Origin of the sequence: Streptomyces sp. NPDC091292 (assembly GCF_044757265.1) — a bacterium.
Lineage (GTDB): Bacteria > Actinomycetota > Actinomycetes > Streptomycetales > Streptomycetaceae > Streptomyces.
Map to the genome: position 1 here is coordinate 366,001 of NZ_JBIVUQ010000006.1, position 57,671 is coordinate 423,671.

Annotated in this window: 47 protein-coding genes (2 of these 47 only partly in view); 30 read left to right on the forward strand and 17 right to left on the reverse strand. The window is 70.2% G+C overall.

Translation table 11 applies throughout. From position 1 onward, the window contains the following. On the forward strand, positions 1 to 1,369 hold the final stretch of the coding sequence (locus tag ACIQNU_RS19995; protein WP_401367895.1) for a hypothetical protein. It extends 1,664 nt beyond the left edge of the window; the window shows 1,369 of its 3,033 coding nt (coding positions 1,665-3,033); its start codon lies off the left edge, out of view; it ends in the stop codon at positions 1,367 to 1,369. Positions 1,370 to 1,444: 75 nt separating this feature from the next. Beyond that, a complete protein-coding gene (locus ACIQNU_RS20000) occupies positions 1,445 to 2,161 on the forward strand; it encodes a hypothetical protein (RefSeq protein WP_401367898.1) in 717 nt (238 codons plus the stop codon). Positions 2,162 to 2,343: 182 nt separating this feature from the next. Here the strand turns inward: ACIQNU_RS20000 and ACIQNU_RS20005 are convergent, their stop codons facing one another. From ACIQNU_RS20005 to ACIQNU_RS20015, 3 genes are all read right to left on the reverse strand, one after another. After that, positions 2,344 to 2,598, reverse strand: coding sequence for a hypothetical protein (locus ACIQNU_RS20005; protein ID WP_401367901.1), 255 nt, complete (start codon positions 2,596 to 2,598; stop codon positions 2,344 to 2,346). Next, a complete protein-coding gene (locus ACIQNU_RS20010; protein WP_401367903.1) occupies positions 2,580 to 2,714 on the reverse strand; it encodes a hypothetical protein in 135 nt (44 codons plus the stop codon). Before ACIQNU_RS20010 ends, ACIQNU_RS20005 begins: the two co-directional genes overlap by 19 nt. A 341-nt stretch (positions 2,715 to 3,055) precedes the next feature. Beyond that, the gene (locus tag ACIQNU_RS20015; protein WP_401367906.1) at positions 3,056 to 4,225 is read right to left on the reverse strand and encodes a DUF418 domain-containing protein; all 1,170 of its coding nucleotides are present in this window, start codon (positions 4,223 to 4,225) and stop codon (positions 3,056 to 3,058) included. A gap of 141 nt (positions 4,226 to 4,366) precedes the next feature. Between ACIQNU_RS20015 and ACIQNU_RS20020 the strand changes: the two genes are divergently transcribed. Continuing rightward, positions 4,367 to 4,765 carry a GNAT family N-acetyltransferase gene (locus ACIQNU_RS20020; RefSeq protein WP_401367909.1) on the forward strand — a complete coding sequence of 133 codons (399 nt, stop codon included), beginning with the start codon at positions 4,367 to 4,369 and terminating at the stop codon, positions 4,763 to 4,765. A gap of 35 nt (positions 4,766 to 4,800) precedes the next feature. Here ACIQNU_RS20020 and ACIQNU_RS20025 read toward each other — a convergent pair whose 3' ends face one another. Both ACIQNU_RS20025 and ACIQNU_RS20030 read right to left on the reverse strand, forming a co-directional pair. Beyond that, the gene (locus tag ACIQNU_RS20025; RefSeq protein WP_401367911.1) at positions 4,801 to 5,691 is read right to left on the reverse strand and encodes an SMP-30/gluconolactonase/LRE family protein; all 891 of its coding nucleotides are present in this window, start codon (positions 5,689 to 5,691) and stop codon (positions 4,801 to 4,803) included. Then, entirely contained in the window at positions 5,688 to 6,470 is a 783-nt protein-coding gene (locus ACIQNU_RS20030; RefSeq protein WP_401367913.1) for an SDR family oxidoreductase, read from the reverse strand. Before ACIQNU_RS20030 ends, ACIQNU_RS20025 begins: the two co-directional genes overlap by 4 nt. Before the next feature lie 218 nt (positions 6,471 to 6,688). Here ACIQNU_RS20030 and ACIQNU_RS20035 point away from each other — a divergent pair, with 218 nt between their 5' ends. Beyond that, positions 6,689 to 8,722 (forward strand): beta-galactosidase, encoded by a 2,034-nt coding sequence (locus tag ACIQNU_RS20035; protein WP_401367916.1) that lies wholly within the window; start codon positions 6,689 to 6,691, stop codon positions 8,720 to 8,722. Between the two features lie 50 nt (positions 8,723 to 8,772). Next, entirely contained in the window at positions 8,773 to 9,777 is a 1,005-nt protein-coding gene (locus ACIQNU_RS20040; protein ID WP_401367919.1) for a LacI family DNA-binding transcriptional regulator, read from the forward strand. On the opposite strand, the gene ACIQNU_RS20045 is transcribed toward ACIQNU_RS20040, so the two are convergent. The 3 genes from ACIQNU_RS20045 to ACIQNU_RS20055 all read right to left on the reverse strand — a co-directional run bounded on the left by ACIQNU_RS20045 (position 9,743) and on the right by ACIQNU_RS20055 (position 12,418). Then, complete coding sequence (locus ACIQNU_RS20045; RefSeq protein ID WP_401367921.1) at positions 9,743 to 10,846, reverse strand: mannonate dehydratase; 1,104 nt, start codon at positions 10,844 to 10,846, stop codon at positions 9,743 to 9,745. The two genes, ACIQNU_RS20040 and ACIQNU_RS20045, sit on opposite strands and share 35 nt — an antisense overlap. 115 nt (positions 10,847 to 10,961) lie before the next feature. Beyond that, positions 10,962 to 11,696: an SDR family NAD(P)-dependent oxidoreductase gene (locus ACIQNU_RS20050; protein WP_401367923.1), complete on the reverse strand. Its 735-nt coding sequence runs from the start codon at positions 11,694 to 11,696 to the stop codon at positions 10,962 to 10,964. 65 nt (positions 11,697 to 11,761) lie between these two features. After that, entirely contained in the window at positions 11,762 to 12,418 is a 657-nt protein-coding gene (locus ACIQNU_RS20055; protein ID WP_401367926.1) for a GntR family transcriptional regulator, read from the reverse strand. A gap of 309 nt (positions 12,419 to 12,727) precedes the next feature. Between ACIQNU_RS20055 and ACIQNU_RS20060 the strand changes: the two genes are divergently transcribed. The 4 genes from ACIQNU_RS20060 (at position 12,728) to ACIQNU_RS20075 (ending at position 18,816) form a co-directional block, all read left to right on the forward strand. Beyond that, positions 12,728 to 14,017, forward strand: a complete 1,290-nt coding sequence (locus ACIQNU_RS20060) for an ABC transporter substrate-binding protein (protein ID WP_401367929.1) — start codon at positions 12,728 to 12,730, stop codon at positions 14,015 to 14,017. A 90-nt stretch (positions 14,018 to 14,107) separates the two neighbouring features. Then, entirely contained in the window at positions 14,108 to 15,001 is an 894-nt protein-coding gene (locus ACIQNU_RS20065; protein WP_401367931.1) for a carbohydrate ABC transporter permease, read from the forward strand. Next, a complete protein-coding gene (locus tag ACIQNU_RS20070; protein WP_401367934.1) occupies positions 15,001 to 15,921 on the forward strand; it encodes a carbohydrate ABC transporter permease in 921 nt (306 codons plus the stop codon). Before ACIQNU_RS20065 ends, ACIQNU_RS20070 begins: the two co-directional genes overlap by 1 nt. Before the next feature lie 21 nt (positions 15,922 to 15,942). Continuing rightward, a complete protein-coding gene (locus ACIQNU_RS20075; RefSeq protein WP_401367937.1) occupies positions 15,943 to 18,816 on the forward strand; it encodes a fibronectin type III domain-containing protein in 2,874 nt (957 codons plus the stop codon). A 111-nt stretch (positions 18,817 to 18,927) separates the two neighbouring features. Here the strand turns inward: ACIQNU_RS20075 and ACIQNU_RS20080 are convergent, their stop codons facing one another. Beyond that, complete coding sequence (locus tag ACIQNU_RS20080) at positions 18,928 to 19,581, reverse strand: hypothetical protein (protein WP_401367940.1); 654 nt, start codon at positions 19,579 to 19,581, stop codon at positions 18,928 to 18,930. Positions 19,582 to 19,861: 280 nt separating this feature from the next. Between ACIQNU_RS20080 and ACIQNU_RS20085 the strand changes: the two genes are divergently transcribed. Continuing rightward, entirely contained in the window at positions 19,862 to 22,783 is a 2,922-nt protein-coding gene (locus ACIQNU_RS20085) for a choice-of-anchor D domain-containing protein (protein WP_401367942.1), read from the forward strand. Positions 22,784 to 22,874: 91 nt separating this feature from the next. Here ACIQNU_RS20085 and ACIQNU_RS20090 read toward each other — a convergent pair whose 3' ends face one another. Further along, on the reverse strand, positions 22,875 to 23,840 hold the full coding sequence (locus ACIQNU_RS20090; RefSeq protein ID WP_401367945.1) for a pirin family protein: 966 nt from the start codon (positions 23,838 to 23,840) through the stop codon (positions 22,875 to 22,877). A 213-nt stretch (positions 23,841 to 24,053) separates the two neighbouring features. Here ACIQNU_RS20090 and ACIQNU_RS20095 point away from each other — a divergent pair, with 213 nt between their 5' ends. Beyond that, complete coding sequence (locus ACIQNU_RS20095) at positions 24,054 to 24,350, forward strand: tetratricopeptide repeat protein (RefSeq protein ID WP_401368087.1); 297 nt, start codon at positions 24,054 to 24,056, stop codon at positions 24,348 to 24,350. Between the two features lie 2 nt (positions 24,351 to 24,352). Here the strand turns inward: ACIQNU_RS20095 and ACIQNU_RS20100 are convergent, their stop codons facing one another. After that, on the reverse strand, positions 24,353 to 25,603 hold the full coding sequence (locus tag ACIQNU_RS20100; RefSeq protein ID WP_401367948.1) for an MFS transporter: 1,251 nt from the start codon (positions 25,601 to 25,603) through the stop codon (positions 24,353 to 24,355). Positions 25,604 to 25,606: 3 nt separating this feature from the next. Next, entirely contained in the window at positions 25,607 to 26,239 is a 633-nt protein-coding gene (locus tag ACIQNU_RS20105) for an ArsR/SmtB family transcription factor (protein WP_401367950.1), read from the reverse strand. Between the two features lie 170 nt (positions 26,240 to 26,409). Here ACIQNU_RS20105 and ACIQNU_RS20110 point away from each other — a divergent pair, with 170 nt between their 5' ends. Further along, on the forward strand, positions 26,410 to 27,180 hold the full coding sequence (locus ACIQNU_RS20110; protein ID WP_401367953.1) for a TetR/AcrR family transcriptional regulator: 771 nt from the start codon (positions 26,410 to 26,412) through the stop codon (positions 27,178 to 27,180). 26 nt (positions 27,181 to 27,206) lie between these two features. Here ACIQNU_RS20110 and ACIQNU_RS20115 read toward each other — a convergent pair whose 3' ends face one another. Next, positions 27,207 to 27,896: a GntR family transcriptional regulator gene (locus ACIQNU_RS20115; RefSeq protein WP_401367955.1), complete on the reverse strand. Its 690-nt coding sequence runs from the start codon at positions 27,894 to 27,896 to the stop codon at positions 27,207 to 27,209. Positions 27,897 to 27,964: 68 nt separating this feature from the next. Then, positions 27,965 to 29,176 carry a prolyl oligopeptidase family serine peptidase gene (locus ACIQNU_RS20120; protein WP_401367958.1) on the reverse strand — a complete coding sequence of 404 codons (1,212 nt, stop codon included), beginning with the start codon at positions 29,174 to 29,176 and terminating at the stop codon, positions 27,965 to 27,967. 304 nt (positions 29,177 to 29,480) lie between these two features. Here ACIQNU_RS20120 and ACIQNU_RS20125 point away from each other — a divergent pair, with 304 nt between their 5' ends. From ACIQNU_RS20125 to ACIQNU_RS20165, 9 genes are all read left to right on the forward strand, one after another. Further along, entirely contained in the window at positions 29,481 to 30,710 is a 1,230-nt protein-coding gene (locus tag ACIQNU_RS20125; RefSeq protein WP_401367961.1) for an amino acid ABC transporter substrate-binding protein, read from the forward strand. Continuing rightward, positions 30,710 to 31,594, forward strand: a complete 885-nt coding sequence (locus tag ACIQNU_RS20130) for a branched-chain amino acid ABC transporter permease (protein ID WP_401367963.1) — start codon at positions 30,710 to 30,712, stop codon at positions 31,592 to 31,594. The genes ACIQNU_RS20125 and ACIQNU_RS20130 overlap by 1 nt, the downstream gene beginning before the upstream one ends. Beyond that, positions 31,591 to 33,444: an ATP-binding cassette domain-containing protein gene (locus tag ACIQNU_RS20135; protein ID WP_401367966.1), complete on the forward strand. Its 1,854-nt coding sequence runs from the start codon at positions 31,591 to 31,593 to the stop codon at positions 33,442 to 33,444. The genes ACIQNU_RS20130 and ACIQNU_RS20135 overlap by 4 nt, the downstream gene beginning before the upstream one ends. Then, on the forward strand, positions 33,441 to 34,175 hold the full coding sequence (locus ACIQNU_RS20140; protein WP_401367968.1) for an ABC transporter ATP-binding protein: 735 nt from the start codon (positions 33,441 to 33,443) through the stop codon (positions 34,173 to 34,175). The genes ACIQNU_RS20135 and ACIQNU_RS20140 overlap by 4 nt, the downstream gene beginning before the upstream one ends. Further along, positions 34,172 to 35,329 (forward strand): hypothetical protein, encoded by a 1,158-nt coding sequence (locus tag ACIQNU_RS20145; protein WP_401367971.1) that lies wholly within the window; start codon positions 34,172 to 34,174, stop codon positions 35,327 to 35,329. Before ACIQNU_RS20140 ends, ACIQNU_RS20145 begins: the two co-directional genes overlap by 4 nt. Positions 35,330 to 35,404: 75 nt before the next feature. Next, on the forward strand, positions 35,405 to 36,622 hold the full coding sequence (locus ACIQNU_RS20150) for a DUF5624 domain-containing protein (protein WP_401367974.1): 1,218 nt from the start codon (positions 35,405 to 35,407) through the stop codon (positions 36,620 to 36,622). Then, positions 36,622 to 37,440: an alpha/beta fold hydrolase gene (locus ACIQNU_RS20155; protein ID WP_401367977.1), complete on the forward strand. Its 819-nt coding sequence runs from the start codon at positions 36,622 to 36,624 to the stop codon at positions 37,438 to 37,440. The genes ACIQNU_RS20150 and ACIQNU_RS20155 overlap by 1 nt, the downstream gene beginning before the upstream one ends. Positions 37,441 to 37,541: 101 nt before the next feature. Continuing rightward, positions 37,542 to 39,623, forward strand: a complete 2,082-nt coding sequence (locus ACIQNU_RS20160; RefSeq protein ID WP_401367980.1) for an FAD-dependent oxidoreductase — start codon at positions 37,542 to 37,544, stop codon at positions 39,621 to 39,623. Then, the gene (locus ACIQNU_RS20165) at positions 39,623 to 40,567 is read left to right on the forward strand and encodes a fumarylacetoacetate hydrolase family protein (RefSeq protein ID WP_401367983.1); all 945 of its coding nucleotides are present in this window, start codon (positions 39,623 to 39,625) and stop codon (positions 40,565 to 40,567) included. The genes ACIQNU_RS20160 and ACIQNU_RS20165 overlap by 1 nt, the downstream gene beginning before the upstream one ends. A gap of 61 nt (positions 40,568 to 40,628) precedes the next feature. On the opposite strand, the gene ACIQNU_RS20170 is transcribed toward ACIQNU_RS20165, so the two are convergent. From ACIQNU_RS20170 to ACIQNU_RS20180, 3 genes are all read right to left on the reverse strand, one after another. Next, positions 40,629 to 41,366, reverse strand: a complete 738-nt coding sequence (locus ACIQNU_RS20170; protein WP_401367986.1) for a TetR/AcrR family transcriptional regulator — start codon at positions 41,364 to 41,366, stop codon at positions 40,629 to 40,631. Between the two features lie 106 nt (positions 41,367 to 41,472). Next, positions 41,473 to 42,372, reverse strand: a complete 900-nt coding sequence (locus ACIQNU_RS20175) for an SDR family oxidoreductase (RefSeq protein WP_401367989.1) — start codon at positions 42,370 to 42,372, stop codon at positions 41,473 to 41,475. A gap of 100 nt (positions 42,373 to 42,472) precedes the next feature. Beyond that, positions 42,473 to 43,219 (reverse strand): SDR family oxidoreductase, encoded by a 747-nt coding sequence (locus ACIQNU_RS20180; protein ID WP_401367992.1) that lies wholly within the window; start codon positions 43,217 to 43,219, stop codon positions 42,473 to 42,475. A 704-nt stretch (positions 43,220 to 43,923) separates the two neighbouring features. On the opposite strand from ACIQNU_RS20180, the gene ACIQNU_RS20185 reads away from it, so the two are divergent. The 9 genes from ACIQNU_RS20185 to ACIQNU_RS20225 form a co-directional block, all read left to right on the forward strand. Next, on the forward strand, positions 43,924 to 45,402 hold the full coding sequence (locus tag ACIQNU_RS20185) for a sugar transferase (RefSeq protein WP_401367995.1): 1,479 nt from the start codon (positions 43,924 to 43,926) through the stop codon (positions 45,400 to 45,402). A gap of 76 nt (positions 45,403 to 45,478) precedes the next feature. Further along, a complete protein-coding gene (locus ACIQNU_RS20190; protein WP_401367998.1) occupies positions 45,479 to 46,795 on the forward strand; it encodes a nucleotide sugar dehydrogenase in 1,317 nt (438 codons plus the stop codon). Then, positions 46,785 to 48,065, forward strand: a complete 1,281-nt coding sequence (locus tag ACIQNU_RS20195) for a glycosyltransferase family 4 protein (protein WP_401368000.1) — start codon at positions 46,785 to 46,787, stop codon at positions 48,063 to 48,065. The genes ACIQNU_RS20190 and ACIQNU_RS20195 overlap by 11 nt, the downstream gene beginning before the upstream one ends. After that, the gene (locus ACIQNU_RS20200; protein ID WP_401368003.1) at positions 48,062 to 49,453 is read left to right on the forward strand and encodes a Wzz/FepE/Etk N-terminal domain-containing protein; all 1,392 of its coding nucleotides are present in this window, start codon (positions 48,062 to 48,064) and stop codon (positions 49,451 to 49,453) included. Before ACIQNU_RS20195 ends, ACIQNU_RS20200 begins: the two co-directional genes overlap by 4 nt. Next, positions 49,450 to 50,961 carry a Wzz/FepE/Etk N-terminal domain-containing protein gene (locus tag ACIQNU_RS20205; protein WP_401368006.1) on the forward strand — a complete coding sequence of 504 codons (1,512 nt, stop codon included), beginning with the start codon at positions 49,450 to 49,452 and terminating at the stop codon, positions 50,959 to 50,961. Before ACIQNU_RS20200 ends, ACIQNU_RS20205 begins: the two co-directional genes overlap by 4 nt. Before the next feature lie 3 nt (positions 50,962 to 50,964). Further along, positions 50,965 to 52,914, forward strand: a complete 1,950-nt coding sequence (asnB, locus tag ACIQNU_RS20210; RefSeq protein WP_401368009.1) for an asparagine synthase (glutamine-hydrolyzing) — start codon at positions 50,965 to 50,967, stop codon at positions 52,912 to 52,914. Between the two features lie 16 nt (positions 52,915 to 52,930). Further along, positions 52,931 to 55,129 (forward strand): bi-domain-containing oxidoreductase, encoded by a 2,199-nt coding sequence (locus ACIQNU_RS20215; protein ID WP_401368011.1) that lies wholly within the window; start codon positions 52,931 to 52,933, stop codon positions 55,127 to 55,129. After that, entirely contained in the window at positions 55,126 to 57,102 is a 1,977-nt protein-coding gene (locus ACIQNU_RS20220; protein ID WP_401368014.1) for an alginate lyase family protein, read from the forward strand. The genes ACIQNU_RS20215 and ACIQNU_RS20220 overlap by 4 nt, the downstream gene beginning before the upstream one ends. Positions 57,103 to 57,123: 21 nt before the next feature. Further along, positions 57,124 to 57,671 carry the 5' portion of a right-handed parallel beta-helix repeat-containing protein gene (locus tag ACIQNU_RS20225; protein ID WP_401368017.1) on the forward strand. Its footprint extends 973 nt past the window's final position, so the window shows 548 of its 1,521 coding nt (coding positions 1-548); the start codon lies at positions 57,124 to 57,126; its stop codon lies beyond the right edge, outside the window.

Below are 57,671 nucleotides of genomic sequence, written 5' to 3' on the forward strand. Positions count from 1 at the left end.
CAACGGCGCGAGCATCCACACGTACCCGGACCGCGGCAAGTCGGACTGCGGCTACGGCATCGGCCAGGTCACCACGGGTATGTCGGACATGCACCCGGAGCAGTTCAACACCACGGAGGCAGGGGCGATCGCCACCGACTACGCGTCGAACCTGGCGGCCGGTATGGAGATCCTCGCCGAGAAGTGGAATCAGCTCGGCGCGCTGGGGATGAAGGTCAACAGCGGCGACCCCCAGTACATCGAGAACTGGTACATGGCGCTGTGGGGCTACAACAGCGGTGTCTACACCGACCCGAACAACAAGCGGGGTCTCGGCTACTTCAACAATCCGGCCAATCCGAGCTATTCGCCGGACCGTGACGGCTTCCTGCGCGCCTCGTACGACGACGCGTCGCACCCCGCCGACTGGCCGTACCAGGAGAAGGTCCTCGGCTGGGCGGAGACACCGCACAAGACGTGGAACTGGGAGGCGTCCTACGCCATTCCGCACACGCCTTTCGAGTACGGCGACATCAATATCCCGTCGGACTACTACCAGTTCTGCGCTCCGGGCGTGAACAGTTGCACCCCGGGTGCCGCCGACCCGTGCCCGTCCTGGGACAACGCCTGCCGTTGGGACGCCAGTTCCTCGTGGATCAGCGGAGGGCAGAACGCCAGTAATTCCTCGACTGAGCGGCTGATGTACGAGCTGGGTTCGGGGGAGCCTCCGCTGGATCGCAAGTATCCGGAGGGCCCGTGCCTCAAGCGGCCCAACGACAATTACTCGGCGATCATCGTGGACGATCTGGCCGAGCACGAGAACACGTACGACTGCGGTGACTTCGAGGCTGCCGACGACGGCAAGTTCTCTCTCCAGCTGGGCGACAACCTGACCCACTACCGCAGTAACCAGACGTTCCGTGCGACGCCTTACATCGCGCAGATCGACCTGCATCAGCTGGGTGCCGGATACGACGGTCACTCGTTCTTCACGCACAGCTATCCGGAGAGCGACTTCTTCCACAAGGTGACCGCACGCTGGGAGATGAATCCGAAGTCGCTGCACGCCTCCAATGACATCGGCAGCCGGTTCAACGTGTGGGTGCATCTTCCCAATCACGGCGCCGAGGCCATTGTCCGTTACAGCGTCATTCCTGGACGCAACGACTCCGGCTTCACCACGCACACCTGCCGGCTGAACCAGAAGACCAGGAGCAACGGGCAGGACACCTGGGTCGAACTGGGCACCATGCAGTTCTGGAAGGGGGGACGTGTGGAGGCGGACAATCTCCATGACGCCGGGACCGGGGACGCCAATGTGAACTTCGACGCGGTCGCCTTCGTGCCCACGTCGATTCCGTCCAACGGTGTGTGCGGGTTCGGATACTGAGGAAACTCAGGACACCTCAGGACACCTCAGGAACTGCTACTGACCGGAAGCTGATCGGAAACTGATCGGATAGTGATGAACGGCACGCACCCGCTGCGTGCCGGTGTGCTGGCGGCGGTCGCTCTGGCGGCCGTCGTCGGCATCACCGGCTGCACTCAGCAGAAGCCCAAGGATCCCGGTGCCTACCCCGAGACGGCGGCACCGTCCGAACCGGCGAAGGACCTGCCGGGCCTGACCGCGTCCACGCCTCCCCCGGCGGCCAAGTGGCCGAAGAAGGCCGTGACGGCCGACAAGGCGCCGCACCTGGGTGAGAACGAGGTCATCGCCGACGGATACACGGTGGAGACCTTCCTCAAGGGCCTTGCTTCCCGGTGGGACATCGCACTGGGTAAGCAGAAACTCATCGACGCTCCGAGAGACCGCAAGGTATGGCACTTCTCCGGTGAGGCGCCCGGCACGGGAAAGGCCGTCGCCGGCGTTCCCACGAAGAACGGGGACATCACCACGTTCTCCTGCCTCGTGGACAGCGCAAAGGCCAACGCCAAGGCATTCCTTGAGGATTGTGCGCGGACCGGGATACCGGGGTGGGACGAGAAGAAGGCGGTCGCCTGGCTGAAGGAGGCGAAAAAGCAGGTGGACGCTTTGTACGCCGAGGAGCAAAGGTCCGTGGTCAGCCCCATGTTCGTATCCGAAGGAGCGTACGCGGTCCTGCGGAAGTCGGGCTCGTCCCAGAATCCGGACGGAACGTACGACCTGACGGTCTCGGGCGGCGGCATAGCCGAGAACTCGTAAGCGCGCTTTCGCGCCGATGAACGATGCCCCCGCCTCTGCGGGGGCATCGTCCGTAGGTGGGGCCTCTCACAGAACGGCTGCCAGAGGAAACGCCGTGATGTCTTCGGCCGGCCGCGACAGGTGCAGCCCGGTGTGGAAGCAGCCGTCGGCCACCTTTCCGCGCGGATCCTCACCGAGGGCCGTCACCGCGTCGCGGCGTGCCGCTGCTCGCGCGCGCTCGTGAAACGGCGTTGCGGAAATGTCGGCGTGGCCGCCTTCTCGGTGATCAGACCGTGGGGCATCAGCCCTTCGGCGATGGGTTCGTAGGAGCCGGTACGCAGGACGAACGCCGCGACCCACGCCTGCTCGGGCGCGACGGCGGCGAGCAGCGGCCCGAAGGTGCGCGGCGACAGGAAACTCGCGCCACCCGTGACCGTGATCAGTCGCGTCGGCCGCACGGCGCGCAGGAGGGCGGGGGCGGAGCCACTTCCAGGTTCTCGGCGAAGCCCTCGTCCAAGAGGCCGCCGACGAGCGCGTAGCCGATGGCGTTGGTGGCCGTGTCCGGTAGCCCCAACTGCCCAGGACGCGGAAGCAGCCTCCGGGGTCCGGCCGGTCAGCCCCGTCCCGGAGGCGCCCCGTCCCAGGTCCCCCGGTTCGCCGGTCCCCGCGTCCACCACACCGACACCGCTCTCACCGGTACTCCCGGTATGTCATCGCACCGCGCTTCCTCGTCCCGGATCCCGGAGCCCGTCCCCCGCCCCACCCCGCATCCCGCGTCTCGCACTCAGCGACAGGACAGGGACAGGACAGGACAAGCAGTAGTGCGTGACTCTCCGGCGAGGAAGAGGGTCGGGACGAATCCAGCCAAGCCGGAACGTAGGGTGTCCAAGTGCCCTTCGTCGGTTCCGGTACCCCTCAGCGGCGCAATGCCCACCGCTGTACGGACTCCAGCGGACCGTACGAGAAACGGCGCAGCCACACGCTCGACGCGGCAACGAGCACCCCGCAGACCACCGCCCACATGCCCATCACCCACCACGGGCCGCTGTCCGCGAAGCGTTCGGTCAGGCCGAGGCCGATGCCGTAACAGAGCAGCATGCAGAGCAGGTTCTGGAGGACGTAGCAGGAGAGGGCCGTGCGGCCGACCGAGGTCAGGGCGCCGGTCAGGGCGACGGGCAGCCACCGGCGGTCCAGGGCGACACCGATCAGGCCGATGTAGCCGACGGCGACGACCGGCGCGGCCAGGTAGCGGCCGAGGAAGAAGAAGTCCCCGCCGCCCAGAGCCGGCGCGGCGTTCAGCGGGATGCCGAGGCAAAGGCCCCATGCCATCATCCGCAGACGCATGCGGCGCCCGGCGTCCGTCGGGGTGAAGGCGCCCGCTCGGTGCAGGCGGACGCCGAGCAGGAAGAGGAACACCAGCAGGCCGAAGGAGACGACCGGCTCCATCCGCAGGGCGATCGCGTTCTGGAGGCGGAAGGAGATCTGTTCGAGGTAACCGCCGTGGGCGTACAGGTCCACGGCCGTGGCGGGCGCCCCCTCGGCGGGCGCGGACGTCAGCAGGCCGAGGGTGAGCACCGACATCACGGCCACGTGCAGGCCCGCAGCCCACCACATCGCGCGGCGGCGCACCCGCTCGGAGCGGGCCAGCAGCCGGGCGGTGAGGAGGGCGGTGAGGGCGTACCCCGTCAGCACGTCCCAGGCGAAGATCAGCACGAAGTGGAGCGTGCCTTCGGCGAGGAGGAAGAGGGCGCGCGGACGGTAGCCGCGCGGCCAGGGCGTACCCCGGCGGGTGGCGGAGTCGTACTGGATGGCCAGACCCACGCCGAACAGGATCGTCAGCATGGACAGGAACTTCCCGTCCGCGAGAGAGCGGAACAGCGACTCGGCCGGCGCAGCAGACGGTTCCGGTACGGGCAGGCCTTGGAGGGCCGACCATTCCGAGCCCGGCATGGCGAAGATCCACACGTTCGTCATGAGCGTTCCGAGAATCGCCGCCCCGCGCAGGACGTCGAGCAGCGGCAGCCGGCCCGAAGGCGAGAGGGGCGAGGAGACGTCGTCCGGGGACGCGTGCGGGGTGTGCGACATGTCATCAGCGTCTCGGCCTGCCCCCGGACCCGCGTCCTACCGCCGGACGAAAGCGCCGTCCATCCTTCGATGCAGCCGCAGGGCCCCGAACGGGCCGTCGATTCGGCGCGCCCCTTCCCCGCCCCGGCCTACGATGACGCCATGGCGATCACCTATGAGTGGCGCGGTGATTTCGACGACGCGTCCGTCAACGCCTTGCACGCGGAGGCGTTCGCCCACGAAGAGCTGCCCATCGACTGGCACACACAGGTCCACCGGCACAGTCTCGGCTGGGTCACCGCCCGCCAGGGCGGGAGGCTCGTGGGTTTTGTCAACGTGGCCTGGGACGGCGGCGTCCACGCCTTCCTGCTCGACACGATGGTCTCCGGGGACCTGCGCAAGGCCGGTGTCGGGACCGAGTTGGTGAGGACGGCGACGCGAGGGGCCCGGTCAGCGAACTGCGAGTGGCTGCATGTCGACTTCGACGCCGAGCTGCGCCCCTTCTACTTCGACGCCTGCGGCTTCGCACCGACGGACGCGGGGCTCATCGCCCTCCACTGAACCTCCGCCCCCCACATACACCGCCGTGGCCCGGCTCAGCCCGCGAACGCGGTCGACGGCAGGCCCACGACACCCACGTGATCGACGGCGAAGACCGATCCCGCGGGGTCGTCCTCGGTGAGGTCGAGACCCTCGCGGGCCGAGGTGACGTAGAGAGTGCCGAGGTCGGGGCCGCCGAACGTGCAGGACGACGGCTGGTGCACGGGCAGCGGCAGTTCGCCGAGCGGATCCCCGTCGGGAGAGATCCGTATCACGCGGTCGCCGCCCCAGATCGCCACCCAGAGGCAGCCGGTCGCGTCGACCGTGAGGCCGTCCGGCATGCCCGCGTGGCCGGGCATCCGGAACAAGGTGCGGCGCCGGGTGATCCCGCTGTTCGCGAGGTCGGCGTCGAAGGCGTAGATCTCGCCGGCGAGGGAGTCGGCGAGGTAGAAGACGCGTCCGTCGGGGCTCCAGCCGAGGCCGTTGGGCAGGGCGAGCCCTTCGAGGACGACGCGGCTCGTCCAGTCGGGCAGCAGCACGTGCAGCGCGCCCTTGCCGCGCGCGAAGTCCATGGCGGTGCTGCCCGCCCAGAGGTTCCCGTACGGGTCGCATTTCGCGTCGTTCATGCGCTCGCCGTCGGGCAGGAGCGCGCACCGCACGGTCATCCGGCCCTCGGCGCCGACGGACGCGAACCCCTCGGCCGTCGCGGCGACGAAGCCTCCGCCGCGCCGTGGCAGCGCGGCGCCGACCTGCGTCGGCAGCGCCAGGCTCGTGGTCCGGCCGGTGACCGGGTCGCCGGTGTGGAGGTGTCCGGCGGGGATGTCCACCCAGTGCAGACGGCGGGCGTCGGCGTCCCATACGGGTCCTTCGGCGACCCGGGCCCTGCCGGGGAACGCGACCCCGGTCGTCGTCGTAGCGGCTCCGGAGCCGGATGCGGCGTCGCTCATTCGGGAAGCACCACCGCGGCGTTGGCGAGCAGCCCGCCGTCCACGGGCAGCGAGACACCGGTGATGAAGCCGGCGCGGTCACTGGCCAGGAACGCGATCGCCTCGGCGACCTCCTCGGGGCGCCCCACCCGGCCCATCGGGTGCATCCGTCCCCAGGACTCGACCAGCATCCGCGTGCCCTCGTCGCTGCCGTCGGAGAAGGCGCGGGCCGATGCCCGCAGCATCGGGGTGTCCACCGACGCGGGGCATACGGCGTTGGCCCTGACCCCGTTCTTCGCCTCGTCGATCGCGATCGACCGTGCGAGCGCGGTGAGCGCGCCCTTGCTGGTGGTGTAGGCGGCGACGGCGGTCTGTGTCACGAAGGCCTGGACGGACGAGACGATCACGATCGAGCCCGCGCCACGGGAACGCAGGTGGGGCAGTGCGTACTTGACGGCGTGGAAGGTGCCGGTCAGGTTCACCGCGAGGACGTCGTTCCACTCGTCGGTGCTGGTCTCCGCCGCCGTGCCGTACCGTTGGATACCGGCGGCGGCGACGAGGACGTCGAGGCCACCGTGCCGCGTGGCGACGTCCGCGACGACCCGGGCGACGGCGGCCTCGTCGGTGACGTCGACCTCGACCTGCTCGACACCGGAGAGTTCGGCGTCGGTGCCGTGCGCCGGTCGCATCCCGGCGGCCACGACCGTCGCACCGCGCACCGCCAGAAGCTGGGCCGTCGCGCGGCCTATGCCACTGAGTCCACCGGTGACGAGGGCGATCTTCCCGTCGAACTCCGCCACTGTTCACTCCCCTTGATGTGTTCACGGACCCTGTTCACGGACCCTCGCGCCCGACGGAAACAGAGAGGGACACGGTCACGGCCGCGATCATGGACGAGCCGGACGGTTGCGTTCCGGAGGCGCGGACGTCACTCTAAAACAACGTTGTCTCAGCCGCTAGGGTGAGCGCGTTCAGCACGCGTCGTCGGATGCGTTGTCGGGTGTGGGGAGAAGAGCGCGTGACCGCAGAGTGGATCCGTTGGCCCGCCAATGTCCTGGCCCGGTACGGCGGCCGGCCCGTGGCGTTCGGGGGTGACTACAACCCCGAGCAGTGGGACGAGAGTGTGTGGCCCGAGGACGCGCGTCTGATGCGCGAGGCCGGGGTCAATCTGATCACGGTCGGTGTCTTCTCCTGGTCGGTGCTGCAACCGGCGCCCGACCGCTGGAACTTCGGCTGGCTCGACCGCGTACTCGACCTGCTGCACGCACAGGACATCGCGGTGGATCTCGCGACGGCCACCGCGTCACCTCCGCCGTGGCTCACCACGCGGTTCCCGGAGGTCATGCCCGTCGACCGGGACGGGCGGACGATGGCGCAGGGCGGGCGTCAGGCGTGGTCGCCCTCGTCGGCGATCTACCGCGAGCACTCGCTCGTCCTGGTCGAGAAGCTGGCGGAGCGCTACGGCGAACACCCCGCTCTCGCGCTGTGGCACATCTCCAACGAACTCGGCGGGCACAACTCGCGGTGCTACGACGAGGCCAGTGCCGTGGCGTTCCGGAGCTGGCTCAAGGAGCGGTACCAGGGTTCGCTCGACGCGTTGAACTCCGCCTGGACGACGAGCGCGTGGAGTCAGACGTACTCGGAGTGGGAGCAGATCCAGCCTCCCCGGGTGACGTTCACGGACTCGAACCCGACGCAGGTGCTGGACTTCGACCGGTTCAGCTCCGATCAGCTCCGAGAGCAGTTGCGGGCGGAGACCGCGGTACTGCGGCGGATCACGCCGGACGTCCCGATCACCACGAATCTGGTGCTCTTCGACGCCGGAAAGAACATGAACTACAGCTCGTGGACCGACGACATGGACCTCATCGCGAGCGACCACTACCTGCGGCCCGGTCCGGACGCCCATGTCGAGCTGGGGTTCTCGGCCGACCGGGCGCGCGGGCTGGCCAAGGGGAAGCCGTGGCTGCTCATGGAGACGGCCACCGGCGCCACGAGCTGGCGCCCCGTCAACCCCGCGAAGCGACCGGGCCAGTTGCGGCGGGACGTGCTCTCCCATGTCGCGCGGGGATCCGACGGGATCTGCTTCTTCCAGTGGCGGGCCGCCCAGGCGGGCGCCGAGCGGTTCCACTCCGCGATGCTTCCGCACGCCGGGGCCGACAGCCGCAAGTTCCGGGAGGTGGTGGCGCTCGGCAAGGAGCTGGCTTCGTACGCCGATGTGCTGGGCAGCGAGGTGGTCGCGGACTGCGCGGTGCTCTTCTCCGAGGAGGCGTGGTGGGCGGCCGACCGGAACTCGCATCCGCACAACGGCCTCTCGTACATGGAGACCGCCCTCGGCTGGTACGGGAGTCTGCGCGACGCGGGCGTCACGGCGGATGCCGTACCCCTGACCGCCGATCTGTCCGCGTACCGGCTGATCGTCGTGCCGATGCTCTATCTGGTGTCCGACGAGGACGCGGCGCGTGTCGCAGCCGCCGCCGAAGCGGGGGCGACCGTGCTGGTCACCTACTTCTCCGGCATCGTGGATCCGCTCGACCGGGTGCGGCTCGGCGGGTACCCGGGGGCGTTCCGTGAGCTGCTCGGCGTGCGGGTGGAGGAGTTCGCGCCGCTGCCGGCGCCGGAGCGTGTGGAGATCGAGGGGGTGACGGGCCCTGCCCGGGTCTCCACCTGGCACGAGGAGATCGACCTCACCGACGCGAAGGACGAGGCCCGGTATGTCGGCGGCGACTTCCCGGGCGCCCCGGCGATCACCCGGGCCACCCGGGGTGAGGGTGAAGCCTGGTATGTGGGCGTGGAGTTGGACGCCGATGCCCGTACGCGTCTGGTGGGAGTGCTGGCGGAGCGGGCCGGGGTGACGGCCGTGCCGCCCGTCGGCGGACTCGACATCGTGGTGCGCCGCTCGGCCGATCACGACTACGTGTTCCTCATCAACCACGGCGACACCGCGGCGACCGTGCCCGGGTCGGGAACCGACCTGCTGGACGGGTCGGTCCACGAGGGAGAGGTCACGGTTCCGGCGGGCGGGGCGCGGGTCGTCAGGCGGGGCCGCTGACGCATGGCACAGTACGATCGGTCGGTAGCAGTCGTCGGCTGGAGACCACAGTGGCGCGCAACCCCACGATGAACGACGTCGCCCGCGAAGCACAGGTCAGCCTCAAGACCGTTTCGCGGCACGTCAACGGGGCGACGAACATCGATCCCGCACTCGCGGCGCGGATCAGTGCGGCGATCGTGAAGCTGGGGTACCGCCGTAACCTCTCGGCGGCGAGTCTGCGGCCCGGCCGGACGAGCAAGACCATCGGCCTGGTCATCAGCGACCTCGCGAACCCGTACTACTCGACGCTCGCACGGGCCGTCGAGAGTGTGGCGGACGCGGCGGGGTACCTCGTCACCATCGCCAGCTCCAACGAGGAAGGGCCGCGCCACGACCGGCTGATGGACCGGCTCATGGAGCAGCGCGTGGACGGTGTGATCGTGGTGCCGCCGCGCCATCCCGCCCGCGACTGGTCGGAGGTGCCGCCGCCGATCCCGCCGCTGGTCTTCCTCGACCGGCCCGCGCCGTTCGCCGACGCCGACACCGTGCTCGCCGACAACGCGGGCGGCGCCCGTGCGGCGACGCTCGCGCTCTCCGGCGCGGGTGCGCGGCGCATTGCCTACGTCGGTGACTCCCCCGACATCCACACCATGCGCGAACGGCACGCCGGATACACGACCGCGCTCACCGAGGCCGGGATCCGCGCCGACGACTCGCTCACGATCACGTCGGCACACACCAGGGAGCAGGCGGAACGCGCGGTCGGTGCGCTGCTGCGCGAGGATGCCGCCGATGCCGTGTTCACGGCCAACAACCGTTCCACCATTGGTGCGTTGCTGGCGTTCCAGGAGGCAGGGCGGCGGCTTCCGCTCGTCGGCTTCGACGACTTCGAGACGTCGTTGCTCGGCAACCCTCCGGTGTCGGTGGTGAGTCAGGACATCGAACTGATGGGTCGCACCGCCGCCGAGTCGGTGCTCGCCCGGCTGAGGGGTGACACCTCGGCGTTCGCCACCAAGGTGCTGCCCACGCGGCTGATCCTCAGGGGATCGGAAAGGCGGCCGGAGCGGGGGTAGACCCTGCGGGTTCCTCCTCCTTCGCGGCCACACTGTCGTGCTCGTCCAACCCCAGCCCGTTCAGGACGCCTTGCAGGTATCCGATCGCGTGGGCCCGGCCCCGGCTGCAGTACGCCTCGGACGAGATGTCGCCCCAGGTGTCCAGGTCCCCGATCATCGCGGGCACATGGTCGTCGATGAGGAAACCGTCGAATCCGGACTCGTGGAGCCGCCGGATCACTCGGGCCGGGTGGAAATTGCCTTCACCGAGGAAGCATTCGCTGAACCGCGGCACCGTGCCCTGGACGTCCCGGAAGTGGACGTAGAAGATGGCAGGTCCCAGGAGGTCGATGACCGCGTTGACGGACTCCTCGCCCGCCATCTCCGACACCGTGCCCAGACAGAGGTTCAGCCCCCACGAGGGGCTGCCGCCCGCTTGTCCGTGGGCCCGCCCGATGGCGTCGGGCGAGGTGAAGATCCGCGCGATGCCGCCCAAGGGCTCGGCCGTGGGCGGATCGTCGGGGTGCAGCGCGAGGCGCACACCGACCTCCTCGGCGACGGGCAGCACCGCGTCGAGGAAGTACTGGTGGTTGGCCCACATCTGCTCGGCCGTGATCGGCTCGTCCACCGGGTGGTCCGGGGTCAGCCGGTAGCCGGCGAGCGCGTTGCCGCCGTCGACGTCGGCCAGGTCGAAGACAGTGACCTTGGCACCGCCGCGCCCCCGCGCGGCCATGTCGGTGCGCCAGACGTAGGTGGCGAGGAAGTTGTAGCCGAGCAGGTCGATGCCCACGGCGGCCATGTTGCGGATGGTCTTCCGGTAGTTCTCGATCTGCTCGTCGCGGCCCGGCAGGCCGCGCTGGATCTTCCAGAAGTGTGCGAGCGGAACGTTTTCCAGGCCGTCGATCCTCAGCCCGTCGGCGTCGCAGCGGTCCCGGAGTGCCCGCAGTTCGGGCAGGCTCCAGTAGCCGTCGGTGCCGGGCAGCAGGTCCGGTGTGTGGAGCTGTACACCGGACAGGCCGAGTTGGTGGGCGAACGTCGCGATCCTGTCGTCGTACGTGTCGACATGGCCGAGGGAGATGCGTACGGTCATGCCCGGCCGACCCGCTGTCGGCCGAGCCCGTCGATCTCGAACTCCATGACATCGCCTTTCTTCAAGGGGGTAACCGTGCTCTTGATCATGGTGATCCGATCTGGGGAAAGGGCCCTCAGCCGGCGAGCAGGCCGCCGTCCACGGCCAGTTCGGTGCCGGTGATGAACGCCGCCTCGTCCGAGGCGAGGTAGACGGCCGCCGCCGCGACCTCCGCAGGAGTGCCGAGGCGCCCCATCGGCTGCCTGGCGACCAGGTGCGCGCGGGCGCTCTCCGGGTCGTCGGCCGCGGCGAGGAGCCGGCCCACCCAGGGTGAGTCGACGGTGCCGGGGCAGATGCTGTTGCACCGGACGCCGGTTCCCGCGTACTGCACGGCGACCTGGCGGGTGAAGGCGATCACGGCACCTTTGCTGGCGCAGTAGGCGGCGCGGTCCTTCAGGCCGACGAGTCCGGCCACGGACGCCGTGTTGATGACGACCCCGTACCGCTGGGCGAGCATGTGCGGCAGCGCGAACTTCGTTCCGAGGAACACACCGCGGCTGTTGACCGCGAAGGTGTGGTCCCACTCCTCGACCGTGCAGGCGATGGGGTCGGTCGTCGATGACGTTCCGGCGTTGTTGCAGAGGATGTGCAGGGCGCCGGTGTCGGACACGGTGCGGGACACCGCCGCCGCGAAGGAGTCGGCGTCGGTCACGTCCACGGTGAGGGGGACGCTGCCGTCCGGTACACCGGCGGGGTCGAGATCCGCCGCGTACACCGTTGCCCCTTCGTCCAGGAATCGGCGGGTCATCTCGTGGCCTATGCCGGAACCGGCGCCGGTGACGAGTACCGTCCGCCCGTCGAATCTGCTCACGTGGTCATGTCCTTTTCGGGTTCGAGGTGTCCTCGTGGTCGATCGGTGTGGTCGATCAGGTCTGGTCAATCAGTGAAGTAGTCCGGGTACTCGGCGCGCAGCTCCGGGCCGCGTTCCAGGGCGCGTCGGGCGTGCCGGCTGATCAGGGCGCGGCCGGACGGCAGGTCCGCCTCCTCCAGGGCGTCCACGATCAGCCGGTGTTCGTCGATCAGTTCGCGCATGGCGGCGGCGCCCGGGAGGGACAGCCTGCGCAGCCGGTCGAGTTGGAGCTTCATCCGCTGGACGGCCTGCCAGGCACCGGGGTAGCCGCTGAGGGTGAAGATCTCGGTGTGCAGCGCCTCGTCTGCGGTGAAGAAGGCGTCGTAGTCCTCGGTGCGGTAGCAGTGTTCCTGCCGTTCCAGCAGTTCGCGCAGGACGGTGACGTCCGGTGGGGGGCCGGCGCAGGCCACCTCGAAGGCGGCGACCTCCAGGCTCTCGCGGACGAAGCGTGCCTCTTCCACGTCCCGCAGCCGGATCAGCCCCACGCGCGTGCCCACCTGGGGCACGACATGCACGAGCCCCGCGTCGACCAGCCGGGCCAGGGCCTCGCGCACCGGGGTGCGGCTGACGTGCAGCCGCGCGGCGAGGTCCGTCTCGGACAGGGAGGCTCCGGGGGCGAGCCTCAGCTCGCGGATCGCGGAGACCAACTCGTCGTAGACACGGTCGGACGTCCGTACCCGCACGCCGTCCCTGCTGATCGGGGACAGCCTCGGATCGCCCGGGACCGGTGCCCGCTCGGGGCCAGGTGAAGGAGGAGGGGGAGGAGGGGGATTCACGAAATGATCGTTGCATGCCACGAACTTGTATGCAAGTATCCCGCCGTTAACACGACCTCATGGATCGTGCGTCGCGTCCCAGCGCATCACCCCCATCGCGCCCGCTCTCCGGACTCGGTAACGGACCCCGCACAGTTCCTGATCGGGAACGCGCCGAAGACGTTCAACGGCGACAAGAGCATCCGTACAACCAGAAATTGAGAGGCAGTCATGGTCATGCGCAGGGCGAGACTCGCCGGGGCGGCCCTTCTGGCCGCCGCCGGCATCATGCTGACGGCGTGCGGTGGCGGCGGCACCGAGGCAAGCGACAGCGGCCCGGCGAACATCACCTTCTGGGGCTGGGCGGCGGGCTACGAGAAGTCCGTCGCGCTCTGGAACAAGACCCACCCCGACATCCAGGTGAAATACGAGGCCATCACGGACGGTGGCGCGGGTGGCTACGACAAGATGTTCACCGCCGCCAAGGCGGGCAAGGCGCCGTGTCTGGCGCAGGTCGGCTACGAGACGTTCTCCAGCTTCCTCGCCGCCGGTGTCCTTCAGGACATCAGCGACCATGTCGAGCCGCAGCGGGACGAGTTCGCCGACTGGGTGTGGGGCAATGTCGGTGTCAACGGCAAGGCGTACGGTGTGCCGGTCGACACCGCGCCGATGGCCATGTTCTACCGCGCCGACCTCTTCAAGGACGCGAAGATCGCCGTCCCGAAGACCTGGGACGAGTTCACGGCGGCTGCCGCCAAGGTGAAGGCCGCCGATCCGTCGTCGCGCCTCATGAACCTTCCGACCGACCCGTACCTCTACGCCGGGTTCGCCTGGCAGGGCGACGCCCCGTGGTTCGGGGTCAAGGGTGACGCGTGGTCCGTTTCGCTCGACAGCTCCGCCAACACCAAGGTCGCCGACTACTGGCAGGGCCTCTTCGACAAGCAACTCGTCACCTCCTACCCGGCGTTCGACGCGGCGCTGTACTCCGCGTGGAGCAAGGGCAAGGTGTGGGCCGAGGTCGGTCCTGTCTGGTCGGCGTCCCTCATCCGGGACAACGCGGCCGGCTCCGCGGGCAAGTGGGCCGTCGCGCCGATGCCGCGGTGGGGCACCACGGACGCGGTCGGCAACTCCGGCGGATCGGCCACCGCCGTGATGAAGGACTGCGACCGGCCGAAGGAGGCCACCGAGTTCGCGCTGTGGATGTCGACCAACGACGAGTCGGTGTCCAACCTGATCGCGTCGGCGGCCATCCTCCCGGCCTCCAAGTCCGGCCTCGCCAACACGGCGCTCGACGCCCCGCAGAGCTACTACGGCGACCAGCCCATCTACCAGACCTTCCGCGAGGAGGCCGCCAAGGTGAACGACACCTGGCGGTGGGGGCCGGTCATGTCCACCACGGCCACGGGGCTCGGTGACGGTCTCGGCAAGGTGCACACCAAGAAGGCGACCTTCGCGGACGCGCTCGCAGGCGCCCAGAAGGGCACGCTCGACGCGCTGCGCGCCCAGGGATTCTCGGTGAGCGAGTAGCACCACCGGCACCACGCGGGGGTCGTGGGCCGCGCGACCCCCGCATATCCGCAACTCCGCACCGCCACAGAAGAGGTGACCGTGTCTCCCGTGACGATTCGGCGGCGCCGAATCCGCGAGCTTCGGCGAGCCGCGCCATTCGTTCTGCCGTTCCTTCTGCTCTTCGTCGTCGTCTACCTGGTGCCCACCGTGTACTCCGTGGGCCAGAGCTTCTTCGCCGTGAAACGCTCCGGCCTCGGCCTCGGCGGGTCCGAGACCGTCTTCGCGGGCTTCGACAACTACGTCCGGGTGTTCCAGGACGGGGACTTCCTCGCGTCCCTGGGCCGGGTGGCGTTCGTCGGTGTCGTCCAGGTGCCCGTGATGCTCGTCATCGCGCTGACCCTGGCCCTGCTCATCGACTCCTCGACGTCGAAGGGCCGCAAGTTCTTCCGTATCGCCTACTTCGTGCCCTACGGGCTGCCCGGGGTGATCGCGGGCCTGGTGTGGTCGTTCCTGTACGCGCCCACCTTGAGCCCGATCACGCGAGGGCTCGGGGCGATCGGCATCGACGTGAGCTTCGTCAGTGACGGCGCCCTGCCGTTCTCGATCGCGAACATCCTGACGTGGGCCTGGACGGGCTACAACACGATCCTGATCTACGCGGCTCTGCAGGCCGTGCCCGAGGAGACGATGGAGGCCGCCGCGCTCGACGGCTGCTCGGGCTGGAAGGCCGCGCTGCTCATCAAGGTCCCGCAGATCCGCCCGGCCCTGCTGCTCACCCTGGTCTTCTCGATCATCGGCACGTTCCAGCTCTACAACGAGCCGGCCACCATGAAATCGGTGGCACCGAACCTGTCGTCCACCTACACACCGATCATGGCCGCCCTCCGCTCGCTCTCGGCCAACGACTTCAACTACGCCGCCGCGCAGTCCGTGGTCCTCGGCGCGCTGATCTGTGTCGTGTCCGTCTTTGTCTTCCGCGCATCGGCCAGGAGCGTCGACTGATGACCACCAGCACGCAATCGCCCCCGCGCACCGCACCGGTCGCCGAGAAGCCGAAGCCGCGCCGCCCCAAGGCCCATCCGTTCACGACCGTGAACCCCACGTCGCGCCTGTTCGTGCTGGCCGTGATGTCCCTGTTCGCACTCTACTTCCTGCTCCCTGTGTGGTGGCTGGTCGTCTCCGCGACCAAGGGCAGCGGGGAGATCTTCTCGGGCAACGGCTTCTGGTTCGGCGAGCACTTCGCCCTGTTCGACAACATCCGGACGCTGTTCCAGGCGCAGGGCGGCATCTACTCCCGCTGGCTGCTCAACTCACTGCTGTACGCGGTGGGCGGCGGGATCGTCTCCACGATGCTGGCGGCGCTGTGCGGCTACGCGCTCGCGAAGTTCCCTTTCCCGGGGCGCGAGGCGGTCTTCGGAACGGTCCTCGCCGCCGTGCTGCTTCCGGCGCCCGTCCTCGCCATCCCGCTCTATCTGGTGTTCAGCTACACCGGGACCATCAACACCTTCTGGGCCGTCTTCATCCCGAGCATCGTCAGCCCCTTCGGTGTGTATCTCAGCCGGATCTACGCGGCCTCCTCGATTCCGGACGCGCTGATCGAGTCCGGCCGGATCGACGGGGCGGGCGAGCTGCGCATCTTCGCGATGTGCGCACGGCTGATGGCGCCCGCCATGGTCACGATCTTCCTGTTCCAGTTCGTCGCGATCTGGACGAACTTCCTGCTGCCCTCCCTCATGCTCGCGGACACCTCACTGCAACCGGTGACCGTGGGTCTCGTCGGCTGGCGCGAACTCCAGGGCTATCCCATCAGCTACACCACGGTCGTCACGGGCGCGCTCGTCTCGGTCGTGCCGGTCGTCGCCATGTTCATCTCGTTGCAGTCGTTCTGGAGCAAGGGCCTCGTCACGGGAGCCGTCAAGTAGCTCACCCGCATCAACGAATGGATGATTATGAACATCCTGACGCGAACATGGGCATGCCTGTGCGTCGCGGTGCTTCTCGCGGCACCGGCCACCGCCGCCCAGGCGGCCGACCCACCACCCACCGACCCCCGCGCCACCGAAGCCGCCACCAACCTTCTCGCCACCAATCTTCTCGCCGCCGACATGGACACCGGGTTCGACGGCGCCACCAGCCCGCTGACCCTGGCGAACACGGGGACGGGTGGCACCCAGCAGATCGTGAGCGTCGGGGGCGACAACGCGGTCGAACTGCGGGACGCGTCCCTGGGCACCAACCTCTCCAGCTACTTCTACAAGCGGTTCTCGACCGGCGCGCTCAAGGACCGCATCAACGCGATCTACGGACAGCCGGTCGGCAGCCCCGCCCAGCAGTTCGTCCTGCAGTACGACCTCAAGCGGAGCGCGAAGAGCAGCAAGCCGGTCGCGAAGGACATCTACGCGCAGATCCAGTTCGGCAACTTCGACAACAATCTCGTGCCGCGCTTTCCCGTCCCGGCCATGAGTGTCACGACCACCTCCGCCTATGCCGACACCTCAGGCAGTCTCACGCGGATCGATGACACCGACATCGCGGAGTACCGCTTCACGATCGTGCCCAACGGCGGTCAGCGGCTGATATCGACCGTCGAACTCGGCTTCTCGGTCCGCGTCGACACCGGTGGCACCGACGAGGCGATCACCGTCGACAACCTCGACATCCACGAGGACGGCGGCGGCATCTCCGACTCGGAGCCGCCGACCGCGCCGACCGCGCTCACCCGCGCCGCCGCGTCCGGCAACAGTGTGTCGCTGACCTGGACGGCGTCGACCGACAACGTCGGCGTGACCGGCTACGACGTCTACCGCGACGGCTACCAGGTCGCCTCGGTCACCGGGTCCACCACGTCGGCGGTCGTCGGCACGCTGATGCCCGACACGAAGTACACCTTCACCGTGCGGGCGCGGGACGCGAGCAACAACGTCAGTGCGCCGAGCGCGCCTCTCGACGCCTCGACCGGACCGTATGTGCCCGAGGCGCCGGCGCCCTATCCCGGCACCCAGCAGACACGGACGCAGTGGCTGTGGGACAAGGCGAAGGCCATGAAGGAGGAGAGCGGCGCCGTCAACGTGGCTTCGTACACGGCGCAGTTGGCGGACAACCAGAACGCCGCGACGAACCTCTCCAAGCTCGACGCGCAGTTCCAGCTCTACGACTACGAGCAGTACAAGACCATGGCGAAGATGTACTCGTACCTCATGGTCGGTGACAAGTTCGACGCGGCCATGCTGTCCCATGTGCGGAGCTACTTCGGCTCGTACGCCTATCAGAAGCTGCCGCAGACCGAGAATCTGCGGATGAGCAACTACGCCACGGGATATCTCGTCGGCCAGTACTTTCCCGACCTTGCCGATCTGAACGGCAATTCCGGGGCGCAGTTGATGGCCGCCAACAAGGCCAACGTCCTGGAGATGGTGAACGCGGGTGTGCGGCGCGGCTGGGCGGAGTACCAGAGCCCCGAGTACACCTTCATGACGTACTTCTGCCTGAACGCCCTCTACCAGTGGGCGGACGACCAGGAGTTCCGCAACCAGGTCAAGATGGCCATGGACGTGATGTGGTTCGAGTGGGCGAACGACTGGATCGACGGCTACATGATCTCGTCGCTGAGCCGCGCGAAGGGTGACTCGGCCGCGGTCAACGACCCGACCTGGCGGCCCGCGGACCACTCGACGCTCGCCTGGACGTACTTCGGCGCGCACCGCAAGCAGTTGGGCGTGGGTGAGTCGGACAACCCGGCGCCCTCCGCGTACCGCCCGAACCTTGAGTACGGGGCGCTCGTCGCCTGGTCGGGGACGCGCTATTCGCCGCCCGACCTGGCGGTGAAGATCGGCCGGGACACCGACAAGTCGTACACCTCGCGCAAGACGAACCTCCAGAACTCCAGCGGACGTGCGATGAACATCTACCGCACGACATATGTGCGGCCCACCTGGGGCCTGGGCACCGAGGTCCAGTTCCGCAGGGTCGACAACTGGATCGAGGACATGCCGCTCGTGCTCCGCTGGCGGTCCGACGCGGCGAACCCGCTGTTCCGGCTCTCGGTCGACCAGGGCAACGCGTCGATCGGCGCCTACAACCAGCCCGCCAACCAGCGGGTGATGCAGAGCGGTCCGACGGCCGTCGGTGTCTACAAGTCGTCCGGTGACCAGACGTCGAACTACGTCAACGCGCTCTTCCCGACGAACGGTTCGATCCTGGAACGGCGTCAGGCCGACGGCTGGACGGTCGCGAACACCGGGTCGATGTACTTCGCCTACAAGATGGCGAAGCCCGGCACCTGGTACCACCAGACGCCGAACGACCCGGCGAACAAGGTGAAGACGACGACGCAGAACCACCCGACCGCGAGCCTCAGTTACAGCTACGACATCCTGCGCAGCCAGGCCGACACCAACGGCTGGGTGCTGGAGTCGGCCGATGCGTCCGCGTACACCGACTTCGACGCGTTCGTCAGTGCGCTCACCAACACCACCAGCCTGGACCTGAGCCACCTGGAGGACGCGAACCCGCGCATCGTCTACCACAGCCTGAAGGGCGACGACCTCGACATCACCTTCGACTCGGCGTCGGCGGCCCCCTCCGGCGCCCACCTGGTGAACGGCACACCAGTCGACTACGACGCGTTCAAGCTGTTCGACACCCCGTGGCTCCAACAGGACAAGCTGGGCGCCACGTTCAAGGCGACGGTCGACGGAGAATCCGTCGTCTACGACTTCGACCAGTGGACCATCACTCCCGCAGCCACCCAGAGGGCGAGGGCGGCGCGCGACTGGGATCAGCGAAAGGATCAGCGGGCCGCGCGGCACGGGCGGTAGGAGCGGCCGACAAGAGCAGAAGCATCGCCGCGTGAACCGGGGCGGTCCCTCGATGATCAAGCCATCGAGGGACCGCCCCGGGCCGTTGACCAGGTCGGGGTACACCCCAGTTCATCCGAGGAGAGCCGCGATCTTCCGCGCCCCGTCCGCCGTAGAGGTGAGCCGGGCCCAGGAGCCGTCGCGGAAGGAGATCTTGATGTCGGTCTCGGCCATGCTGAACCGCTTGACCTCCGCGGCGACGATCTCGTCCCGGGGCAGCGACCAGAGCACGGCATCGGATCCCGGAACCTTGTCACCGCCGCCCCAGGAGAGGACCCGGTTGCCCCGCGCCGGCGTGGCCTCGTACGACGTCACGCGTACGAGCCCGTCGGACCCGGCCGGTTCGATCTCGGTCACCGTGGTCCGGGGCCGCCGGGACGGATCGAGCTGCCAGGGCAGCGTACGAGCGGTCTCGCCGACGCCCGCCCAGATGACGGGGAAGTCGTCGACCTCGTTCTCCCGCTCCTCCAGCTTCCCGCGCTTGTCGGGCACCTGGGAACTGATGGCGTAGATCGGCAGCAACAGGAGCCCCGTGAGGAAGGCGAGGGCGTAGCGGCCGACCCTGCCGAAGAACCCCCGCACGGCGAAGGCCGGTCCCGGGGGCCAGCCGGGCAGGTCGGCCTCGATGTCGTTGCGGTCGTGGTCGCGGAAGGAGCGCCGGTTCTCCACCGAGGCGGCGGAACCGCTCGCGAACTCGACCCGGTAGCGCTCCGGTTGCTCGTCCATGGCCTTCCCCTGTCGTGTGCGCGGATCAGCGGACCCTACCCGTCCGGCGCGCGGTCGAACTCGTACGGGGTCATGGGCGGTCGCCCCACGCAGGGCGGTGCGGAGACCTGCCCATCGGATTCCTCAACTGGTCGCTAACTTGCGCGTCCTGTTCAACATATTGACGGAGTACTGTCACCAATTTACGGTGTGGGGCGTCCCGCCGGGCAGCGGCGGTCCCGGCATCCATATGACCGCGGAACGTCCGGCTCTTCTCCTTTCCACTGGAAGGGGTCAGTTGATGAAGAAGAGCGGCAGGCTGCGTGCCTGGACGTTCGCTACGACCGTGGCGTTACTCGCGGGGGGCCTGGCGTCGGTGTCGGGCACCGCCGCGGCGGCCACCGCCGCACGCGCCGAATCCCCGTTCGACTTTCCGGGGCGCGGTGCCACCGTGCCCTTCACGGAGATCGAGGCCGAAGACGCCGTCAGCACGGGCCAGGTGATCGGCTCCGACCGGATCTACACCCGCCTTCCCTCCGAGGCGTCCGGGCGCAGAGCCGTCACGCTCAGCGGCTCCGGCCAGTACGTCGAGTTCACGCTCACCAAGCCGGCCAACGCCGTGACGGTGCGCTACAGCGTGCCGGACAACAGCGCCGGGACCGGCCAGAACACCACCGCCGACCTGCGCGTCAACGGCGCTCACGTCAAGGATCTGCCGCTCACCTCCCGGTACGGCTGGTTCTACGGCAGCTACCCGTTCACCAACACCCCGGGCGACAAGCCCCACCACTTCTACGACGAGACGCGGACCATGTTCGGGTCCACGCTCGCCGCCGGGGACAAGGTGCGGATCCAGTCCACCGGCGGTGTCGCGATCACCGTCGACCTGGCCGACTTCGAACTGGTCCCCAACCCGGTCGCCCGTCCCACCGGGTCGCTGTCCGTCGACGATTTCGGCGCCGTCCGCAACGGCACCACCGATTCGACCGCCGCTTTCCAGGCAGCAGTCGACGCGGGCAAGGCCCAGGGCAAGGCCGTATGGATTCCCGAGGGGACGTACACCCTGTGGGACCACGTCGTCGTCGACGGCGTGACCCTCGCCGGCGCCGGCCCCTGGTACAGCGTGCTCACCGGCCGCCACCCCACCGACCGCAAGCGCGGGGTCGGGATCTACGGCAAGTACGTCTCCGGCGGCGGCTACACGGGCGCCATCCGCCCGCACGAGGCCGGCGGGCCGAGCCGCAACGTCACCCTCAAGGACTTCGCCATCATGGGCGAGATCACCGAACGGGTGGACGATGATCAGGTCAACGCGATCGGCGGCGCCATGACCGACTCGGTCGTGGACAACGTCTGGATGCAGCACACCAAGGTCGGGGCCTGGATGGACGGCCCGATGGACAACTTCACCATCAAGAACAGCCGCATCCTCGACCAGACCGCCGACGGCGTGAACTTCCACACCGGCGTCACCAACTCCCGGGTCACCAACACCTTTGTCCGCAACTCCGGGGACGACGGCCTGGCGATGTGGGCCGACCGCGTGCCGAACGTCAACAACTCCTTCGACCACAACACCGTGGTCGCGCCGATCCTGGCCAACAACATCGTCACCTACGGCGGCCGGGACATCAGCATCACCGACAACGTCGTCAGCGACACCCTCACCAACGGCGGCGGCATCCATGTCGCCAACCGCTACCCCAACGTGAACTCCACCTACGGCACCGCGCTGGCCGGAACCCACACCGTCGCGCGCAACACGCTGCTGCGCGCCGGGAACGCCGACTACAACTGGGACTTCGGAATCGGAGCCATGTGGTTCGACGGTGAGACCGAGCCGATCAACGCCACGATCAACGTCACGGACACCGACTTCCTGGACAGCTCCTACTCCGCCGTCCAGTTCATCCAGGGCAACACCAAGACCATCAACTTCAACAACGTGAAGATCGACGGCACCGGCACCTACATGCTCCAGGTGCAGTCCGGGACCACCGCGACCTTCACCAACGTCCGCGCGGACCACATCGGTGCGGGCGTCTCCATCCACAGTTGCGTCGGCGGGGCCTGGCTGCCGCAGCTCATCGGCACCGGCAACACCGGCTGGAGCCTCGGCTCCACGGTGTGCACCGGGACCTGGCCGGCTCCGAACTACATCTACCCCGGTGGCGGCGGCAGCCCCGGCGGCCTGTCCGGCTCACCCGGCCTGCTGTCCTTCGCCGCGCGGGAGGTCGGCAGCACCAGCCCCGCGCAGACCGTCACCGTCACCAACGGCGGCGCTTCCGCGGCTCCGATCGGCTCGGTCGCCGCGACCGGCGACTACGCCCAGACCAACACCTGCGGCACCTCGCTGGCCGCCGGCGCGTCCTGCACGGTCAGTGTCACCTTCAAACCCACCGCCACCGGCACCCGCACCGGCACACTCACCGTGGCGAGCACGGCCCCCGGCGGCCCGGTCACCGCCAACCTCACCGGCGTCGGCACCAACGGCGTCTCCCTGTCCGCCTCGCCGACCAGTCTGTCCTTCGCCTCGCGGGTGGTCGGGAGCACCAGTCCGGCGCAGGCCGTGACGGTCACCAACAACGGCACGGCCACCGCCAATCTGGGCACGGTCGCCGCCACCGGTGACTTCGCCCAGACCAGGACCTGCGGGACGACGCTGGCAGCGGGCGCGTCGTGCACGGTCAACGTCACCTTCGCCCCGACGTCCACCGGTACCCGGACCGGAACGCTCAGTGTGCCCAGCAACGACGCGAACAGCCCGCTGACCGTCGCGCTGAGCGGCACGGGCACATCCGCCAACCCCAACCTGGCCCAGGGCCGCCCGACCACCGAGACCAGCCACACCCAGACCTACTCCTCGGGCAACGCGGTCGACGGCAACGCCAACACCTACTGGGAGTCGGCCAACAACGCCTTCCCGCAGTCCCTCACCGTCGACCTCGGCTCGGCGGTCGACGTCAGCCGGATCGTGCTGAAGCTCCCGCCCGCCACCGCCTGGGCCACCCGCTCCCAGACCGTCGCGGTCACCGGCAGCACCGACAACGAGACCTACACCTCGATCGTCGCCGCGACCTCGTACACCTTCAACCCGGCCACCGGCAACACCGCCACCGTCACCTTCCCCGCCACCAACCGCCGCTACCTGCGGCTGACCTTCTCCGCCAACACCGGCTGGCCCGCCGCCCAGCTCTCCGAGCTGGAGGCATACACCTCCTGACGCACCCCTGAACGAGGCTCCGGGACAGGCACACTCCCCTGCCCCGGAGCCACAGGGCACCCGGGGTGCGCAGCTCCAGGAAATTCCCGGTTCAGCGCACCCTCCCCCGCGCCTTCAGAGGCACGGGCGGCAGTTCAGGGGCGGGCAGCGGGGCGCCGTCGTAGCCGACGACCTCGCCGAAGCGTGCGCCCGACATCCAGTCCGAGCGGGCCTGGGCGATGTCCTCCTGGGTGCGGCCGATGAAGTTCCACCACATGATCAGCTCCTCCTCGAAGGGCTCGCCGCCGAGGAGCATCAGTCCCGCGTCGGACGCGGCGCGCAGAGGCAGTTCGGTACGGCCGCAGCCGAGGTAGAGCATGGAGCCGGGCAGTACGGGGACCCCGTCGACGTGGGCCTCGCCGGACATGGAAAGCACCGCGTACTCGAAGTCCCGCTCCAGCGGAACGCTGACCTCGGCGCCCTCGGTCAGGGCGAGGTCGGCGCCCACGAGGGGTGTGTACGTCGTGCCGGGCGACGCCGTGCCGTCGAGCGAGCCGAGGATCAGCGTCGCGGTGAGGCCGGGTGCCGTCACGGTCGGCAGGTCGGCGTGGTGCTCGAAGTGCGGTGCGACATGCCGGTCCGCGTCGGGCAGCGCGACCCACAACTGTGCGCCGTGCAGCAGCCGGGCGTGCGCCTTGGGGCTCTCCTCGGAGTGGCTGATGGCCCGTCCGGACGTCATCAGGCCGAGCTGCTTGGGCCGGATCGTCTGGAGGCTGCCCGTGGAGTCGCGGTGCAGTACCTCGCCCTCGTGCAGCCAGCTCACCGTCTGCAGCCCCATGTGCGGGTGCGGCGGCACCTGCATACCGGGCTCGTCGGCGATGTCGTCGGGCCCGTAGTGATCGACGAAGCACCACGCGCCGACCATGCGCCGGCCGAGGTTGGGCAGCAGACGGCGGACTTCGGTGGACTCGCCCAGCTGGACGCGCCGGGGGCTGAGAAGCTCACGCACCGGCTCGGCGACGACGAACCCGCGGCCACCGCACTGCGCCGGCACCGCCTCGCGATCAAGATTGCTCATGCCGGACAACCTAGCCTCGTCGGGGCCGTCCCGTCAGACCCGGGCACCCCGCGCGGGCGGTGGAATATTCGTGCACCCGGGCCGGTTGCGGCGGGCGAGGAGGTTGCAGTGAACGAGACCTACAGCCAGACGTACGACGAGACCTACGGCGACACGTACAGCCCCGAGTACTACGGGCACGGGACGGCCGCGGAGCGCTGGGAGCGTGCGCGGATGTTCTTCGACGCCAAGGAGTACGTGACGGCGGCGGGCGTCCTGGAAGGGCTGGTCGACGAGGTGCCGGAGCAGGTCGCACCCCGGCTGCTGCTGGCACGGGCGTACTACCACGCGGCCCGACTGCGGCTCGCCGAGGAGCAGTTGCTCCTCGTCCTGGAGCGGGACCCGGTGGAGGGCTACGCGCGGTTGATGCTCGGCCGCACGCTGGAACGCCAGGGCCGGGACGCGGACGCGGCGCCGCACCTGCGGATGGCGGCGGCGCTCGCGGGTGAGTTCACCCCGACGGGTCGCTGACGTCACAGCTCCGCCGTCCGTACCGCCGGGGTGAGTCCGACGGCCGCCGCGAGCGCGCACACCGCGCCGCAGGCCGTGAAGAACACCCCGGTCCCCCAGGCGGCGGCGACCAGACCGGTGAGGGGAAAGAGCAAGGGACTGAGCCCGAGGGTGCCCAGGGTCGTCACGGAGGTGACGCGGCCCAGGTACCGGGGCTCGGTCCTCTGCTGCACCAGCGCGTGCCCGATCGCACCGGGGACCCCGCTCGCGGCGCCGAGTACAGCGCCCAGAGCCATCGCGGTGGCCGGTGTACCGGCCTGCCCGAGGGCCGTGACCAGGACCGCGGTCACCACCAGGGACGCGGTGAGTGCCGCGCCCGCGCGCGGAACGCGGGGTGCTGCGGTGAGGGCGAGCCCGGTGACGGCACCACCCACACTGAACGCGGCGAGGACCCCGCCGAGCGCGGCCGGGCCCCAGCCCCGCTCGCCGGCGAGGAGGACGAGCCCCGCGGCGAGCGGCCCGCTGAAACACATCTCGCCGAGCGCGACGACCAGCACGAGACGGCTGAGGCTCCGGTTCCGGCGCAGGTGCCGTAGTCCATCGCAGAGGTTCGCCCATGGCCCGGCGCCCTCTCCCCCGGCCACCGGTGAGCCGGTGGCCCCTTGGCAGCCGGCCTGCGGGACCCGTACCGCCGCCAGCAGCCCCAGCGAGGCCACGAACAGCAGCGCCACCACCCCGAAGGCGGCGCCGGGCCCGCGCGCGGCCAGCACGGATGCGGCGATCAGCGGCCCCACCGCGTTGCTCAGCCGCACGGCCAGGGAGCGCATCCCCTGCACCCGGGCGAGCTGCCCGCTCGCGGTGAGCCGGGGCGGCAGCGCGCCGACCGCCGGCATGAACACCGCGTCGACCACCCCGAACACGAACGCCAGCAGGCACAGCGGCAGCAGCCGGGGGCCGTGCGCGTACGTCAGCGCGGCGACGGCGATGACCACCGCGCAGCGCACCAGATCGCTGCCGATGAGGACGCGGCGCGGCCCGAACCGGTCGGCGAGTACTCCTCCGCCGAGCATCAGGACGGCCCGGGGTATCGCCCCGACGGCGAGCACCAGCCCGACCGTGGTGGGACCGGCGACCCGAGTGACGGCCCAGGTCAGCGTCAGGTAGTAGGCGACGTCGCCGGTCACGGACGCCGTGTAGGCGCCGAGCCAGCGCAGCACGTTGAGGTCCCGGTACGCGGCCCGCCCCCCGACCAGCGCCACCTCGTCCCCCCGCACCGCTCACTCCCCGTCGGTGAGCAGGGGATACGCCTGCACGCGCACCGTCACTGGCGCGGCGCCCGTGGACTCGGCGCCCGTGGACTCGGTGTCCGCCGACGCGGCGTGCTCCCGGTAGCGGTCGACCACGGCGAGCAACTCGGTCTTCATCCGGTCCAGTTCGGTGGGTGTCAGGCGCAGGGTGTGGTCGGTGAACGCGGACACCGCGAACCACTCGTCGGCCATCACCGGCACGGTCTCGGTGGCGGCCCGGCGCAGGGCCTCGCCGTGCGCCATCGCCAGCGCCTGGACGTACGCCCTGCTGTCCGCCGCGCCGGCCAGGTCCGTGTCCGCGGGGTCGTGCATCGAGATCCGGTGCCGGGCGCGCCACCAGCGGTCGCGCCGGTTGCCCCGGGCGGTGTCCTCCTCGATGAGCCCGCCGGCCGCCAGCCGCCGCAGGTGGTAGCTGGCCGCTCCGGAGTCCAGGTCGAAGTGGCCGGCGAGCTGCCCGACGGTCGCGGGGCCGTGCTCCCGCAGCCGGTTGAGCAGCGCGAGCCGTGTCGGGTGGGCGAGGACGCGCAGGGCCGCGGTGTCTAGGGTGACGGTCCCCGTGGGTTCGTCGGTCGCCGATTCAGCGGTCGTGGGTTCGTCGGTCATGGCGTGCATTCTAGATTCAGAAGAGTCCTTCGCGAAGAGATGTTCCAGAAGAGATGTTCCTGAATGTTTCTTCGCGAAGAATGCTTCGGAATCACGGCTATAGCATGGCGCCGAGAGATCAACAGCCCAGGCTCCGCGCAGGCAGGCCGGGGCAGTCAAGGGCGGTCGACATGTCAGCAGAACCCTCCGAGGCCCCCGGAGCCTCCGGACCCGCCGGAACCTCCGGAGCCGCGCGGCCTCCGCTGCGGCGCGATGCCGAGCGCAACCGCCGGCGGATCATCGAGGCCGCCCGTGAGGTGTTCCGGGAGCGGGGGCTCGGTGCGACGCTCGACGACGTGGCGCGGCACGCGGGGGTCGGGGTGGGGACGGCCTATCGGCGTTTCGCCAACAAGGAGGAGCTGATCGACGCGCTCTTCGACGACATGGCCGAGACCGTGCACACCCTGACCGAGGAGGCGGCGGCCGATCCCGACCCGTGGCACGGTCTCGCGTCCTGCCTGGAGAGGGTCTGCGAACTCCAGTCGTTCGACCGGGGGTTGCGCGAGGTGATGCTCGGGAGCGGGCGGGGACCGCAGCGGCAGGAGCGGATGCGGGCGCTGGTCAGGCCCGCGCTCGACCAGTTGCTCGCCCGCGCCAAGGAACAGGGGACGCTACGGGTCGATGTGGCCGAGTACGACATGCCGATGATCCAGCTAATGGTGGCCACGATCACCGAACGGACCGGGCACCCGGATCTCTGGCGGCGGTACCTGCGGCTGCTGCTCGACGGGTTGCGGGCGCGGCCGGAGGGCGAAACGGAGCCGCTGCCCGTCGTACCGCTGGGCGACGACGAGTTGATGGTGTCGCTCAGCGCGTCGAGCGAGCGCGAGGCCAAGGCAGCGGCACAGGCACACGCGCAGGCGCAGACACAGGCACACGCGAGCGGACTCAAGACCCGCTGAACTCGGGGCCGCACCCCCGAAATCCCCTACGGCCCCTCCGCCCCGTCCCCCTCCCCGTACATCGCCGCCGCGTCCTCCACATGGGCGATCGCCGCCGCCTCCGCCCGCTCCGGGTCCCCGTCGACGATCGCGCTGACGATCGCCTCGTGGTGGACGGGTGTGAGGTTCTCGCGGCGCCGTACATTGCTCAGGCTGACGATCGCGAACCGCGCCCAGATGCGGTCGAGCGCGTCCTCAAGGAGCGGGTTGCCCGACAGCCGTGCCAGCAGCATGTGGAAGTCGAGGTTGGCCCGCCAGGCGCCCTGCGGATCGGCGGGTTCGGCGAACTCCTCGACATGGTGGGCCGCGTCCTTGAGCGCGGTGAGCTGTGCCGGTGAGAGCAGTCCGTCGCGCTGGGCGGTCGCGGCGAGTTTCGCGGCGAGCGCGTCCAGCGCGCCGTGCAACTGCATCGCGTGCCGCATCTCCTGCGGCGAGAGCGAACTCACCACCACACCACGGCCCGTGGAGGTGACCAGACCGTCGCTCTGGAGCCGGCGCAGCGCCTCGCGGACCGGCGTACGGCTCATGCCGAGGTCCTCGCAGATGCCGAGTTCGGTGAGTCGGTCCCCGGGGTGGTACGCCCCGGACATGAGTCTCTCGCGTAGCCGCAGGTAGGCCAGTTCGGCCTGGTTGTGCATTCCTGGGCGCTCTGAGGCACGGCCGCCGGCTGAAAGCATGCTCAATGTATACATTGCATCCGGACGGCCGCGCAACGCACCGGAACCTCTCCGCGACGCGCCGGAATCTACGCCCGCAACTGCTTGTCGAGGAAGTCGACCATGTACCCGAGGGCCTTCTTCGTGATCCACGGCTTGCCCGCTTCGGTGTCGCCCATGAACGCCATGTCGCCGTGGTCGGCGCCGGTCAGCACATAGCGGGTGCTGTCGGCGCCCTTCGCGCGCAGCGCCTCGTGCAGCAGGAGGGTCTGGCTCGGCGAGATCAGGCGGTCCTTGCTGCCGTGCATCTCCAGGAAGGCCGGGTCGTCGCCGTCGGCGTAGGTGGCGGGGTCGGCGGCGGCGACCTCGTCGGTGTACTCGGCCACGGACTTGTCGGCGCCGGACGGTCCGTACACATACAGGGCGAGGTTGTTGCCCGGGGCCACGTTCGCCGCCTTGGCCGCGTCGTCGTAGTCCGCGCCGACCTTGGAGAGGTCGGAGGCGCCGAACTTGTCGATGACCGCCTGGACGTCGCTGCTCCGGTCCAGGTGGTCGCCGGACTCGAAGTCCTTGACGCCGTTGGTGGTGCCGACCATCGCGGCGAGGTAGCCGCCGGCGGACTCGCCCCAGACGGCGACCCGGTCCGGGTCGATGCCGTACTCGTCGGCATGGGCGCGGAGGTAGCGGATCGCCGACTTCACATCGCTGACGCCCTCCTTGTACGTGGCGCCGTCGGCCGTGGTCCGGTAGGTGATCGAGGCGACCACGTAGCCCTGTTCGGCGAGGTAGGTCCGCTGGTCCAGGGCCGCCGCCTTCTGGGCCTGCATGAAGCCGCCGCCGGGGAGGTACACGACCAGTGGCTTGGTGGCCGAGCCACCGGCGGGCGTGAGCACGTCCAGCTTGAGGTCGATCTTCTTGCCGGTGTCCGAGGGGGACGCGTACACGAGGTCCTTGTGCGCCTCGACGTCCGTGGTGCCGCACTCGATCTGCGGGCCGTCGGCGGTGACGACCTCGCTCGTGCTGGTGTCGCTCGGGGCGATGGTCTTCGCGATCGGGATGGACGGGCGGTCGGGGGTGGCGCCGCCGTCCGGGGCCGACGGCGTCGCGACTTCGGTCGTCGGGCAGGCCGTGGGGGTCGCGGACGGTGCGGACGACGTGGACGCCGTGCCCCCGCCGCCGTCGGAGCAGGCGGCGAGCGTCAGCCCCAGGACGGTGGCGCCGGCCAGCAGCCGGGCCAGGCCGAACCTCCTCGGGAGGGCCGCGCCGATCTTCCTCTTCGTGGATGTACGGGATGTGCTCACGTGGGGTCCTCTTCTCGGTCAAGCCATCCGGAGAGATGATCTCCGGTTCTGGAGTTCACCGTGACACTACCCGGAGATGGTGTCTCCACTTCACTCCGGCGGCCGTATTCATAGCGCGAACAAAGGGTTACCGAGCGGTAAGAGCTATTTCGCATCAACCCGTGACGCGCACCTTGTCGAGCGATGGAGTGCAATGTATACATTGCACATCAACGACGGGGCCGCCGCGATCCGGGCCCCGGAACCGCACCGCCATCACGATCCCCTGAACCGCCATCATGATCACCAACCCGAGGTGAGTGCCATGCCAGGAATCGGCCGAAGCGGACGGCGAAACGCCCTGCTCTGTACGGCGACAGCGGCGCTGCTCGCAGCCACCGCGTGTGGCTCGGGCTCCGCGTCGGGCTCGGGCAGCGGCCCGATCAAGGTCGGCGCCTCACTGCCCCTGTCGGGCCCCGTGGCCGACGCCTCCAAACCGGCGTACGAGGGCTACAAGGTCTGGCTCGACCAGCTCAACAAGAGCGGTGGACTCCTCGACCGCGACGTCGAGCTGAAGGTCCTCGACGACGGCTTCGACCAGAACACCGTCGTGACCAACTACAACCGCCTGATCAGCCAGGAGCGCGCCGACCTGCTGCTCGGCACCTTCTCGTCGAAGCTCAACCTGCCCGCGTCGGCGGTGGCCGAGCGCTCCAAGATGCTGTACGTCGAGCCGTCCGGCGGCGCCGAGGAGATCTTCAGCCGGGGCTACGACTATCTGTTCTTCGCGCAGCCCAGCACCTCGCTCGACCTGCCCGAACAGTTCGTGAACTGGGTGAAGGCGCTGCCGGCCGGCGAACGGCCGAAGACCGCCGCGTATCCGACGCAGGACGACCCGAACACCGATGTGACGATCGCGGAGTTCCGCAAGGAGCTGAGCGCGCTCGGCGTGAAGTCGGTCTACAGCGAGAAGTACGCGCCGGACACCGTCAACTTCGACTCGATCGCGAGCGGTATCGCCCGCGCGAAGCCCGATCTGATCGTGCACGGCGCGGTCGCGATCAACGACGGCGCCGGACTCGTCAAGGCGCTCCAGAAGCAGCAGTTCAGCCCGGAGATGATGTTCCAGACGAACAGTCCGAGCGTCACGGGCTCCTATCCGGAGGCGGTCGGCACGAAGAACACCGAGGGCATCTTCACCTCGGCGGCCTGGAGCCCGAAGGCCGACTATCCGGGCAACGCGGCCTTCGTGAAGGCGTACACGGCGGCGTACGGCTCCGCGCCCAACGACGACGCGGCGAACGCGTACACGGCGGGTCAGGTGCTCGAAGCGGCCGTGAAGGGGGTCGGCAGCCTCGATCAGAAGAAGCTCGCCGACTGGCTGCACTCGCACACCGTGCAGACCATCGTGGGCCCGCTGAAGTGGGACGAGCGCGGGGTGCCGGACGGCGACATGCTCCTCGCGCAGTGGCAGAACGGGAAGTTCGAATTCGTCGCGCCCGAGAGCCAGAAGACGGTGGACGCGGCCGTGAACCCGAAGCCCGGGTGGTCGTGATGGGTACGTTCTTCCAGGCGCTGGTCCTGGGAGGTCTGGTCGGCGGTGTGTACGCCCTCGTCGCGTCCGGTATGAACCTGATCTTCGGCGTGATGCGGGTCGTCAACCTCGCACAGGGCGGCATGCTCATCCTCAGCGCCTATCTGACGTATTCGCTGTGGCACGCGACCGGGCTCGACCCGCTGCTCCTCGTCGTCGTCACGACACCGTGTCTGCTGGTCGTGGGCTGGGCGACGTACTACGTGTTCATCGAGCGGTCCCGGACCACCGATCCGTCGATGGCGCTGGTGACGACCTTCGGGCTCACCCTGGTCACCAAGGGTGTCATCGCGCTGATCTGGGGCAATGAGGCGCGCTCGGTGACACCGGGCTACGCCAACAAGTCCTTCTCGCTGCTCGGTCTGAAGTTCCCGGAGGCGCAGGTGTACGCGTGCCTGATCGCGGCGGTCGTCCTGATGGGCCTGTACGTGCTGCTGCGCCGCACCTGGCTGGGCCGTTCGCTCCAGGCCACGGCGTCGAGTGCGGAGGGCGCGCGGCTGATCGGTATCGATGTGCGCGCGACCTGGGCGGCGGCGTACGCGCTCGGGGTCGCCGCGGCCGGGGCGGGCGGGTCGCTGCTGAGCGTGTTGTATCCGTTCATGCCCAGCTCGGCCGACCACTGGATCGGTCTGATGCTCGCGATCATCGTGCTCGGCGGCATGGGAAGCCTGGCCGGCAGCGTCCTCGGTGCCGTGATCATCGCGCTCGCCGAGTCCCTGACCGCCACCTATGTGTCGCCCGACTGGGCGGCGGCGGTCCCCTATCTGGCGATCATCCTGGTCCTTCTCGCCCGTCCCCAGGGCCTGTTGGGCACCCGACTGCGAGAGGACATGGCCCGCGCATGACCATCCACCGCATCCGGGCGGCCGGGATCGGCCTCGCGGCCCTCGCGCTCGCCGTCCTGCCGCTCGTCTCCGACAACGCCTATCTCCAGAACATGGCGATCATGGCGTTCCTCCTGGCCGTCATGGCGTCCGGCTGGAACATCATGTCCGGCTACACCGGCTATGTGTCCCTCGGACAGAGCGCCTTCCTCGGCGTCGGCGCGTACACCACGGCCCTGCTGTCGATCCACACCGGGATGTCACCGTTCCTGGCCGCGCCCGTCGGCGGTGTGGTCGCCGCCGGCGCCGCGCTGCTGCTCGGTCTGGTGGGGCGCCGCACCCGGGGCATCGCGTTCGTCATCGTCAGCTTCGCGTTCCTGGAGTTCACGGCGCTGCTCGTGTCCAACTGGTCGTCGCTGACCAACGGCAACCACGGCCTCGCGCTGCCCCTGCCGACCTGGGACAGCGCCTACCTCAACTGGCCCTTCTACTACGCCCTCCTGGCGCTGCTCGCGCTCACAATCTGGGGGTCATGGGCGATCCGCAGGTCCAAGTTCGGCATCGGTCTCATGGCGATCCGTGACGACGAGTCGAAGGCCGACGGGATCGGCGTACGGACCGACCGGTACAAGATGCTCGCGTTCGCGGCGAGCGCCTTCCCGATCGGTGTCGCGGGCGGGATCTACGGCTACTACATCGCCTTCCTCGAACCCGCGTCGATGTTCGACATCGTCATCGCCATGCAGATCGTGCTCGCCGCGCATCTGGGCGGTGTGGGCACGCTGTGGGGCCCGGTCCTGGGCGCGTTCCTCCTGGAGCCGCTGAACCAGTTCACCAACCAGAACCTCAGCGGCCCGGACGCCGGCTCCTGGCGGCTGATCATCTACGGCGCGCTGCTCGCCGCGATCGTCCTGTTCTTCCCGAAGGGGGTGCTGACGGAGGGCCTGAACTGGCTGACGCGGCTGCGGCGTTCGGGTCCGGTGGCGCTGGCGGGTGTGCGACTGGCCGAGGTTCCGGAGCGGCTGCCCGCCGCGCTGACGGTGCGGGAGCGGGTGCCGGAGCCGGGGGCGGGGGCGGGGGCGCCACCGCTGCTGCGGGTCGAGGGGCTGGAAAAGTCGTTCGGCGGGGTGCGGGCCGTGCACGGGTGCTCCCTGACGGTCGCGCGCGGGTCGATCACCGGTCTCATCGGACCCAACGGCTCCGGCAAGACCACCGTGTTCAACCTGCTCGACGGCACCCTCACCGCCGACAGCGGCACGGTCCACCTGGGCGAGCGCCGCATCGACGGCCTCCCTCGCTGGCAGCGTGCCCACGCCGGGCTCGCCCGCACCTTCCAGGCCACCCGCGTCTTCCCGCAGCTCACCGCCGTGGAGAACCTGGCCGTGCCCAGCCGCACCTTCTCGGCGGGGAAGCTGCGCACCTCGGCGGTCAGCGGCCAGGAGGCGGCCCGCGCCCGGGAATGGCTCGACTTCGTCGGGATCGGCGCGTACGCGGACCATCGCGCGGGCGGGCTCTCGTACGGGCAGCAGAAGCTCGTCGAACTGGCCCAGGCCCTGATGCTGGAGCCGGAACTCCTCCTTCTCGACGAACCGGCCGCCGGTATCAACCCCGCGCTGGTGGAGCGGCTGAGCGACATCGTCCGCAAACTGAACGGCGCGGGGACGACCGTCCTGGTCGTGGAGCACAACATGCCGCTGGTCCTCTCGCTCTGCGACCACATCCATGTCCTCGCCCAGGGCGCAGTCATCGCGAGCGGCCCGCCCGGACAGATCGAGCGGGACCCGGCGGTCCTGGACGCCTACCTCGGCGACCACGCGCCCGCCCCGCGCGGCGGCGAGGCGGCCTCGGGAGTCTCGGGAGTCATCGCATGATCACCTTCACCGATCTGGTCGCCGGATACGGGCGCGCGGGAGACATCCTGCGCGGTGTCGGCTTCACCGCCGTCGAATCCGCCATCACCTGCATTGTCGGCCCCAACGGGGCAGGGAAATCAACCGTGTTGAAGGCGTGCAGCGGGCTCCTCCGCCCCCGGGGCGGCCGGATCCTGCTCGGCGGCGACGAGATCGGGGGCCTGTCCCCCGCCGCGATCCTCAAGCGTGGCGTGGTCCAGGTCCCCCAGCACCACGGCCTGTTCCCGGCCCTGTCGGTCCGCGAGAACGTCATGCTCGGCGCCTACGTCAACCGCCACGAACGCGAACGCAACCGCCGCCGCTACGAGGAGATCTGCGCCCTCTATCCGCTGATCGCCGACCGCGCGTCCGACAAGGCCGCGTCCCTCTCCGGCGGCCAGCGCCGCACCGTCGAGTTCGCCCGCGCCCTGATGCTCCGGCCCCGTGTCGTACTCCTCGACGAGCCGACGCTCGGCCTCGATCCGAAGGCGTCCGCGCAGCTCGCCGACTCCGTCACCACGCTCAACCAGGAAGGGGTGACCGTCCTCATGGTCGAACAGAACGTACGCTTCGGCCTCACCCTCGCCGACCACGCCGTCGTCATGGAGGGCGGCCGGGTCCTGCACACCGGCAACGCCGACGACCTGCTCGCCGACCCGGAGATGGCGCAGCTGTTCTTCGGGGCGACGCCGAAGGGGCAGGTGGCTTCATGACCGCGACCTCTGAGGGCGCCCCGCGCCAGGACCCGTATCTCACGGAGGTGCAGCGCATCGCGGCGTCCGGTGCGCGGGCCGCCGAACCCATCCGGATCGGGGACCTGGAGCTGCTGGCGATCCCCCAGCTCTCCTACGACGCGCCCGGCACGCCCCCGGGAATGAACGGCGGCGACAGCGACACCGAGCTGCTGCTTCTGCGGCGCGGCGACGGCGACCGCTACGAGCCGTGGGGGAAGCTCACGGCGCCCGGCGGCGAGGACGCGGAGTTCTTCCGGATCGGGGAGCGTTCCTTTCTCGCCGTGGCGAGCATCCGCAGCGGCTCTGGGCCCTATCGGTACGTCGTCGACTCGACCGTCTTCGCCTGGGACGGCGGCGCTTTCGTGCCGTTCCAGTCGTTCCCCGGATTCGCGGCAAAGCAGTGGCGGCACTTCACCATCGGCGACCGGCACTTCCTCGCCCTCGCGCAGGGTGTCGCCGTACCGGGGCACGAGTCGGAGAACCGGCCGTCCGAGATCCACGAGTGGAACGGCGAACGGTTCGAGCACTTCCAGGACATCCCCTCGCAGTGGGCGTACAACTGGCATGCCCTCACCGTCGACGGCACGCACTTCCTGGCCCACGCGGACCATGTCACGCCCAGCGTCCTGTACCGGTGGGACGGCGCACGGTTCGTCGCACACCAGGAGCTGGCGGCCCGCACCGGCCGGGCGTTCGCCTCCTTCACCGACCCCGCGACCAACACGCCGTACCTCGTCGTCGCCTGCATCGAGGAGGGCTCGGCGGTGTGGCGGTGGAACCGCGAGCGGGGCGTCTTCGAGGAGCACCAGCGGATCGGGGACGGGCTCGGCGCGCGGGAACTCGCCGTCATCCGCACCGCACGCGGCCTGTACGTCGTCCGGGTCAACTTCATCCTGGGCACGCCGGCCGATCCGACCACGGCACTCGCCTCGCAGATCTACCGGTGGCAGGACGAACAGCTCGTGCGCGTCGGGGAGTTCCCCACCACGGGCGGAACGGATGTCGCCGTACTCGCGGACACGGAGGGGCGCGGGGTGCTGCTCGTGCAGACCAACGCGCTCAGCCCCGATGTGCGTTTCGCGGCCGACAGCGTCGTCTACCGCTTCACGGACCAGGTCGTGTCCACCACCTGAGCGCCCCGACCGCCCCGTCCGTCTCACCGGCCGCGCGCCCCACGCCGCGGTCCGGCACGCAGAGAGGAGTGCGGCATGCCCGCGCCTTCGCAGGAAAGCCCTGAGCTGATCGACCTGTTCACCACCTATACCGCCGGGCCCGACAGCATCGGCGCGCATCTGCGGGACGCCGCCGTGCGGGCGGGCGCCGACGATCCGCTGCTCGTCGTCACGGGCGCCGACATGGCGCTGTACCCGGGCGGCGGGAGGCCGCCCACGGTGCTCGGCTTCCGGCTGTCGACGCGAGGCTTCAAGGAGCTGGCGGCCGTGTCGCACCTCGGTCCCGCGCTCGCCTCGCTGGCCGCCCTGAAGCGCGGCGACGAGCGCGGTGTGTGGCGCGCCGACGCCCTGCGGCTCCTCACGGAGGTGCGGCGGTCCCGGGCGGCCAACGACGTCGCCCTGTGGCGGGACCGGATCGCCGCGCCGTCGTACCGGGGCCGCGAGGAGGCCATCGCGGCGATGGTCGACTACTCCTGCGACCTCACCGAGCGCTATCTCGTACGGGCGCTCGCCGACCCCGCGTATCTGAGTGAACGCACCCTGCGCGAGGACTACTTGGACGACGGCGACCCCGGCGAGCTGCCGGTGTCGTTCAACCGGATCATGGTCGCGACGTTCTTCCTCGTCGGGATGGACAACGCGCACCGGTTCATCACCTGGTGCGACGTCCAGGGCGTCGACTGGGAGCGTGCGATGGTCGTCATCGCCGGGCAGCAGGGCCGGCCGACGGCGGGCGTGACGTGGCGCACCAGCAGCGTCGCCGCGATCGTCCTCGCCGCGTCCCGCCACAAACTCCCCCTGGACCGGCTGTACATGGCGCCGCACGCCCCGGTGTTCGCGACCCCGGCGGACGGCGACCTCAGCGAGGTCGCCGCACTGGAACCGGCGCTGCGCGCGCTGTGGGCGGGGACCCGGGCGACCGTGGACCTGGGGGCGACGATGTTCGAGGGGTATCCGGCCTTCTCGCCGAGCGGGGGCGACGAGGCGGTCCTGTCCTTCGGGGACACCACCACCGAGGTCGGCGAGATGCCGCCGATCCGGTCCGACGACGACTGGCGCGCGCTCGTCACCCGGCTGCGGGTGGTGATGGAGGACCCCCGGCAGCTCCTGTCGGGCGCGGTCAGCGACTACGCGGCGCAGCAGCTCGTCGCCCATGACAACGACCCGCTGGCGATCACGGTGCCGGGTCTCGACGGCGAACCGTATCCGGGTCTCGCGGCGGCGAGGGAGACCGCGGGACGGAGGGCCGTGTGATGGAGCGCCAGTTCATCGACGTACCGGGTGGCAGGGTCGCGTACCAGGTGGTGGGGGACGGGCCGCGCACGGTCGTGTGGGTCCACGGGCTGCCGCTCGACTCGGACTCCTGGGCCCATCAGCGCCGCCACTTCGCGCCGCTCGCCCAGAACGTGTTCCCCGATCTGCGCGGCTACGGGCACTCGGACAAGCTGCCGGCCGACTGTACCGATGTCACCCAGCAGTACGTGGACGACCTGCACGCGCTGACCGCCACGCTGGACGTCGAGGACATCGTGCTCGTGGGTTTCGCGTCGGCCGGACATGTGGCCCTGCGGTACGCGGCCCAGCATCCGCAACGGGTCTCCGATCTGGTCGTCATCAACGCGTCGCCCCGGTTCCGGCGGGGACCGGACTGGCCCTGGGGGTTCACCGACGAGGGGATCGCGCACTTCACGGACGCGGCGCGGGACGGCGGTATCGAGGCGCTGACCGACGCCGTGCTCGAACCGTCCCTCGTCTTCCGTGACGTGGACGCCGAGGAGGCCGGGCGGCTCGTGGAGTGGTTCCGGCCGATGAGCCTCCACGCCGGAGTGGCCACGCTTCTCGGCTTCTTCGACGGCATCTCGCGGGACGACGACCGGGCGCTGCTTCCGCTGATCCGGGCGCGGGTGCTGGTGGTCGCCGCGACGATCGGGCAGGAGGTCCCCTCCGATGTGGGGCTGTATCTGCGCACCCATGTTCCGGGCGCCCGGCTGGTGGAGATTCCCGGCGCCGACCATTTCGTCTTCGCGACACGGCCCGCGCTGATCAACCAGTTGATCGAGCAGGTCCTGTGATCGAGCGGTCCTGAACGCGGGCTGAGCCCCGACTCATCCATTGCCCCTGCTTATTGTCCCTGTCCCTCGTCCGCCCCGTCTGACACTCAATGAGGAGAGCCATGACCAGCGCACCCGCATCCGCCCTGGACGCCCCTGACACCCCGCACCCCGTCTACCCCCGCCTCTTCTCACCCTGGAAGCTGCGCGGCCACACCGTGAAGAACCGCATCGTCTTCCCGCCGACCTGTGCCACCTGGGTCGACAACATCGCGAGCGGCACCTTCACCGACATGGCCACGGCGTACTACGAGGAGCGCGCGAAACACGACGTCGGCCTGATCGTGATCGGCGCGACCCATGTGCACCCCGACTCGGTGGGTGCCCCGGTGATGACCGCGCAGCTCTTCAACGACAACAACATCGAGCCGCTGCGCAGGATCGCGGACGCGGTGCACCGGCACGGCACGAAGATCGGTATCCAGCTCGTCCATGTCGGGATGCGCAGCCAGCCGACGCCACGGCTCGATCCGCTGTGGGACGAGGACGCCACGTGGGCGACGGTGTCCCCGAGCCAGGTGCCGCTGGGCGAGTTCCCCGGCTCGATGACGCCGAAGGAGCTGAGCGAGGAGGAGATCCTTGAGCTGATCGCCTCCTTCGCCGCGGCGGCGGGCCGGGCCGTGCGCGGCGGTCTCGACGGTGTCGAACTGCACGCGTCGCACGGCTACTTGGCGTGGCAGTTCCTCTCCCCTCTCTACAACAAGCGCACCGACCGGTGGGGCGGCTCGCACGAGAACCGGCTGCGGTTCGTCGTGGAGTGCCTGCGGGCGATGCGCGAGGCGATCGGCCCGGACGCGTTCCTCGGCTACCGCATCAACTCCACGTCCTTCTGGCCCGGCGATCTCGAACTGGCCGATGTCCAGCGGATCGTGGCGGACATCGAGGCGCGCACCGACATCGACTACGTGAATCTGTCCGCCGGTGTCCACCACGCCTTCATCCACACCCCGATGCACTACGAGGCGGGCTGGGAGCGGGAGTACGCGCGCGCCGTCAAGGAGGTCTCCGGCAAGCCGGTGTTCCTGGTCGGCCGGGTCACCACACCCGAACAGGCCGAGGAACTGCTGGAGTCGGGCGACGGGGACGTGATCTGTCTGGGGCGGCAGATGTTCGCCGATCCGGAGTGGGGCACCAAGGCGCGCGAGACGCGGTCGGAGGACATCCGGCGCTGTGTCGCCGCCAACTACTGCTGGCGCAGCGCCTCATCGGGCCGCCGGGTGCAGTGCGTCTACAACCCGACCATGGGCCGCGAGGGCAAGTGGGGCGCGGGCACGCTCCTCCAGATCGAGCACAAGAAACGCGTCCTGATCATCGGTGGCGGACCGGCGGGCCTGGAGTGCGCGCGGGTCGCCGCCGCGCGCGGCCATGACGTGACCGTCCTGGAGGCGGAGCAGCGGACCGGCGGCCATGCCCGGCTGCACGCGCTGCTGCCCCGGCGCTCCGAGTACGGCCGGATCGGGACCTGGCTGACCGAGCAGGCCGCCAAGAACGGCGCGAAGATGATCACGGGGTCGCCGGTCGACGCGGACAACCTGGACGCGGTCATCGACGCCTACCGCCCCGACCATGTCGTCGTCGCCACCGGCTCCCGTCCGACATCCGACGGCTTCCAGGGCTGGACCGGTGAGCCGATGCCGGGTGTCGCCACCGCCCACGTCCTCACCTGGGAGGATGCCGTGGCCGGTACGGGTGAGGCGCACGGCCGTGTCGTCGTCCTGGACGACCTGGGCGATGTCACGGGACCGCTGACCGCGGTGGCGCTCGCCGACCGGCCGGGCGTCGAACGGGTCTCCCTCGTCACCCGCTGGCCCATGATCGGCATGGACACCCTCGCCGATGTGGCCTTCGAGTGGATCATGCCGCAGGTCTACGAGAAGGACATCGACATCGTCGTGGACCACTTCGTGGACACCTTCGACGGCACCGCGATACGGCTGAGGAATCTGCACCGGCCGGATGCCGCGCCGCGCCGCACCATCGAGGCCGACACCGTCGTCATGGCGGTCTCGCGCCTGTCCGTCAACGGTCTGCTGCCCCTGCTCCGCGAGCGCGCTGTCAGCGCCGAGGCCATCGGCTGCGCGGTCGCCCCGCGCGGCACCTACGAGGCGGTCTACGAGGGCCACCGCGCCGGAAGGAAGATCTGATGCCGGACATGGAACCCACGCCGGGCCTTCCGTACCCCTCGCTCACGGGCCTGGGCAGTGTCCTCGTCGGTGGCGAGCGCCGCGCCGCCGTCCTGGCGGGCCCCCGCATCGGGCTGACCGGGCTGACCGGCGGCCTGGACGCCGCGATCCGGGCCGGGATCGACCCGCGTGACGCCGTCGTCCGCTGGGTGGACGCCGACACGGTCACCCTGGACGCGCCCCTGCGCCCGGAGGTCGTCCACTGCCTGGGACACACCTACGCGAGTCACGTACGCGAGAAGGAGGCCGCCGGGCACACCGCCGACGAGAAACCGGAGGAGCCCGAGTACTTCCTCAGGGCCGGCCAGACGATCTCCACCCCCGGCGAGCCCTTCCGCCTCGACCCCGCCCACATCGCCAAGTTGGACTACGAGACGGAACTCGGCATCGTCATCGGCCGCCGCACCAGCCGCGTCCCGGCCGGCGAGGCACTGGCCCATGTCCACGGCTATCTCGTCGTCAACGACCTCACCGCCCGCGAGCGCCAGATCCGCACGGCCGCCGACGGCACCCAGCGGATGGCCGCCGACGCCGCGAAGAACTTCGACGGCGCCACCCTGCTCGGCCCCGCCGTGACCCCGGCGGCTGCCGTGCCGGACCCGGGAGCCCTGGAGGTGTCCACCCTCGTCAACGGCGAGCTGAAACAGTCCGACACGACGGCCGCACTGCTCTTCTCGGTGGCCGAACTCGTCTCCTACCTCAGCCACTTCCTCACGCTGCTTCCCGGCGCGGTGGTCGCGACCGGGACACCCGGCGGCACCGGCTGGTCCACGGACGGCGCACTCGGCGGCACCGGCCTCACTCCCCCGGGCTGCACCCCGGCCCGCTACCTCCGCGCCGGCGACCGGTTGATCAGCCGGATCACGGGGGTCGGGGAGGCCCGGCTGGAGGTGACGGCGGCATAAACCACTAGCCACTCACGACTCACCACCCGCCACTCGCCACTCGCCATTCGTCCGGTCCTGGTCACGCCCCCTGGGGTGTGTTCGCGAGCCGGGTCAGCCACTCGGTCAGGAGAGTCGCCTCGGCCGGGGTGAGGTCCGTGCCCTGTTGTTGGCGCAGCATCGCGGCCAACCGGGCCGCCGTGGACGCCACCCGCACCTCCTCGGTCCCCGCACCGCCCGCGCCCACGGGTGCCTGGTGCGGGACCAGGGCCTCCGGGGTGAACACGGCGGCGTGCACGGAGTCCCGTACCCGCGGGGACACGGTCCTGTCGGTGAACGTCGCCGGGCGGGCCACCAGCATCAGCGCCACTCCGACATTCGCCGACATGACCATCTGGGCGGCCAGTTCGGGGGCGAGGCGCAGCTTGCCCTGTGCGGCGGCGCGCTCCAGATCCCGGGTGAGGATCTGATGGGACTCCAGGGCAGCCGCCGGGGGTGTGCGCATGGCCGGGGAGTTCATCAGCCGGTACAGATTCGGGTTGGCGAGGGCGAACTCCACATGGCTGTCCCAGCCGTCCCGGAGATCCTGGACGGGGTCGGCGCCGGGCCGGTGCAGGCGCTTCGTCGCCAGGTACTTGTCGAACCCGAAGTCGACGACGGCCGACAGCAGCCCTTCCTTGTCCCCGAAGTGCCGGTACAGCGCCGGCGCCCCCACCTGAGCGGCCTCGCACACGGCCCGCGTCGACACGTCCCCGTCGGGCGACTCGGCGACCAAGTCCGCGGCCACTTCCAGGATCCGTGATCGCGTGCTCGTGCTCATGGACGGGACGCTATCAAGGGCGGCGTAACGGCGATACGGGAGTCCGTGGCGGTGGTCCCGGCGGGAACCGCGACCCCCGCAGGGCGGCGCGCCCCGGCGCGCACGTTCACCGGGCACCCACCGGGTGCGGGGCGAGGAGGTCGTCCAGGCCTATGCGGGTGAGGAATTCGGCGCGGATGTGGTCGGCGACGGCACTGACGGTCTCGCTGCCGTCGTCGGCGGGGTCGATGTGGACCCGGAACGGCCGCTTGCCGTGCTCGGTGCCGACGACCTGGACGATGGCGTCGGCGACCTGGGAGACGTCGGCGTCGGCCGGGGCGAGGTCGGCGAGGCGCTGGGCGACCTGGTCCATGAGCCCGGCGTACACGGCTTCGTAGGCCGGGACGACGGTCTGGTCGGCGGGGTGTCCGCCTGTGGCGAAGTGCTGGGTGCCGGAGGTGAAGGAGCCCGGGACGACGATGGTGGTCTCGATGTCGAAGCGGGCCAGTTCGGCGGCGTAGGAGACTGCCAGGGCATCCATGGCGGACTTGGCCGCGAAGTAGGGGGCGAGATAGGGCGGGGTGCCGCCGCGGGTGGAGGTCGAGCCGACCCACAGGACCAGGCCGTGCCGCTGGGCGCGCAGATGAGGCAGGGCGGCGCGGTTGACGCGCTGGGTGCCGAGGACGTTCGTGTCGTAGACGGCGGCCAGTTCCTCGGGCGTGAACGCCTCGGTGGGGCCGGTGACCATGTGCCCGGCGTTGTGCACGAGGACGTCGAGGCGGCCGGCTTCGGCGAGCACGGTGTCGACGGCTGCGTCGGCGGACTCCTGGGACAGCACGTCGAGTTCGACGGTGCGCAGGTCCACGGCGTGTTCGGTGGCGTACGCCTGGGCGTCGGTGACGCGGGCGGCGTTGCGTCCGGTGGTGTCGCGCATCGCGGCGTAGACGGTGTGTCCGGCCTGGGCCAGGGCACGGGCGGACAGCGCGCCGAAGCCGGAACCGGCGCCGGTGATCAGGACGACGGACATGACGGAACTCCTTCACGGCAGAAGGGGGCGGGACGGTACGGACGGGTACGGCTGTACGGATGGGTACGGCTGGGGGACGGCGTGGGGCTGGGGCCGGTGTCTAGGCGATGCCTCCGTTCGCCCGGAGGACCTGGCCGTTGACCCAGCGGGCCGGGCCCGCGAGGAAGGACACGACCTCGGCGATGTCCTGTGGGGTGCCGAGGCGCTCCAGCGGGGGCTGCGCGGCCATTCTCGCGATGGTCTCCTCGTCCTTGCCGTCCAGGAACAGGGCCGTGGCGGTGGGGCCGGGCGCCACGGCGTTCACGGTGATGTCCCGGCCGCGCAGCTCACGGGCGAGGACCAGGGTCATGGCCTCGACGGCGCCCTTGGTCGCGGCGTACCCGCTGTAGCCCGGGAGGGCCAGCGCCACCACGGAGCTGGAGAAGTTGATGATCGCGCCGCCGTCCCGCACCCGGCGCGCGGCCTGCTGGTCCACGACGAACGTGCCGCGGATGTTGGTGCGGTGCATCCGGTCCAGGGCGTCGAGGTCGGTGTCGACAAGGCGCGCCAGGGTCAGGACTCCGGCGGCGTGGACGACGACGTCGACCCCGCCGAAGGTGCGCTCAGCGGCGTCGAAGACCTCCGCCATCGCGGTCTCGTCGGCGACGTCGCCCTGGTGGGCGATCGCCTCGCCGCCGGCGGCGGTGATGGCCGCCACCGCTGCGTCGGCCTCGGTCTTGTTGCCCGCGTAGTTCACGACGACGGCGAACCCGTCGGCGGCGAGGCGCTCGGCGCTCTCCCGCCCGATACCCCGGGACCCTCCCGTGACGACGGCGACGCGGCGCGGTGTGGTCGGCTGCTCACTCATGACATGGCTCCCTGCCTCGTGGGGCGCGGTTCCGCCCCCGACAAGAACAACGCTAACACCATTGGAGTAGCGACGCTACCCCTGGACGTAACAAAGCTACGCCCAAGGTGCGAATCACCACCCCCCAACAGTCCTGCCGAAGATCGTCAACCCAGCCTGGGCGCGGCCCAGTTGTCGTTACCCGGACGTCTCCGGCCATCAGCGTCAGCGGCCCCGAGAACCCCCGTCTTCACAGGTCACAGGCGCGTCTTCTTGATCGATCCACCAGTGGGCGGTAATCGACCTGTGGATCCGGCGTCAAAGCTCCCGCACAAGTTGCACACATTCCCTCTCCATACCGGTCTGGATGGTCTAGATTGACCGTGCTTCAGGTGGTCGGACACGACGCGAACAGAAATGATCTTTAAGTCCGGCGCCGGACGTGGGGGTGATCAATTCTTCGAGCCCGAGAGGGGGCCTTGGGCACGGAGAACATCCGGGGTTTCGACAGGTTTCTGCGCACCTCGAACAAAACCTGGCAGGACATACAAGTCGGCTGCCGCCAGGGTGGGTTGTTCACATCACGCTGAAACAGCCGGAACGTCATGCGCGAGGGGCGGGAACCTCCCGGGGGGAGGAGCAGTGCGGCCGGGAAGCGGGGGCCTCCCGGCGGGAGGGGCAGTGCTGGGCGAACACGTCGAACCGCTGTTGACCTGGGGGGTCCTGTGGAGCAGGGGGAATTAGTCGACCCGTTTTCGTCGGCGCGCGGGCGTCCGGCGAGCGGGTCGATCAGAAGGCCCGCGACCGACTGGGAGGAGCAATACCGCCGTGCCGTGATCATCGGCGACACCGTGGCCACCGCCTTCGTGGTGGGGGCGATAGGCAACTTCTTCGGGGCCCGGGACGCGGCCAACTGGCACGAGAAATGGGGAATTCTCGCCTTCGGCACAGAATTGCTGGTGCTGGGAGCGCTTGCGGTGAGCCGGTCGTGGGCTCCGGCCGTTCTCGGCCAGGGCGCAGAGGAATTCCGCCGGCTCGGCCGCTCACTGTTCACGGCGGCCGTCGTACTGGCGCTCGGCGGTATCGCCCTCACCTCGCGCAACATCAAACTCTGGATCTTCGTCGCGATACCGGCGATCGCGCTCACCACCATGACCGAGCGGTATCTCCTGCGCCTCTGGCTGCACAAACAGCGGAAAGAGGGACGGTGCCTGCGCCCGGTACTCGCTGCCGGGAGCCTGGCCACCGTGCGCGACCTGATCACCCGAACCCGCAAACTCCCGCACCTCGGGTGGCGGGTGGAGGCGGTGTGCACACCGGACGGCCTCTGGCTCGACGGCGACCGACTGGACGGAGTACCGATCGCCGGCCGACTGACGGATGTCGCCAACCACGTCCGCCGCGACGGCTACCGCGTCGTCGCGCTCACACCGGACCCGCACTGGTCACCGGATCGGCTGCAACGGCTGGCCTGGAACCTCGAAGGCAGCGATGTCGAGATGATCGTGGCCCCCGTGCTGATGGAGGTGGCCGGCCCGCGGCTGCGCGTCGACGCGGTGCTCGGGATCCCGCTGCTGCGGGTCAGCATGCCGATCTTCACCGGGGGGCGCCGGGCCATCAAGGAGGTCGTCGACCGGATGGGCGCGGCGGTCCTGCTGATGCTGTTCGCACCACTGATGGCGCTCGTCGCGCTGCTCGTGCTGGTGGACAGCCGAGGTGGAGTGTTCTACCGCCAGCGCAGGGTCGGCAAGGACGGCCACGAATTCACCATCGTCAAGTTCCGCACCATGGTCACCGGGGCCGACAGGGCACGTGCCGAGCTGGCCGACCTCAACGAGGGTGCCGGACCGCTGTTCAAACTCCGCCGTGATCCGCGGGTGACCCGAGTGGGAGCGATGCTGCGCCGGTACTCGATCGACGAACTCCCCCAGCTGTTCAACGTACTCACCGGATCGATGTCGCTCGTCGGGCCGCGGCCTCCGTTGCCGGAGGAGTCCGCCGCGTACGGCCCGGACATCCGGCGGCGGCTGCTGGTCAAACCCGGGCTCACCGGCCTGTGGCAGATCAGCGGGCGCAGCGACCTGCCGTGGGAGGAGGCGGTCCGACTGGACCTGCGGTACGTGGAGGACTGGTCGCTCGCCCTCGACACAGTGATCTTGTGGAAGACGCTGCGTGCGGTGCTTCAGGGACAGGGGGCCTATTGATGAGCGGGGCGGAGCGTCGTCCGGTCGGCTCGGGGACGGCAGGCCGAAGGGGCCTGCCCGGGGGGAGGAACGGGATATGAGGGTCAGCGTCCTGGGGCTCGGCTACGTGGGCTGTGTGTCGGCCGCGTGCCTGGCCAGCCTGGGCCACGAGGTCATCGGGGTGGACGTGAACCAGGTGAAGGTCGACCTGGTCAACGCCGGCCAGGCCCCGGTGGTCGAGGAGCGGATAGGCGAACTGATCGCCGAAGTCGTGCGGTCCGGAGCCTTGCGCGCGACCGGCGACGTCCGCGAGGCGATCATGGGCAGCGAGGTGTCACTGGTCTGCGTGGGCACTCCGTCGGAGCCCAACGGCAGCCTGTGCACCACCTACCTGGAGCGGGTCACCGAGCAGATCGGTGCCGCGGTGGCCGAGCGGGGTGGGCGGCACACCGTCGTGTTCCGCAGCACCATGCTCCCCGGCACCTGTCTGAACCTGCTGGTACCGATTCTGGAGAAGTACGCGGGCGGCACGGCCGGGGTGGACATCGAGGTCGCGGTCAACCCCGAGTTCCTGCGCGAGGGCACGAGCGTGCGGGACTTCTTCGACCCGCCCAAGACCGTCATCGGCGAACTCGACCCGGCCGGCGGCGACATAGTGGCGGCGCTGTACGACGGACTGCCCGGTGAGGTGTTCCGGGTGCCGATCCCGACCGCCGAGGCGATCAAGTACGCGGACAACGCGTTCCACGGCCTCAAGATCGGCTTCGCGAACGAGCTGGGCGCCGTGTGCCAGGCGCTCGGAGTCGACTCGCACCAGGTGATCGACGTGTTCCTGGCCGACCGCAAGCTGAACATCAGCCCCGCCTACCTTCGGCCCGGCTTCGCCTTCGGTGGCTCCTGCCTGCCCAAGGACCTGCGCAGCCTGCTCCACGCGGCACGGCGGGCCGACGTCTCGGTGCCCATCCTCGCCCATGTACTGCCCTCCAACTCCGAACATCTGCAGCGCGCGGTGGAGTTGGTCGAGCGCACCGGCAAACGCCGCGTTGGCCTGTTCGGGTTGTCGTTCAAACCCGGCACCGACGACCTCCGCGAGAGCCCGCTCGTCGAGCTGGCGGAGAGGCTCTTCGGCAAGGGGTACGACCTGCGGATCTACGACCCCAACGTGAATCTCTCCCGGCTGCTCGGCGCGAACCGCGAGTACATCGAGACCCGGCTGCCCCACCTCGCGCAGCTTCTCGCGGAGTCCGCCGACGAGGTGCTCGCCCATGCCGAGGTATGCCTGGTCGGGACCAAGGACCCGGCCGTGCTGTCCGTGCTGCCCCATGGTGACGGCCCGGTGATCGTCGACCTCATCCACCTTCCCGACGCCGACGCGCGCCGGACCGAACCGGGGTACATGGGCCTTGCTTGGTGACACGTCGTTCGATGACACGGTCAGCGGCGACGGGCCCACCCGTCGCGCGCTGATCCTGGTGGAGAACCTGTCGGTGCCGTTCGACCGGCGCGTGTGGCAGGAGTGCACGACGCTGCGCGACGCGGGCTGGACGGTGCACGTCATCTGTCCCCAGGGGACAGCGCGGGACACGGAGCCGGAGACGGAGATCGACGGGGTGCGGATCCACCGCTACCCGTTGCGCGCCGCCACCGGAGGGCCGGCCGGCTATCTGCGGGAGTACGGGTCGGCGTTGTGGCACACGGTCCGGCTGGCCCGCAAGGTCGGCCCGGTCGACGTGGTCCACGCCTGCAATCCGCCGGACCTGCTGTTCCTGCCGGCGCTGTGGCTGAAGCGGCGCGGGGCACGGTTCGTCTTCGACCAGCACGACCTGGTACCCGAGCTGTACCTGTCCCGGTTCGACCGCGGTGAGGATCTGCTGTACCGCGCCGTGCTCGCACTGGAACGGCGGACCTACCGGGCCGCGGACATCGTGCTCGCCACGAACGAGAGTTACCGGGACGTCGCGCTGCGCCGTGGCGGTCGGCGCCCGGCGGACGTCTTCGTGGTGCGCAGCGCACCCGACACCGACCGGTTCCAGCCGGTCCCGCCCGAGCCGGAGTTGAAGCGCGGCAAGCCTCATCTGCTGTGTTACGTGGGCGTCATGGGCCCGCAGGACGGCGTCGACTACGCCTTGCGGGCCCTCGCGAAGCTGCGTGACGAGCTGGGGCGGACCGACTGGCACGCGGTGTTCATGGGCGCGGGCGACAGCTTCGACGCCATGGTGGAGCTGTCCCGACGGCTCGGCCTCTCGGAGCAGGTGCAGTTCACCGGGCGCGTCCCGGACGCCGACCTGGTGCGCCACCTGTCCACCGCGGACGTGTGCCTCTCCCCCGACCCCCGCAATCCACTCAACGACGTGTCGACCATGAACAAGGTCATGGAGTACATGGCGATGGGCCGACCGATCGTCTCGTTCGACCTCCGCGAGGCGCGGGTATCCGCCGGTGAGGCGGCCCTCTACGCGCCCGCCAACGACGAGGCCGAGTTCGCCAAGCTCATCGCACTGCTGCTGGACGATCCGGAGAGACGGGCCCGGATGGGCAAGATCGGCCAGGAGCGGATCAGCGGCCCGCTCTCCTGGCGGAGTTCGCAGGCGTCGCTGCTCGCCGCCTACGCCGCGGCCTGCCGTGACACCGCTCAGGTGTCGGCGGGCGACCCGGACCGGTCAGGGAGAAGGCCGCACCGTTGAGCGATGACACGATACGCCTGGTCACCCTGGGCAGGATCATCCGTCGGCGCCGACGGCTTCTCGCCCTCCTCGCCGTGGTGGGTGCGCTCGTCGGCTACGGCTCCTCGCTGCTGTTCCCGCCGCGGTACACGGCGTCAGCATCGGTACTGCTGCCGGGCGCGTGGCAGGAGCGCGAGCTGCTGACCCAGGCGGAGATCGCGACCAGTTCGGTGGTGCTCGACCCCGCGGCTGCCACGCTCGGCTGGACCGGGACCGGCGGCGACGAGCTGCGGGATCGGGTGAGCGCCACGGCCGCCGACGGGAACATCATCAAGATCTCGGGCACGGCCGAAACCCCGGAGCGCGCCCAGCGACTCTCCGACCAGGTGGCCCAGCAGTTCGTCACGTTCGCCGCGCGGATCGCGGGCGCCGACACCGACCCCGAGGCGGCAGCGCGGCCCGAGGCACTGCGGCAGATGGTGGTGGCGACCAGCCGCCGCATCACCGAGCTTGCCGATGCGGCCGATCCGGGGAAGTCCGTGGAGAGCGTGCAGGCCCGTACCGAACTCGCGAAGCTACGGACCGCGCTGCAGGACGCCATCAAGAAGCTGGACCAGGCCGACCCGGCATCCGACAAGGCCACCATGGTCGTCATGGGGCCGGCGGCCCGGCCGTCCGGCGAGGCGGCGCCGACGAGGGTGCAGCGCATCGTCGCCGGGGCACTGCTGTTCTTCCTGCTCGCGGTCGTCGGCCATCTCACCGCCGCGCGCATGAGTCGCCGGCTGCGCGCGGAACCGGAGATCGCGGCGGCGCTGGGCTCGGCGCTGCTGGGTACCGTCGACGTACCTGGTGACCTGCCCGCGCACCGGCGCAAGGGCCGTGGCCCGCGGGCCCGGCTCCGCCGGCTGCTCGGCGTCGACGTCCCGTGGGACATACCGGCCCCGCAGCTCTCGGGCAACGAGGCCGACAGGCAGATCCGCAGCCGACGGGTGTACGCCCGCCTCCGGGACCGGCTGCCGGCCCCCCGGCGGTTGCTGGTTGTCGTGCCGGACGGCGACGAGCCGGCCCGCGAGGCCGCCGGGCAGCTCGTCGCCGAGGCCGAGCGCTCCCCAGGCTCTTCGAGCGGGGGAAAGCCCCTGCTGCGGGTGGTGGGGGTGTCGGTGTCCCGGCCGATGGTGCCGGACCGCGACGGCGAGTCCGGTGTCCTGGTCGTGCTCAGCGCGGGCATGTGGAACGCGAAGGAGTTGGCCGGCATCGCCGAGGCGTGTGCGGATGCCGGGCAGGAGGTCGTCGGCATCGTCCTCGCCGCCCTGGTCCGGACCCGTCCGACGCGGCCCGCCGGCCACCCCACGGATGGAGCCACGCCGACGATCACGGTAGGCGCCGGCGCGACGGAAGGTGCGGTGTGACGACGAGCACGACTTCGGAACCGACGACCGGCCCTCCGCTGCTCGACCTGCACGCACTGGTGATCGCGGTGCGCAGGCGCCGCCGTCTCTGGTGCTCCATGGCTCTGCTGGGGCTGCTCGTCGGCGCGGCGGTGGCGGTCCTCATGCCGCCGCCACCGACCGCGACGACCAAGGTGCTGGTCGCGCATCAGGGGGACCAGCCGAACGACCCCGGAACGCTGATCCGCACCGACGTCGAGCTGCTGCAGACCACACGGATCGCCAGTACCGCCCTGCGGTCGCTCGGGTCCCCGGTGAAACCGGAGGACTTCATGCGGGACTACGGGGGTATCGGCCTGTCCAACAACCTGCTGCAGATCACTGTGACAGGTGACAGCGATGCGGAAGCGGTGGCGCGGGCCAAGGCGCTGGCCGACGCGTTCGTCGCTGACCATGTGCGGCGGATACGGGAGGCCGCGGACGCCGAGGCCAAGAGCCTGCTCGCCCAGCGTGACCGCATGCAGGACGAACTCACCCAGGTCGACAAGGCAATCGAGGACGCACCGCCGCAGAGTGGGCAGACGGCGTCGGCCACCATGGAGTCGCTCTTCGCCCGCCGGGCCGAACTCACCTCGCGGATCACCGATTTCGGCCGGCGAGCCGACGAGGCGCGCGTCGGCACGCCGCAGCTCATCGCCGGCACCCAGATCGTGGACACCCCCCGCGCGGTGCGGCACTCCCTGCCCAGGGCCGCTGCCACCGACGGCGCGATCGGGCTCGTCCTCGGGCTCGTCATCGGACTCGCGATGGCCGCGGTCGGCGCGGTGGTGGCGGACCGGCCCGTGCTGCGCCGGGAGATCACGGCGCACCTCGGCGCCTCCGTCATCGCGGAGCTGCGCCGGTCGGCCGGGCTGTGGCGGCGCCGCCGGAACCGGGCGGAACGGACACGGCTCACCGCGATGCTGGCCCGCACCGTGCGCGGCTCCACGGAGCCGATGTCGCTGCTGGAACTGGGCTGTGCGCGCAGCACGAGCGCGCTCGCCCTGGACGTCGGCGGAGCGCTGGCCGAGGAGGGGCCGGTGGTGATCGTCGACGGTCTGCCCGGCCTGCGGCTCGCCCGCCGCCGCCCGAAGCCGGGAGACCCGACCGTGGTCGGCGGCGAACGTGCCGCGGCCGTGCCGCCCGGGGAGCGCCGGCTCGGCGTCGGCTCGGTGGCGCCCGGCGCGGCGTGGACCGACCTCCCGTACCTCGGCACACGGACCGTGCTCGTCGTACGGGCCGGGCACAGCAGCGCCGCGTGGCTGCACACCGTGGCGCGACAGCTCGCGGACCTGCGCATCCCGGTGATCGGTGTGGTGCTGATCGACCCGGATCCGCGTGACCGGACCGACGGCACGCTGTGGAACGGGCTGCACACCGCGCTGCGCGGGCGCGACGAGCGGCCGGTCCGGCAGAACGAGGGGGGCCGGGCGCGCACGGAGCGGCCGTCATGGGCACGGACCCCGGACATCGACCAGGAAGCGCGGTAGGACATGTGTGGCATCGCAGGCACGTACCGATGGCCGGACGGGAAGGTCGTGACCGACCGGCTCACCGATACCCTCGCCCACCGCGGCCCTGACGGGGCGGGCCGGTACAGTCACCCCGCCGGTGACAGCGAAGTGCACCTCGGGCACCGCCGGCTGGCCATCGTCGACCTGTCCGAGACCGGCGCCCAGCCGATGGCGTCGGGCGGCCTCGTCCTCACGTACAACGGCGAGCTGTACAACGCGCCCGAGCTGCGTGCCGAACTGGCAGCAGCCGGCGTGCGCTTCCGCGGTACGTCCGACACCGAGGTGCTGCTGGAGGCCTGGCGGCGCTGGGGCACGGACTGTCTGCCCCGGCTGCGCGGCATGTTCGCGTTCGGGATCTTCGACGAGCGCACCGGTGACCTGGTGCTCGTCCGCGACCAACTCGGCATCAAGCCGCTGTTCCTGCTCCGGCGCGGTGGGGGCCTGGTGTTCGCCTCCGAGCTGAAGGCGCTCGCCGCCGCCACCGGCGGGTCGCTGGAGGTGGACCATGCGGCGCTGGTGGCCTCGCTGCTCTACTACTGGGTGCCGGACTCGCGTTGTGCACTTCGCGAGGCGGAGAAGTTGCCGCCGGGGAGCTGGCTCCGGTGCCGGCCCGACGGCCGGGTGGAGCGCGGCCGGTTCTGGAACCTCCGGGAGGTCGCCGCCGAGGGTCAGGAGCGGGCCAGGCGCGGCGAGCGGCCGGATCTCGCCGCCCTCGTGAAGGAGTCGACTCGACGCCATCTGCTCTCCGACGTACCCGTGGCGACCTTCCTCTCCGGCGGTCTCGACTCCAGTTATCTGACCGCGCTGGCGTCCCGCGTCCAACCCGGGATCTCCGCGTACACGATCGGGTTCCGCGCCGAGGACGCCAAGTTCGAGGCGATGCCGGACGACCTTCGCCATGCCCGGCGGGTGGCCGAGCGGTTCTGCGTCGACCTGCACGAGATCGAGATCGCTCCGAACGTGCTCGACCTGCTGCCGCAGATGACGTACCACCTGGACGAGCCGATCGGCGACCCCGCCGCGATCAACACCTTCCTGATCTGCTCGGCCGCGCGGGAGGCCGGGGTCAAGGTGTTGCTCTCGGGGATGGGTGCCGACGAACTGTTCGCCGGATACCGCAAGCACCTGGCCAACCTACTCGCGCTGCGCTACCAGCGCGTCCCGCGGCCCCTGCGGCGCGGCCTCTCCGGAGCCGTGGACCGGCTGCCGGTCGCCACGGCCCGCCGGGGGTACCGGTCGGTGCGGTTCGCGAAGCGCTTCCTCTCCTTCGCCGAGCTGCCGGAGGAGACCGCGTTCCGGCGCAGCTACACCATGTACGACCGGAACGACCTGCTCGCCCTGATCGATCCCGACCTGGCCGGGACGGTCGATGACGTACTGACCGAGCACGCGGACGTCTACCGGGACAACGACCTCGACGACTTCGTCAACCGCATGTGCCTGGGCGACGCCCGGATGTTCCTGCCGGGCCTGAACCTCGCGTACACGGACCGGTCGAGCATGGCCGCGTCGACCGAGGTGCGGGTGCCGTACGTGGATGTCGAGGTGGTGAAGGCGGCGTTCGCGGTGCCTGGCGATCGCAAGATCGTCGGACGGCAGGGCAAGGCCGTCCTCAAGGAGGCGGCCACCTCGATCCTGCCCCGGGAGATCGCCTACCGGCCCAAGGGCCTGTTCAGCGCCCCGCTGCGGGCCTGGATGAGCCGGGATCTGGCACCGCTGGTACGCGAGGTGGTGCACGACGGGGTGCTCGTCAACTCCGGGTTCCTGCGGCGCGACGCGCTGGCGCGCATGGTCGCCGAGGACGCGTCCGGACAGCGGGACTTCTCCAAGCACCTGTGGCATGTGCTGACCCTTGAGTACTGGTACCGCGGCGCGACCTCCGGCTCCGGCCGGAGCACTCCCTCGACGGCTCAGAACAAGACGGCTTAGGACAACAGGAGTTCCGGTGAAACAGGTTGTGCAGAACTACAAGAGCGGCGAACTGGCGCTGCTCGATGTGCCGGTGCCGGAGTGCAAGCCGGGCGGTGTGCTGGTCAGGACGGCCTACTCGCTGATCTCCACCGGGACCGAACTCATGAAGGTGTCCGAGGCGGGGATGTCGATGGTGGGCAAGGCCCGCTCCCGCCCGGACCAGGTGGCCAAGGTCATGCAGAGCGTGGCCACCAACGGGGTGCCCGCCACCTACCGCAAGGTGATGGGCAAGCTGGACTCCTACACGCCACTGGGCTACTCGCTGTGCGGGGTGGTCGAGCAGGTCGGCGCCGGGATCGACGACGTGGCGGTCGGTGACCTCGTGGCCTGCGCCGGCAATGAGCACGCCTTGCACGCCGAGCTGAACTGGGTGCCGAAGAACCTCTACGCCCCGGTGCCGGACGGCCTCGCGCCGCGGCACGCGGCGTTCGGCACCGTCGGGTCGATCGCGTTGCAGGGCGTCCGCCGCGGCGAACCTCAACTCGGCGAGGTGGCGCTGGTCATCGGGCTGGGGCTGATCGGGCAGTTGGTGGTGCAGTTGCTGGCCGCCTCGGGCGTACGTGTCGTCGGGGTCGACCCCGACCCGGTGCGCTGCGAGCTGGCCGAGCGCCTGGGCGCCGCGGCCTGCGGCGATCCCGCCTCCGCGGCCGTGGAAGCCACCGTCGCCCAGCTCACCGGCGGTCACGGCGTGGACCAGGTGTACCTGGCCGCCGGCGGCGGCAGCAACCAGCCCGTCGAGCTGGCCGCCCGGTTGAGCCGGGACCGCGGACGGGTGGTCGACATCGGCAAGTGCCGCCTGGACCTGCCCTGGAACGCGTACTACGAGAAGGAGCTGGACGTCCGCTTCTCCCGCTCGTACGGGCCTGGGCGCTACGACCCGGAGTACGAGCTGGAGGGGCGGGACTACCCGATCGGCTATGTGCGCTGGACCGAGCGCCGTAACCTCGCGTGCTTCCTCGACCTGATCGCGCGCGGCAGCGTCGACATGGAGCCCCTGGTCTCCCACGTCGCCGACTTCGAGGACGCCGTCGGGACGTACGGGCGCCTGAAGGACGGCGATCTGAAGGCCGTGGCCGTGCTGTTCCGGTACGCCGAACACACCGGGGAGGCACCGGCACCGGCGGTGGCCGTGCCTGTGGTGCGACGCGGCGGCGGGGCGTCCGCGCCGAGCCGGTCCGCCGAGGGGCCGGTGCGGCTCGCCTTCGTCGGCGCGGGCAACTACGCGACATCGATGCTGCTGCCGCACCTGGCACAGCGCGAAGGCGTCGAGTTGTCCACGGTCGTCACCACGACGGCGCTGTCCGCGGCCAACGCGAAGCGGAAGTTCGGCTTCGCCGAGGCGACCACCGATCTCGACACCGTTCTCGGCGACAAGTCCGTCGACGCGGTGTTCATCGCCACCCGGCACAGCTCGCACGCCGAACTGACCCGGAAGGCGCTGCTGGCCGGCAAGGCGGTGTTCGTCGAGAAGCCCCTTGCCCTCACCGGGGAAGAGCTGGCCGATGTCCTCGCGGCGGTGGAGGAGTCCGGCAACGACCGGCTACAGGTGGGCTTCAACCGCCGGTTCGCGCCACTGCTGCGGGAGGCCAGAAAGCGGTTCGGTGACCGGACCGGTCCGGCGAGCCTCCGCTACCTGGTCAACGCGGGCCGCCTCCAGCACGGCAGTTGGTACCTCCGGCAGAGCACCGAGGGCTCGCGCTTCACCGGGGAGGGCGGACACTTCATCGACACGGCGAGCTGGCTGCTCGAAGCCGACCCTGTCTCGGTGTACGCGGTCGCCACGCCCGGCGCGGTCGCCACGTCCGGCAACGAGGACCTCCAGGTCGTCCTGCGCTATCCGGACGGGTCCACCGCCACCATCAGCTACGTCACCACCGGCTCGCCCGGCTTCCCCAAGGAGACCCTGGACGTCGTCGCGGACGGCAGGGTGCTGCGGCTCGACGACTTCGTCCGTGCCGCTGTGTACGGCCGCAAGCGGTGGGTCAGTTCGCGGCTGCCCAAGGCCCGGGACAAGGGCCAGGCCGCGGAGCTGGCCGCGTTCGTCAAGGCCGTGCGGACCGGCGGGCCGATGCCTGTGCCGCTGGAGTCGCTGGTCGCCACCACGGCGGCCACCCTCGCCGTGCAGGCGGGGCTGGTCAGCGGCGCGCCGGTGACCTTGGCGAGGACGCGATGACCATGAGCGCGGGCTGGTACCTGCGGCGGCTGTCCCGGATGGGACCGCGAGAGGTCGGCGGCCGGGTGGGCGACGCGGTGCGCAGGCGACGGTGGCGGTCGGCGCCGCCGGACTGCCCGGTCGTGACCGGCGCCCGGTTCACCGCGGTGCTGCCCACCGGGACGATCGACGCGGTGCCACCGGACGCCGCGAAGCGGCTCGTCGCCGATGCGGACCGGCTGATGGCCGGGCACGCCGAGTACTTCGGCGTGGCCCGCGACGACCTGGCCGACCCGGACTGGTGCCTTGACCCGAAGACCGGCCGCCGGGCTCCGTGGGGCTACGCCTTCGACGTGCCCTACCGGAACGAGGACGCGGTCGGCGACATCAAACAGATCTGGGAGCTGTCCCGGCATCAGCACCTGACCGTGCTCGCCGCCGCTTACGCGATCACCGGGGACGAGCGCTACGCCGAGCGGGTGGCCGAGCATCTGCGGACGTGGTGGGCGCTCAACGCGCCGCTGCGCGGAGTGCACTGGATCAGCGGCATCGAGCTGGGGATCCGACTGCTTTCCTGGGTGTGGGTCCGCCGGCTGCTGGACGGCTGGCCGGGCGCGGCCGGGCTGTTCGAGGGCAACCCGGTGGCGCTGCACCAGATCTGGCACCACCAGCGCTGGCTGGCGGCCTTCCCGAGCCGGGGGTCTTCGGCGAACAACCACATCATCGCCGAGGCCGCCGGGCAGGCCGCCGCGGCCTGCGCGTTCGGCTGGTTCCCCGCCTCGGCTCGCTGGCGGGCGGACGCCCTGCGGTCGCTGGAGCGGCATCTGCGGAGCAACACCTTCGCCTCCGGCCTCAATCGCGAGTTGGCCACCGAATACCACGGACTTGTGCTGGAACTGGGCCTGGCCGCGGTGGCCGAGGCGGACACCTCCGGTGTGCCGGTCCCCGAGTCGATCCGGCTGGTGCTGCTGCGGATGGCCGACGCGCTCGCGGCCGTCGTGGACGGCCGGCTGCGGCCACCGCGCCAGGGGGACGCGGACGACGGGCACGGTCTGGTCGTGGACGGCGAGGGCACCGACCGCTGGGCCTCGCTGCTGGCCACCGGGGACGCCGTCTTCGGCCGGCTCGCCTGGTGGCCCGCGGTGACCGGCACCGATGTGCGCACCCCGCTGCTGGCCGCGCTCATCCGGCCGTATGCGAAGAACGGAACCGCACCGGCCGTGACCCGCCCGGCGAGCCGGCCGTCCCACTTCGCCGACGCGGGGATGACGATTCTGCGCGGTCCGGCGGAGATCTGGTGCCGCTGCGACGGCGGTCCGCACGGGTTCCTGTCCATCGCCGCGCACGCCCACGCGGACGCGCTGTCCGTGGAGGTCCGGCACGACGGGGTCGACGTGCTCGCCGACCCGGGGACGTTCTGCTACCACGGGCAGCCCGAGTGGCGGCAGTACTTCCGGTCGACCATCGGCCACAACACCCTGCGCGTGGACGGCGGTGACCAGTCCGTCTCCGGCGGCCCGTTCCTGTGGACCCGGCATGCCCGCAGCCGCGTCCTCATCGCGGACACGGACGGCGCCTCCGACGGGGGGACGGCCCGCTGGTGCGCCGAGCACGACGGCTACGGGCGCTCGGTGCACCGCCGCCGGGTGGAACTGACCGCCGCACGCCGGGAGTTACGGGTGGTCGACGAGGTGCGCGGACCGCGCCGGGCCGCTCAGCTCGCGTTCCACCTCGGCCCGGCGATCGCCGCGGACCTGGTGGGGAACCGGGCGGTGCTCACCTGGACCCGGGACGGCGAGGACCGCTCCGCCCTGCTCGATCTGCCCGAGCAACTGTCCTGGCGGGCGCATCGCGGCGAGACCGACCCGCCGTTGGGCTGGTACTCCGACGGCTTCGGGCGCAAGCAGCCCACCACCACGCTGATCGGCACCGGCATGTCCGACGGCTCGGCGCTGTCGGCGGAGTTCACGACCGTACTCAGGTTCCGCGGCTAGAAGGCTTCTGAGGGAGGAGGCGTGGTGAACAGGAAGCGGCACGGGGGCTTGGCGACGGCGGCGTGGGTGCTGCTTCTGCTGGCGGCGACCGGTTGTGAGAGCGCACCGGACGGACCGGTGGAGCCGACCGCCTCACCCACCACGTCCGTGGCCCGGGTGTGCGCCAAGCCCGCGGCCGGCCCCGCGAAGGCGCCCGCGGGGGCGGTGACGGTCGACCCCTCGGTGGTCGGCGACCTGGCCGCGAAGTCCAAGAGCAGCCCCCCGAACACCACGTTCTGGCTCCGACCGGGGAAGCACAAGCTCACCTCGGACCGCTACGCACAGGTCGTGCCCAAGGAGGGGAACCGCTACCTCGGTGCGCCGGGCGCGGTGCTCGACGGCGGCAAGACCAACCAGTACGCGTTCGGCGGCACCAACCCGAACGTCACCATCCGCTACCTGACCGTCCAGGGTTTCGTCGCGCCGCAGAACGAGGGCGTGGTCAACCACGACTCGGCCGACGGGTGGGTGATCGAGCACACGACGATCCAGAACAACTCCGGCGCCGCGCTGATGGCCGGTGGCCGCCA

Bases quoted from the DNA above. Each gene is read 5' to 3' on its own strand.
- ACIQNU_RS20000 (WP_401367898.1), top strand. From the start codon at position 1,445: ATGAACGGCACGCACCCGCTGCGTGCCGGTGTGCTGGCGGCGGTCGCT.
- ACIQNU_RS20015 (WP_401367906.1), bottom strand. From the start codon at position 4,225: ATGTCGCACACCCCGCACGCGTCCCCGGACGACGTCTCCTCGCCCCTC.
- ACIQNU_RS20020 (WP_401367909.1), top strand. From the start codon at position 4,367: ATGGCGATCACCTATGAGTGGCGCGGTGATTTCGACGACGCGTCCGTC.
- ACIQNU_RS20025 (WP_401367911.1), bottom strand. From the start codon at position 5,691: ATGAGCGACGCCGCATCCGGCTCCGGAGCCGCTACGACGACGACCGGG.
- ACIQNU_RS20045 (WP_401367921.1), bottom strand. From the start codon at position 10,846: ATGACCGTACGCATCTCCCTCGGCCATGTCGACACGTACGACGACAGG.
- ACIQNU_RS20060 (WP_401367929.1), top strand. From the start codon at position 12,728: ATGCGCAGGGCGAGACTCGCCGGGGCGGCCCTTCTGGCCGCCGCCGGC.
- ACIQNU_RS20070 (WP_401367934.1), top strand. From the start codon at position 15,001: ATGACCACCAGCACGCAATCGCCCCCGCGCACCGCACCGGTCGCCGAG.
- ACIQNU_RS20075 (WP_401367937.1), top strand. From the start codon at position 15,943: ATGATTATGAACATCCTGACGCGAACATGGGCATGCCTGTGCGTCGCG.
- ACIQNU_RS20080 (WP_401367940.1), bottom strand. From the start codon at position 19,581: ATGGACGAGCAACCGGAGCGCTACCGGGTCGAGTTCGCGAGCGGTTCC.
- ACIQNU_RS20085 (WP_401367942.1), top strand. From the start codon at position 19,862: ATGAAGAAGAGCGGCAGGCTGCGTGCCTGGACGTTCGCTACGACCGTG.
- ACIQNU_RS20090 (WP_401367945.1), bottom strand. From the start codon at position 23,840: ATGAGCAATCTTGATCGCGAGGCGGTGCCGGCGCAGTGCGGTGGCCGC.
- ACIQNU_RS20095 (WP_401368087.1), top strand. From the start codon at position 24,054: ATGTTCTTCGACGCCAAGGAGTACGTGACGGCGGCGGGCGTCCTGGAA.
- ACIQNU_RS20105 (WP_401367950.1), bottom strand. From the start codon at position 26,239: ATGACCGACGAACCCACGACCGCTGAATCGGCGACCGACGAACCCACG.
- ACIQNU_RS20110 (WP_401367953.1), top strand. From the start codon at position 26,410: ATGTCAGCAGAACCCTCCGAGGCCCCCGGAGCCTCCGGACCCGCCGGA.
- ACIQNU_RS20115 (WP_401367955.1), bottom strand. From the start codon at position 27,896: ATGCTTTCAGCCGGCGGCCGTGCCTCAGAGCGCCCAGGAATGCACAAC.
- ACIQNU_RS20125 (WP_401367961.1), top strand. From the start codon at position 29,481: ATGCCAGGAATCGGCCGAAGCGGACGGCGAAACGCCCTGCTCTGTACG.
- ACIQNU_RS20130 (WP_401367963.1), top strand. From the start codon at position 30,710: ATGGGTACGTTCTTCCAGGCGCTGGTCCTGGGAGGTCTGGTCGGCGGT.
- ACIQNU_RS20135 (WP_401367966.1), top strand. From the start codon at position 31,591: ATGACCATCCACCGCATCCGGGCGGCCGGGATCGGCCTCGCGGCCCTC.
- ACIQNU_RS20140 (WP_401367968.1), top strand. From the start codon at position 33,441: ATGATCACCTTCACCGATCTGGTCGCCGGATACGGGCGCGCGGGAGAC.
- ACIQNU_RS20145 (WP_401367971.1), top strand. From the start codon at position 34,172: ATGACCGCGACCTCTGAGGGCGCCCCGCGCCAGGACCCGTATCTCACG.
- ACIQNU_RS20150 (WP_401367974.1), top strand. From the start codon at position 35,405: ATGCCCGCGCCTTCGCAGGAAAGCCCTGAGCTGATCGACCTGTTCACC.
- ACIQNU_RS20155 (WP_401367977.1), top strand. From the start codon at position 36,622: ATGGAGCGCCAGTTCATCGACGTACCGGGTGGCAGGGTCGCGTACCAG.
- ACIQNU_RS20160 (WP_401367980.1), top strand. From the start codon at position 37,542: ATGACCAGCGCACCCGCATCCGCCCTGGACGCCCCTGACACCCCGCAC.
- ACIQNU_RS20165 (WP_401367983.1), top strand. From the start codon at position 39,623: ATGCCGGACATGGAACCCACGCCGGGCCTTCCGTACCCCTCGCTCACG.
- ACIQNU_RS20170 (WP_401367986.1), bottom strand. From the start codon at position 41,366: ATGAGCACGAGCACGCGATCACGGATCCTGGAAGTGGCCGCGGACTTG.
- ACIQNU_RS20175 (WP_401367989.1), bottom strand. From the start codon at position 42,372: ATGTCCGTCGTCCTGATCACCGGCGCCGGTTCCGGCTTCGGCGCGCTG.
- ACIQNU_RS20180 (WP_401367992.1), bottom strand. From the start codon at position 43,219: ATGAGTGAGCAGCCGACCACACCGCGCCGCGTCGCCGTCGTCACGGGA.
- ACIQNU_RS20190 (WP_401367998.1), top strand. From the start codon at position 45,479: ATGAGGGTCAGCGTCCTGGGGCTCGGCTACGTGGGCTGTGTGTCGGCC.
- asnB (WP_401368009.1), top strand. From the start codon at position 50,965: ATGTGTGGCATCGCAGGCACGTACCGATGGCCGGACGGGAAGGTCGTG.
- ACIQNU_RS20220 (WP_401368014.1), top strand. From the start codon at position 55,126: ATGACCATGAGCGCGGGCTGGTACCTGCGGCGGCTGTCCCGGATGGGA.